We start from the raw sequence: 54796 nt of genomic DNA, 5'->3' as shown, positions 1-54796 counted from the left end.
GGGAAGTCGGCCGGTCCGACTTCCCACTCCGCAGGCCCGGTTCAGATGGCGACCGTCAACCGCGGTCAGGGTGCTCGGGACCGAGTTCGGCGTCCAACCGGTCCGGCCAGTCCTCGTGCGCCAACTCCACCGCCACCAGGACGTCGCGCCAGTCCGTCATCGCGAGCCGGATGGCTCGTCTGAGCCAGTGGATGCTTCCTTCGGCGAGGAGAACGATCGCCGTTTGCAGGCGCTCGCTTCCGAACATCCCCTCGTCATAGCCGGCGGTACCGGGGAGGTCGTCGATTATCCGCACGACCCCCGGCTCGGAACCGCGTTCGGGGAAGTCCCGCCGGATGCGTGCCTGGAGCCGCGTACTGACGGGCACGGGTTCCCCCAGACCTTCCGGGAACGGGCCTCAGCCGCGAAGGATCGCGGGGAAGGCTGCCGCCGTGTCGACGTAGTACTTGCGGACCAGCGGGCCGAATCCGTCCGCCGAGTCGCCGAGGATCATCGCCTTGATGGCCCGGGTGCCCTTCTCGGCGTTGAACGCCGACACCTTCGCGACGGTGCTGCCGACGGCGAAGGGGATCCACGTGTTCCGGGACTCCGTCGTGGCGCTGACGTCCGGGTCGAGCCCCAGGAAGAACTTGCGTCCGCCCTGCTCCTGCCCCGTGGCCAGGAGCAGGATCACGTGGAACCCGGTGCCCTTGTCGTTGTTGAACGTGCTCCTGGCTCCGCCCACGTGCCCGGTCGGACCCTTGACCAGCACCGCGCGGTCACTCTGCAGGATGGTGCTGATCCCTCTCCACTTCTCCGCGATGTCCACCGCCGCCGACAGGTCCGCGGCGTCGAACAGGCCCCCTGCGCCGGGGCTCAATCTTGCGCCAAGGTCCCTGGCGCGGGGGTCGCAGTCCTTGTCCAGGGTTCCGTTGGTGAAGGTGGAATCGGTCGGCAGCTGCAGCCAGACCTTGAGGCGGTCGAGGATGCTCGGCGCCACGGTGCTGTCGATCGCCTGCGAGATCCGATCCCGCAGGGTCGCGATGGTCGGGGTGGTCACGTCGTCGGCTTGAACGTACGCCTGCTCGATCATGGAGGCTCCCCTCAGTCAACTCCCTTGCCCCCACTATGGCGTAAGGAACCGGCCACCGGTGGCGCAATCAGGAAAGGACCAAGCCCGCACGCACCTGGTGCGGTGACCGCAGAGGTTGGCCGGACCCACCGCGTCACGCACCTCCACGGCTGCCACCCCCTCGGCGACGACACCCTCTGCGGGAACAGGGCAAAACCCAATGGCGAGGCCGCCCACCTCATGCTGGAGTGGGCGGATGGATCACGATGAAGTGCTCGCCCTGTTCGACCGCCAGATGAGGCGCGACGCGCGGCCCGACGGTGCCGGAGCCCGCGTCGAGCGTGACGGCGACGTCGTGCGGCAGGTCGGCGAGGATCACGACTGGAACGGCGTCCTCTGGTCGGACCTCGACGATGCCACGGCGGATGCGGCGATCGCGGCGCAGGTGCGCTACTTCGGCGCGCTGGGGCGCGAGTTCGAGTGGAAGGCATACGCCCACGACCGGCCCGGCGATCTCGGGAGGCGGCTGCGGTCGGCCGGGTTCACAGCCGAGCCCGAGGAAGCGGTGATGATCGCCCGGATCCAGGATCTGGCGGCCGACATCGCGCTGCCCGAGGGCGTCCGCCTGCTCTCGGTGACCGATCCCGCGGGAGTGGATCTCGTGGTGGACGTCCACGAGCAGGCCTTCGGCACCAGCGGCGCCGGTCTGCGGCAGCGGCTGCTCGCCCGACTGACCCAGGACTCGGAAACGGTCAGCATGGTCGTTGCGATGGCAGGCGACCTGCCCGTCTGCTCGGCGCGGATGGAACTGAACCCGGGCACGGAGTTCGCGGGCCTTTGGGGCGGCGGCACCGTGACCGCCTGGCGAGGCCGGGGTATCTACCGGGCCTTGGTCGCCCATCGCGCCCGGATCGCCGCCGGCCTCGGCTACCGCTACCTTCAGGTCGACGCAACCGACCAGAGCCGCCCCATTCTGCGACGACTCGGGTTCACCATCCTGAGTACCACGACTCCCTACGTCTACCCGGCCCAGCGCAACGACCGCGATGCGTAGCGCGGCAATGCCGCCATCGGGCACACCCGGTGAACCTCCTCGGTCACAGCACTGGAAGCCGCGCGGCGACACGCCACTCGGTGCGTCGGGCGGAGGAGGAGCGGTTCCCCCGCTGGGGGGAGCTGGTCCCTCCCTGCGGCGGAGGCCAGGACCGTAAGTGAGCTGGGAGCTTGGAGGCAGTCGGGGAACAGCCCGACTCCCTTCCCCCCACCGAGGATTGACCATGCGAAAGCTCACCAGCGCCATCGCGCTCACCACCGCGGCCGCGGCCCTTGCGGCCGGGACGGCCGGCACCGCCGCCGCCGCGCCGGCCGCCCCCGTACCGGCCCAGCACCTCTCGCTGCACGGCTGGACCCTGCTCAACGAGTACGGCCCGGGCCCCAACCCGGGTGAGCGGCTCACCGCGCAGGTCAGCGCCCGTACGGTCGACGGCCACGCCCGGGGGCACGTCGTGGTGCAGCACGTGTTCGAGAAGGCCGGCACCACCCGGGCCGAGTTCGACGTCGACTGCCTGACCGTCGACGGGAACGGCGCCATCACCGTGACCGGGCCCATCTCGCAGATCGTGATCACACCGTTCGGGGGCGAGCCGTACCTCTTCGCGGAGGGCCGGCACCCCGAGGCCGGTCTCACCTTCTACCCGACCGACGAGCAGCACCAGCGTCGGGTCGGCTGGGCCTGGACCAACTCCGACACGCACTCCGAGGTCGTCAAATGCGGCGCGGTTCCGGCCGGCTTCTGGGTCATCGACGGCGGGACCTTCCTCCGCCGCTAGGAGCGTTCCTCTGCGACCGGCGACCCACCTGTGCCTCGTGATCTTCCGGCCGTGCGTCTGCTGATCGAGCGCAAGTGCGCCGACGACGACGCGTTCCGGGGCCTGGCCGCCGACCAGGCCCCGGACTTCCGCTCGATCGCCCGGTTCCGCCGCCCACCCGCACCACGTGGACGCATCCCGAAGGACTGCAGCCGGCGCAAGGCCATCGTCGACCCCGTCCTCGGCCGGATCACGACCTGCCGGAACGACCGCCGACTCCTCCGCTCACGGAGCGCGAAGGCTAGTAGTGGCAGTACGGGAGACGGGCCATGGCCGCGCCGCCGTCCACGAAGGGGGCGTAGGTCCACCCGAAGATGTGCTGCGACCAGCCGGCGTCGTTGTGGTATTCGGCGACCGTGTGGTACCAGATGCTCCCGTAGCCCAGGTCTTGCCCCCAGCTGAAGCAGTCCGCGTCGAGACCATCGTGCTGCCACGGCACCAGATCCGCGGCGACCTTGTGATTGTTGTCGATGTCGTAGTAGTACCCGTACACGCCCACACCGTGACCGGTGCTCAGCCGGATGCCCACATCCGCGCTCGCGGGAGTGGCGGTCAGCATCGTGCCTGAGGCGATGGCACTGATCAACGCCGTGGCTGCGACCAGCTTCTTACCTATGCGCATAACGCTTTCCCTCGCAGAAGTTGCGGCCGTGAACGCTTCAGCGGTGATCGCCGCACGGCCTGACAAAGTGATCCATCACGCTGTTCGGTCATCCCGGCGACGGCCGGAGGGCACCCGGTTCCGCTGCCCCGGCCCGTGCCGCTGCGCATATCCTCGACCGCCCGGCCACGCCGCCACCATGGCGGCGACCCGGCGTTGTCTTGGCGTTCTCGAACGGTGCCGATCCGGCGCCGGCAGGAGCCGAGGCGACGGACGTGGCGGGGATCCTGCACAGGAAGTCGGATCCGCCGACTTCCTGTGCGGCGCATGGAACAATCCTCTTCGGGCACGGGCTCAGGGGGATGACGCCGTATGGAACGGGTTGGGGATGCACGGGAGCTCGTGCTTGGCTACGTCGACGCCCTGAAGGCGGTTGAAGAGGCCATGAGGGCGGTGATCACCCCGCTTGAGCGACTCTCAGATGTCCTCGGACTGGTCCGTTCGCGCCGGATCATCAGTCGGAGTGGGCGCGTCGGCACCTACTCCTACCTGGTCCATGGGGCAGGGTGCCGCTTCGTCAGCGACAACGGCACCGAGCTCGACGTCGACTTCGCAGCCGACGGGAGCGAGATCTTCGACCTCTGGCGGCTCCGCTGCCATGGGCTGAGCCTGCCGGAACCTCTTGACGTCACGGATCAGGACCTGCTGACCGCGGTGCGGTCCCTGCAATCGGTTGTGACCGAGGTGCGACCGGGATGGTTCAGTGTCGCCAATTGATACCTTCACGCCGGGGTTCGCAGGCGGCGCAGGCATCTGAGGCTGCAGGCCGGTTCGAGCAGGCCCTGGTGAAGATCGGCGCCGTCGCTCGTAGCGGGTGCGGAGCCGTTTGAACTGGTGCGGCCACGCGAAGGCGCGCTCGACGGCGATCTGCGCGCCGTGCGCAGTCCGGAGCCATGGGCGACGCCGCGTCGCGCGATCAACGACTTGATGCCCGCTTCCACGGCAGACGGCGGTCCTTGTCGAAGTCGCAGCCCCAGTCGGCATACCGGCGCCGGGCCTTGCGACGTGGACGCCCCCGCAAACCCCGGAGCGGCGGGACGGCGTCGAGCAGCGGCAATGGTCGGGTGACGTCGGGCCGGTCACCGCCGGTGAGGGTGACGGTGAGCGGGGTTTCGTGGCGGTCGACAATCACGTACTCGCCCGGGATGGCGATGGCGCCTCCCAGGAGCGAACGGCGAAGGCGGGGCCAGCCATGTGTGCCTCGCCGAGCTGATCGCTCGGCGAGGCTCATGAGGGGAGGGCAACGAACCGGGCGTGCGGGCCCTACCCGCCGAGGCGGGCGATCTCGCCGAGCTCCAAGGCCGCGTACACCGTGCCGTCGGGGGCGACGGCGATGCCATGGGGCTCGGCGGCCTCGACCGGGAGCGGGTGGGCGGTGTAGGTGCCGTCGGGGGCGAGGGAGCCGATCCGGCCGGCGGCCCACTCGGTGAACCAGAGGCGGCCGTCGGGGGCGGCGGCGATGGCGTGCGGACGGGCGGCCCGGTCGGGCAGGGGGTACTCGGTGATTTTGCCGTCGCCGGTGATCCGGCCCACCTGGCCGGCGCCGATCTCGACGAACCAGAGCGCGCCGTCGGTGCCCGCGGTGAGTCCGACCGGCGCGGCGGCCTCGGTCGGGAGGGGGTGGACGGTGATCTCGCCGTCCGTGGTGATCCGGCCGATGGCGTTGGCCTGGTTGAGGGCGAACCAGAGCGCGCCGTCGGGCCCGGTGGTGATCATCGACGGGAAGGCGCCGGTGGTGGGGAGGGGGTACTCGGTGACGTTGCCGTCGGTGGTGATCCGGCCGATCCGGTCGGCGTTGAGCTCGGTGAACCAGAGGGCGCCGTCCGGCCCGGCGGCGATGCCGTAGGGGCCGCAGTTCGCGGTCGGGATTGGGAAGTCGGAGAGTTCGCCGTCGGTGCTGATCCGACCGATCCGGTGGTCGCGCATCCGCGTGAACCAGAGGGCACCGTCAGGCCCGGTGGTGATCAGAGAGGGGCCGGCGGAGGGGGCGTCCAGCCCGCAGCGGGTGACGGTGCCGTCGGCCGCGAGCCGCCCGATCTCCCCGGCGTGCACCAGGGTGAACCAGACCGCCCCATCCGGCCCGACGGTCAGTCCATACGGCCCCGCCGCAGCGTCGGACACCACGAATCGCTCAACCGTCATCAGTCGCCCCGCTCTTGTCCTTTGACACTCCTACGACGAACTCTCCCCCACGCAGCACAGGTCCAGCAACCACATATCCCCGCTGAGCAGCAGCTCAGCGGGGACATGGAGAGCAGGCGAGGATCAGACGCCGCCGAACTCGCCTGCCTGGACAGCGGAGATGAAGGCACTCCAGGCACTGGCCGGGAAGACAAGAGCGGGCCCGGAGGGGTCCTTGGAGTCACGGACGGGGACGATGCCCACGTGGCCATCGGAGACCTCGACGCATCCACCCTGGCCATTGCTGTAGGTGCTCTTGCGCCAGGGGGCGGCGCACAGGTCGAACGAGACCTCCAGGCACTCACCACCTTGACCGGAGTACGAACTCTTCTGCCACCGGACCACAGTTGCTCCTCGCATTGGAAGCGGATCGGCATCCCACCCAAGCCAGCCAGGATGGGATCCCATCAGGAAGGTCGACGGTCAGATCGTGCCGAACTCGCCCGCCTGGACGGCAGCGACGAAGGCGCTCCAGGCACCGGCCGGGAAGACCAGCGCGGGCCCGGACGGATCCTTGGAGTCGCGGACGGGGACAACAACCTGGAAGTCAGGGGCAACCTCCACGCAGTCACCGCCTTGGCCGCTGTACGTACTCTTGCGCCACTGAACGTCGGCGAGGTCAACGTGCTGCATGGCTCTCAAATTCCTTCCGTACTGCTCTGATCAGCTCAAGCGAGCTAGCTCGCGGCAGCGCTTCGACTTGCAGCCGATCGTAGTCCCTGGCCCAGGAGGACAGTATCTCGGCGTCGCGCTCCAAGTAGCCCGTCTTGTGGCTCTCCGTGTAGCCCAGCGTCTTGCCAGTTGGCATGGTCAGCAGGGTCACCGTGTGGGCGAACGGTCGGTCCTCTCCCAACTCAAGCGGCGCCACTTGGAGAGTCACGTTCGGCTGCTGAGCCAGCGTCTCCAAGTGCTGGAGCTGCCTTGCCATCACCGCCGATCCGCCAATGGGCCGACGGAGGTTCCACTCGTCGACCACCGTCTGAATGAAGGGCGGAGGCGTTCGCTGCAAGCGCGCTTGGCGGTCCAGAAGAAACTTCACCCGGGCTTCCGCCTGCTGCCCGGTAGTTGCGCCTCGTCTGACAGCTGCCAACTCATAGGCTTTCGCGTACTCCTCCGTCTGAAGCAGTCCCGAGATCAGACCCAGATGGAAGAGGCGGATGGTGGCTGCCCTGGACTCCTGCTCGGCATACTCCGGCAAGCCCTCTTTGAGCACGACATGTTCGAGCTGGTCGAGCATCAGTTCAATGGTTCCACCGGTCTCAAGCACCCGATCCGCCTCCTGGGCAAGGCGTCGACTCGGCGATTCCACCCCTCGTTCAATTCGCGAGATGTATGACGCCGAAAATCTGATGAGTTCGCCCAGCTGGGACTGTGTCAGCCCCTTCGACGAGCGCGATCTGCGGAGTTGAACGCCGAGGGGCGCACTCGGAGATGACGCTGGATCAAGTTCACGCCGATTCACGACACTCCCAACTGAACCTAGCGATATTCGCCAGTTCCCCGGCTTCCGATCGTAGCTCCTCAAGCTCCACCATGGACACGGGTCGTAGCGACCCCGACGCACAGCGCAACCAGTGGAGCCCCCATGTCCAAGCGCCCCCGCATGCCCATCTACACCCCGGCCGTCGGCGAGGTCGTGCGCGACCTCGGCCACCGCAGCCCCTCCGGGCAGCCCACCGAAGCGGTCTACATGGACACCCTCGCCGGGCTCGCCTACCTCCGCCACGAAGCCGGCGGCTGCGAGTGGACCACCAAGCCCGAGCACGTCCAGGCCCTCCCCAAGCCCCGCTTCATCCCCGTCCAGAAGCCCAGCCGGCCCCGCGCCGGCGACGCCGCGTGAACCGTCCGCTCTCCCTCGTCATCACAGCCCTCGTCGTCCCCACACTCAGCGCACTCGCGGCTGCCCTCGTCTGCTGGCCGATCCACGACGGGCCGCTCGGGCCCCAACTCCTCATCTTCGGCCTCATCCTGGCGGCCGGCATCTCCGCCGGACTCCCGGCCTGCTTCACCTGGCTCTCGCCGCCATCACCCACCACCCCAACTCCCGACCAAGGAGCCCACCTTGCCGAACGAGACCCCCGCCAACCCGCCGCGCCGCCGACTCGGTCACCAGGCGCTCATCCTCAACCGTGACGGCGCCTTCCCGCTCGGCACCAGAAGCTGAGGAATCGGAACGAGAACCGGCGCCCAGAACACGCCAGCCGATCACAAGCCGGGCGGCCCCCTGCGGGCCGCCCGGCGGTGAGGTTCAGCAGATGATGACCAGGCCGGTGAGAGCGGTGCAGGAGACCGTGGCGGAGTTGTTGGCACTGTTGGGGTCGGGGTCGGTCCCGGTGATGGTCGCGGTGGCCGTGAGCTTCCCGCTGGCGAAGGGGCTGAACTTCGCGGTCACGGTGAGGGGAAAGCCCTCACCCTCGGGCATGCCGGAGAGGTCGCAGGACACAGTCTTGGCGGTGTTGTCGTAGACGCAGTCGGAGTGGTCGAAGGTCGCGCTGATGGCCTGGGTCGGCAGCTGCACGACAGCGGTCACGGTGCCTGCCGCGCGGTTGGGTCCGGCGTTGCCGAAGAGGGACCGGTAGGTGACGGTCTCGGGGGCGCCGGTCGCGGTGATCGCGGCGGACAGGTCGGCGGGGCCGGCGGCGTGCGCGGGCGTCGCGAGGGCGACCAGCCCGGTGGTGAGCAGGACCGCGATCGGGCCGGCGGCGCGGAGGTGAAGTCGGTTCACAGGGTTCTCCTTGTCCTTCGACGGCATGACCCCGGGGTCGGGCGACCGGGGCGCTCGTCAGCCGGCCCGGCGCCCGTGCCGTCGGCGTGAGGTGGGGTCGAAGGCACTGTAAAGCGCGGAGACGGCGCCATCGCGGCTCTGACGCGAACGCGACGCGCTGGTGTCCTGATCTCGAAGACGTCGCCGGGTGAACGCCGGAGGCCCGGCGCAGGAAGTCGGCCCTACCGACTTCTCACTCCGGGCCTCACCGAAAGTGCGACTCGTCAGGCCCTGCGGATCTCGTAGGCCCAACCGGTCCCGGCGCAGCTGCTGGTGTTGAGCGAGCGCGAGATGATCCAGCCGTCCGGGACGGGCGAGTACGAGCACACGACGATCGAGCCCTGGCCGGCCTGGACGATCGTGTAGGCGACGCCGGTGCCGAGGCAGTTGGTGCTGCTGTACCCGCGCGTCACGACCCAGCCGGCCGGGATCGGCGACATGGAGCACACCCCGTCGACGTAGTTCTTGCCGGCGACGTTCATGAGCGCGTAGGCGACGCCGGTTCCGACGCAGTCGATGCTGCTGAACGAGCGGGTGACCACCCACCCGGCCGGGATCGGGGAGAGCGAGCACGCGCCGATCTCGGTCTTGCCCGCGACGCTGGCGATGCCGTAGTAGACACCGCTGCCGGCGCAGCTCGCGGTGTTGAACGACCTGGTGACGACCCACCCGTCCGGGAGCGGCGAGAAGGAGCACGCCAGGAGGCTGGTCTGCCCGGCCGTGTTGGCGATGGTGTACTGCACGCCGCTGCCGGGACAGAAGGCGTTCTGCGAGCTGGTGATGACCCACCCCGCCGGGACGGGGGTGATCGAGCATATGGTCCTGCTCTCGGTGACCCGCTGCGGGGCCGCCTGCGCCTGCGTGCTCGCGGCGGTCATCATGCCCAGCATTACGAGCACGACCGCCGCCAGCTGCGCGACGTGGTTCCGTAAGGTCTTCACTTCAAGGGCCTCAGATCTTCTCTACGTGCAACGACACATGGATCCAGCAAGATGAACCGATGGTGTTACCGGTGGTTCGTCTCGACTGAGATGTTGTCAGATTCACGTCTTAGGCACCAGAGGCACACAGATCACACACACCAAGAGCACAAGCGAAGGCCCTGACGTCAGCCGTCCTCGCCGCCCCGCTCACTCCGCCCCGGGACGCCCCGCAGGACCGAGACCACACCGAGCCCCGCCGCACACACCGGCACCGCGAGCAGCGCGCCGAGGATCCCGGCGATTCCTGACCCCGCCACCACGGCGACCATGATCGTGGCCGGGTGGAGTTCGACGGTGCGGCTCTGGATCAGCGGCTGGAGGATGTTGCCCTCGATCGCCTGGACCGCGAGGACGACGCCGAGCGCCCAGACCGCCGTGCCGAGCCCGCCGTCGGCGAGGGCGACGAGCACCGCGACGGCACCCGACAGGAACGCGCCGACGAACGGGATGTAGGCGCCCATGAACACCAGCGCCCCGAGCCCCGGCGCACCCGGGACCCCGAGCACCAGCAAGCCGACGGTGATGAACAGGGCGTCGATGAGCGCGATCAGGGTGGTGCCGCGCATGAAGCCGGCCATCGCGTCGAAGGCCCGCTCCGCGCAGGCGACGACGGTCTCGGCGCTGCGGGCGGGCAGGTAAGAGCGGACGGCGTCGCCGGTGCGGTGGCCGTCGCGGAGGAAGAAGAACACCAGGGCGAGGGCCAGCACCCCGCCGGTGATGATCTGGGTGGCGAGGCCGAGGCCGGAGAGCACGCCGTTGGTGACCGTGGAGATCAGCGAGTTGGTCTCGCCCTGGGCGTTGTCGAGCGCGTGCCGGATCTTCTCGCCGAACGGGCCGAGCCATTCGGCGAGCCGGTCGCCGGCCTGCTGGAGTGCGGCGGCGATCTGCGGGGCGCTGTGCACCAGGGAGTTGACCAGCAGGGCGATCACCCCGCCGACGGCGGTGACCAGGACGGCGCAGGTCAGCCCGGCGGCGACGGAGCGGCTGACGCCGCGTCGAACCATCCACGGCATCACGGGGTAGAGCAGCGAGGTGCCGAGCAGCGCGAGGATGACCGGGACGGTGGCCGCGCGCAGCTCGACGAGGGCGAAGACGACGAGGGAGGCGACGGTGATGAGCAGGATCACCGCCGCCGACCACGCGGCTGCCGCCCGGACCGCGGGCGGCAGCATCAGGTAGGGGCGGCGGTGGTCCGCCTGCCTCCTTGCGGGCGGAGTCTCCCCGGGCATCCGTTCCTCCGTCCGGTCGATCGGCTCGGTCTGTCGATTTGCCCCATCTCAACAGATCATCCGATCGAATGCGCGTTATGTCCCCTGCGTGGCGCACCCGGACGGGACCGGGCGCGCCGCGCGGGGGAAGCCCTCACTCGTGGAACTGGAACGACCAGGCCTGCGTCTGGTCACGCACGTCCAGCGGACGGAGGGCGGTGCGCGGCGGGAAGATGTTCAGCACGCTGAAGTCCAGTGCCAGCTCCTCGCCGTCGACCGGGCCACCGGGGACGACGACATGGAAGGTGAACGGCTCGGCGGACTGGTACAGCGACCACTCGAAGGGCTCCTCGACGCCCCTGACCAGCTGGTTCACCTCCGGCGGGCCGTCCAGGCCGACGTAGGCGCCGTGCCGGAGGCTCTTGATGACGACGTAGCCGTCGTCGCGGCTCGTCACCTCCCACTCCTGCTCGCCGGGCTCGCCGGTCGGGGGCAGGACGACGACGAAGTCCTTGGCCTCCTGGAGGGTGAGCAGCTGCTCGTTGGGCTTGGCGATCGCGTAGACGCCATCGTGCACGGGGGCCATGGCCGGCTCCATTCCACTGGGGCGGCCACCGCGGACGGCGGCCGCCGTCCGACGGGTGGGTCGATTCAAGCCACACAGTCCGTGCGCGTACAGACCACCCGCCGTCCGGCCACTCCAACGAGTCACGCGGGGCGAACACCCACCGGGTGCCCGAACGTCAGTCCGTCACGAACCGGACGGTCCCCGCGCCGCCGCCCGCGAAGGCCAGCACCCGCTCGGCCTCGTCCTGAGCGGCCCGCCGATCGGCGCGGTCCAGCGGCGCGAACGGACGGATCGTCACCGTCCACTCATCGGAGCCTCCCGAGCGTTCCTCGGCGATCTGCCAGCTGCCGGCGACCAGGCCGTCCACCAGCAGGCTGCCCAGCACGATGCCGTTCTGGGTCATCACCCGGGGCCGGTACTCCTCGGGCAGAACGCGGCTCCGGTCGGCGTGCGAGAGCAGCAGGTTGTCGAACGGCGCGACCAGCCGGACCGGTGCCGGGGTGTCCGGGTCGGGCCGGGGCGCGTCGGGCAGGTCGTAGAGCAGTCGGCCGTGTTCGTCCCGGAAGGTGAGCAGGCCCGGGGCGAGCCGCTTCAGCACCGGGGCGAGCCGGCTGAGGCCGCACCATTTCTGCAGGTCGGCGACGGTGGCCGGGCCGAAGGCGGCGAGGTAGCGCAGGGCGAGGTCGTCGATCGAGGGGGCCGGGTCGAGGGCCCGGCCGAGCCAGGCTTCGGCGGTGGTGTGCGCGGCCGGGCCGCCGCGGCCCCAGAGACCGCGCGGCGGGACCTGCACCAGCGGGAGCAGGCAGCGCGCGGCCTGGGCGAGGGCGGCCGGGTCGCGGTCGGGACGGCTCTCGGCCAGCTCGGCGCCGAGCCGCTGGAAGGTGCGCGGCTCCTGCTCGACGAGGGTGCGGGCCTCGGCGGCGAGGGAGTCCATGTCGAGGCCGACCAGCCGCTTGCCGAAGGTGGTGCGCAGGGCCTGGTCGAGCATCGGCTGGAGGAGCGGACGCAGGGTCAGGCAGTCGGCGGCGGTGACCAGGTGGATGGTGCCGCGCTGGAGGGCGATCCGGACGACCCGCCGCTGCTCGATCAGCTCGCTGAGCGGCTCGGGGGTGAAGCCGTCGATCCGGGCGAGCAGGCCCAGGTAGGGCGGCTGCGGGGCGGCCTGGGCCTGGAGGCCGCCGAGGTGTTCGATCATCGCGGCGGGTTCCGTGGAAACCCTGCTCAGCAGGTGCTGACGGGCCAGCAGGGCGCGGCCGAGCGCCCGGGGTCCGAGGACGCCGCCGTCGGCAGCGGAGCTCCCGCTCACCGGCGACCGTCCAGGACGGAGCGCAGCACGGCGATCCGGTTGCTGGTGATCGAGTCGACGCCGGCGGCGCGGAGCTTGCGCATGGTGCGGCGCAGGTCGGCGGTCCAGGTGGAGACGGCGAGCCCGGCCTGGTGCGCGGTGGCGGTGAACTCGGGGGTGACCAGGCCGAACGGCGGGTTCAGGAAGCGCGGGCGCAGGTCGTCGAGCAGCGCGCGGCCGGGCAGCCGGGGCTCCTTCCAGGTGAGCGCCAGCTCGGCCCCGGGGGCGATGGCGCGGACGGCGAGCATCGCGGTGGCCGGTCCGCAGAACGCCACCCGGTCCTCGGCGCCGAGATCGGTGACGACCTCCCAGGTGGCGGCGACGGGGCGGGCGTCGTCGAGGTCGATGAGGAGCTTGGCGGCCGGGGTGGCGGCGGCGGACTTGAGCGCCTCGGCGAGGGTGGGGACGGTGTACGGGCCGTCGGCCAGCTCGTCGAGCTGCGCGGCGGTGACCCGGTCGAGCGCGCGCGGGTCGCCCCAGAGCCGCTCCAGGGTGGCGTCGTGCAGCAGCACCGGCACCCGGTCGCGGGTGAGCCGGACGTCCACCTCGACGGCGTCGGCACCGGCGGCGAACGCGGACTCGATCGAGGGGAGGGTGTTCTCGCGGTACTGGTACGGGTCGCCCCGGTGGGCGACGGCGAGCACGGGACGGCGGGCGGCGGCGGGTGCGGTCGTCATCGGTCCGTTCATCGGTTCGGTGGTCGGTGCGGCTGCGGCTGCGGCTGCGGCTTCAGCGGATCTTGCCCGCGAGCCACGGGGTGAGGATGGGCAGGGTGACGGCCTCGCGGTAGCTCGGCTCGCCGGGCACGGTGACGATCATGGTGCAGGCGGGCGGGAACAACCGCTGCTTGAGGTGGACCAGTCCGGTCCAGACCGAGTTCAGGAAGGCCGGGACGCTGTCGCGCGGGACGTCGAAGGGGATGTGGTCGACGGTGACCACGGCCTCGTCGTGGACGAAGAGGCGGACGGTGACGGCGGGCGTGCCCGCGATCTCCACCAGCGCCTCGTGGGGTATCGCGGCCAGTTTGTCGGCACCGCTGCCGCCGTCGGCGCCGACCAGTCCGGCGAAGGTCTGGTCGCGCCCGATGTCGTGGCCGGTGCGGACCTCGCGGCCGTGCCGGGCGGCCATCGCCTCGATCGCGAAGACGGCGCTCTGGGTGGACGGCAGCGGGGGGTGCGGCATCGGGGTGGTCCTCTCCTCGGTGGTCTCGACGGCTCGGGCCGGTCACGGGTTCCCGGGTCGGCGGAGGTAGGTCAGCGGCCGTCGGTCAGCGGAGTTCGACCATCACATTGGTCGACTTGATGACCGCGGTGGCGGCCGCACCGGGCACCAGACCCAGTTCCTCCGCCGACTCCCGGCTGATCAGCGACACCACCCGGAACGGTCCGGCCTGGATCTCCACCTGGGCTGCGACGTCGCCGAGCACGACGTCGGTGACGATGCCGGGGAAGCGGTTGCGGGCCGAGGAGGGCCGTCCCTCAGCGGCGGCGGTCTCCGGGCGGGCCAGCTCGCGGGCGAAGGCGGCCAGCTCGGCGCCGGGGATGATCCGGTGCCCGTGCTCGTCCCGCTCGGCGGCGACCCGGCCGGCGTCCACCCAGCGCCGCATGGTGTCGGCGCTGACGCCGAGCAGCGCCGCGGCCTCGCCGATCCGGTACGGGTTGACCGGTGCGGGTACCCCGGGCTGGCCCATGGCTGTGACTCCTGACGATGGTTCGGTGCTTCGGGTGGTTCGGTGCTTCGAGTGCCTAAGGTGCTACGGGTGCTACGGGTGCTACAGACGCTTCGGCCCGGGTCGTACCCGGCGCTCCGGCCATCCTGCCGTACCGGCCACCCGCACCGCGAAGCGGAGTCCGCGCTGCGCCGGGACGCCGCGGGCCGGGCCACGGCGGCGGGGCACTCGCCTCGCCCGGCGGCGGAGGCAGGCGGTCCGGGGCTCCGGAGACCGGCCCTACGGCTCGCCGAACAGATCCCGGCGGACGGCGTCGCCGGCGGTGAGGACGGCACCGCTGAGCACCGCGCCGCCGCCGGCCTCACCGGCCCGGACCTCGGTGCGCAGCGGGGAGAGCGCGGCGAGCCGCCGCTCGACCCGGGCGGCGAGTTCGGGGCCGCCGGCCCGGCCGATCTCGCCGCCGAGGACGACGCAGCCGGGGTCGATCACCACGCAGACGGCCGAGGCGCCGACGGCGATGCGTTCGGCGAGCTCGTCCAGGAACGGCCCGCCGGGTTCGCCCTCCCCGAGCGCGTCCAGGGCGGCGCGGACGGCGGCCTCGGCGGCGGCCGCGTCGTCGGCGGCCACATCAACGTCGACGTCGGCTCCGGTGACGGGCAGGCCGTGGGCGCGGGCCAGGGCGCAGACGGCGGCGCTGCCGGCCAGGCTGTGGAAGCCGCCCTCGCAACTGGTGGCGCTGGGCATGGCGACGGTGCCGGGGACGGGCAGGAAGCAGATCTCGCCGGTGCCGCCGCCGGCCCCGCGGCGCAGCCGGCCGTCGAGGATGACGGCGGCGCCGACGCTGTGGCCGAGCCAGATGAGGACGAAGTCGTCCCGGCCGCGGGCGGCGCCGATCCGGTACTCGGCGCGGCCGGCGAGGTTGACCTCGTTCTCCAGGATCACGTCGGTGCCGGGCAGCTCGTGCAGGGCGGCGAGGAGGTCGGCGTGCCAGGCGGGCAGCTCGCCGGTGGACTGGAGCCGGCCGGTGGCGGGGTCGACCAAGCCGGGGGCGCCGACGGCGACGGTGTGCAGGTGGTCGACGCCGGCCCGCCGGGCGGTGTCGAGCAGGGTGCGGACGATCCGGTCGGCGGCGGCGCGGTGGGCGTCGGCGCTGCCGGGTTCGTCGACCGCGAGTTCGGCGGCCGCGAGCGGCTTTCCGGCGAGGTCGGCGACGATCAGCGAGACCCCGCCGGAGCGGACGTCGACGGCGGCGAGGTGGGCGCGCGAGGCGACCAGGGCGTAGAGCCGGGCGTTGGGACCGCGCCGTTGTTCGCCGCGTTCGCCGACGACGGCGACCAGGCCGGTCCGCTGGAGGCGTTCGAGCAGGTCGGCGACGGTGGGCCGGGAGAGGCCGGTGAGGTCGCGCAGCTCGGTCGCGGTCAGGGGACCCTGGTCGAGGAGCAGGTTGAGCGCCAGCCGGTCGTTGATCGCCCGGGCGGTGCTCGGCGTGGCCGTACGCGCGGTGGTCATGGAGGAACATCCTTCCAGAATGTTTCTATCAGGGTCCCTTCCTGATAATTTACCGAAGCGTCGGCGGGAAGGACAGTCGGCGGCATGGGCCGACCGCCCGCACTCGGAGGGAAGAACGGATGACCAGCAGCCTGACCACAGGACCACCACTCGACGCGCTCGACGCCCCGCGCCGGGCCCGGGTCGCCATCGCCCTCGTCTTCGGCGTGCACGGCGCCGTCGGCGGCACCTTCGTCAGCCGCATCCCGTGGATCCAGGACCGCCTCGACCTCTCCCCCGGCCAGCTCGGCCTGGCCCTGGTGATGCCGGCGATCGGCTCCTCCCTCGCGATGCCGCTGGCCGGCCGCTTCGTCCACCGCTACGGCGGCCGGGCCGCGGTCCGCGGACTGCTCGCGCTCTGTTGCCTCGCGCTCGCCCTGCCCGCCCTCGCCCCCTCGCTGCCGGTGCTCTGCCTGGCCCTGCTGGCCTACGGGGCGACCGCCGGCATGGCGGACGTGGCGATGAACGCGCAGGGCGTGGAGATCGAGCAGCGGCTCGGCCGCTCGATCATGTCCGGCCTGCACGGGATGTGGAGCGCGGGCGGCCTGCTGGCGGCCGGCTTCGGCATCCTGGCCGCCCACCAGAACCTCGAACCCCGCGTCCAGCTCGCCGTCACCGCCGTCCTGCTGGCAGCCCTCGCGCAGCCGGTCTGCAACGCCCTGCCCGACCTGCGGGCCGCCGAACAGGCCGAGGAGCCGCCCCGGTTCGCGCTGCCGCCGCGCAGCTCGCTGGTGATCGGACTGGTCGGCTTCTGCGCGGTGTTCGCCGAGGGCGCCTCGATGGACTGGAGCGGCGTCTACCTGCGCGACGTCACCGGCGCATCGACCACCGTGGCCGCCGCCGCGTACACCGCGTTCGCGCTCACCATGGCGGTCAGCCGGCTGGCCGGCGACGCGGTGATCCGCCGCCTCGGCGCCGTCCGGTCCGCCCGGCTCAGCGGCGCGATCGCCACCGCCGGCGGCCTCCTGGTCGTGGTGGCCGACCGTCCGGCGCTGGCCATCCCCGGGTTCGCGCTGATCGGGATCGGCGTCGCGGTGGTGGTGCCGCTGGCCTTCGCGGCGGCCGGGCGGATCGGCACCAACCCCAGCCAGTCCATCGCCGGCGTCGCCACCGTCACCTACACCTCGGGCCTGATCGCCCCCGCGATCGTCGGCGGCCTCGCCCAGGCCACCTCGCTCACCGCCTCCTTCGGCGTGGTCACCGCGCTCTCCGTGGCCCTACTGCTGAGCGCGGGCGCCCTGCGCCGGGCGGAGCCGCCCACGTCCTGACCCGGGATCACCGCAACCCCACCGCACCCCTTCGAACCCACGGCCGTCGAACACCTCGTCACCTCCAGGACCCCTGGCGGCGGCGAGGTGTTCGAGCTTCCCGCGCGGTGAGACCGAGCCCGCGTCCAAACCCGCTTCCCGGGCGGCCCTCCGGCGTGATCAAATACGCGCGGTCACGTCGAGTCGTGCCCGAACTTCATGAATCCTCCTCAGGATCCGCACAACCTTTTCGAACCGGCCGCTGTCGAACACTCCGCAGCGGCCGGCACCGATCGGATGACAAGGAAGCGCATGACCACCCCGCTCAACACCACGCGCCGCCTCGGCTCCGCCGCGGCGGCCACCGCCCTCGCCCTCGGGGCCGGCCTCCTCACCGCCGCACCGGCGAACGCCGACGGCGGCTACGACCAGACCTGGTTCTCGGACACCACCTTCGTCAACATCCTGTCGGGCAAGTGCCTGGAGGTCGGCGGCTGGCGCACCGACGACGGCGCCCCCGTCAACCAGTGGGCCTGCACCGGCGGCGCCAACCAGAAGTGGCGCTTCACCGACGGGCAGCTCATCAACGTCAACAGCGGCAAGTGCCTGGACGTCCCGGGCTGGGACACCACCCCCGGCATCCAGCTCACCCAGTGGGAGTGCAACGGCGGGGACAACCAGCGCTGGTCCGCCGGCGTCATGGGCGTCAGCGGAATGCGCCGGATCTTCGACAAGCACACCCTGCTGGTGCTCGATGCCGCCGGGGCCTCCAAGGAGGACGGGGCTCCGGTCATCCAGTGGACCCGCAACTCCGGCGCCAACCAGGCCTGGGGCCCCGGCCCGAACCCCGGTCTCGGCGCCTGACCGCACCACCACCCCGGCCGCTCCCGCTCGCGCGGGCCGGCGGCCGGGGCCCGCAACGCCGCACCACCCCGCACCACCCCGCGCCACGCTCGCCAGCAGGTCCACCACGACCGCCCGATCCGATCGGAGAGCACACCATGGCCACCAGACCCCACCCCCACCCCCGCTCCCACGCCCGCCGCCTCGGCGCCGCCCTCGGCGGGCTCGCCACCGCCGCCGCGCTCGTCCTCGCCTCCCCCGGCACGGCGCAGGCGCTGCCGGAGAACTTCATCCGGGTCTCCCCGCCCTTCGAACTCCGCAACGACGCCACCGGCAAGTGCCTGGAGGTCGCCGACTGGCGCCGGGACGAAGGCGCCCCCGTCCGCCAGTGGACCTGCACCGGCGGGGACAACCAGAAGTGGTTCTCCACCAACTACGGCGATCTCAGGAACCTCCACAGCCACCGGTGCCTGGACATCCCGCGCGCCAGTACGGTCTGGGGCACCCAGGCCGTCCAGTGGGGCTGCAACTTCGGCGCCAACCAACGGTGGTCCTTCGACCCGCACCGAGGGAGCTTCCGGGCCGGCCACAGCTGGAACCTGCTGCTCGACCTGGCCGGCTCCAGCCCCCGGGACGGCGCTCCGGTCATCCAGTGGGGCGACAACGGCGGCACCAACCAGGAGTGGACCGGCTACCAGCCGCCGACCGACAAGGGCTGACCAGAGCCGGGACCGCCATCGCTCACCCGCAACCCACCCGAAACCCACCCGCAGTGAACGGAGAGCCCGACATGGCCATCAGACCCCTTTCCCGCACCCGTCGCCTCGGCGCCGCCCTCGGCGGGCTCGCCACCACCGGCGCGCTCGTCCTCGCCGCCCCCGGCGCGGCCCAGGCCGAGCAGATCCCCCGCACCACCCTGCCGTTCGAGCTCCGCAACCAGGCCACGGGGAAGTGCCTGGAGGTCGCCGACTGGCGCACCGACGGCGGCGCCCCCATCCGCCAGTGGACCTGCACCGGCGGCGCCAACCAGCTGTGGAGGGCGGACAGCAACGGCCTGCTGTTCAACCTCAACAGCGGGATGTGCCTGGACGTCCCCGGCGGCAGCACGGTGTGGGGCACCCAGGTGATCCAGTGGCCCTGCCGGACGCGGCCGACCTCCGTCAACCAGATGTGGAACGTCCCCGGCATCAGCTCGCCCTCGACCGGCCAGCTGGGCAGCTGGCTCAGCCTGCTGCTCGACGTGGCCGGCTCCAGCCCCGACGACGGCACCCCGATCATCACCTGGGGCTCCAACGGCGGCGCCAACCAGATCTGGCACGGCTTGGAGCCCCGGGTGAACTTCTAGCCCCCGGCGGCGACCCGGCCGACGACATCCAGGTGTGGCACAGGCCCGATCCGTACATCGGGCTCCGACGAATTCCACTGGCGCATCAGCGCTCCATCCGTATCATGAGACCGCGCAGTCATTCGCATGGAAACCATCCGTTCCTAGGGGGGAACGCATGACCACGCACAGCTCCGGACTCACTCGTCGCGCGGGTGCGGCAGCCGCCGTCCTGACCCTCGCCGCCGGCCTCGCCGTCACCGGGACGACCACGGCGCAGGCCTCCGCCGACAAGCCCTTCGAGCTCCGCTCCGGCCTCGCCAACCACACGCTCTGCCTGGAGACCGCCGGCGGAAGCTCCGAGGACGGCGCCCTCGTCCAGGTCTCCACCTGCAACGGCGGCGCCCACCAGAAGTGGTACTGGAGCGCCAACTCGGAGATCGTCCACGCCGCCGACGGCAAGTGCCTCGATCTGCCGCCGACCGGCGCCAGCTGGGACTTCCGGCAGCTCGTCGTCTGGCCCTGCCACGGCGGGGAGAACCAGCACTGGACCGATCAGCCCCTGGCCAACAGGCTGAGCATCCAGGGCCTCAACATGGACGTCTACCGCGGCTGGACCAGCGACAACACCCCGGTAGTCGCCTGGTACCACGGCGGGGTCCACCCCAACCAGATCTGGGTCTACAACCCGAAGGAGAACGGCACGCCGTGACCGTCCGCCCACCGTCCCGGGATACGGCCCACCCGCCGCCCGGGACGGTGGGGGGCGGCGGTTAGGCTCGGGGGGTGCTCGAAACCCTGACCTCCCCGCCGCCGTCCGACTCGACGGCCCCCCACGAAACCGCGCCGCGGCCACGGGCGGCGCGGGCGGCTTGGGTGCGGCTCGGGGTGCTGCTGGTGATCTTCGCGGCGCTGGCCGGGTCGCTGCTGCTGTGGAGCCCGACGGCGCTGCTCGACGGGGGGCTGCCGGCGGGGTTGCCGGGGTACTGGCTGGCGCCGGTGTTCGTCGCGGTGTACGCGGTGGGGACGGTGGCGTTCTTCCCCCGGCCCGCGCTGAACGCGGCGGCCGGGCTGCTGCTCGGCGTGCAGCAGGGGACGGTGCTGGCCGTGCTCGGCACCACGATCGGGGCCGGGATGGCGTTCGGGCTGGCCCGCTGGCTGGGCCGGGACGCGCTGCGCCCCCACCTGCGGGGCCGGCTGGTGCTCGCGCTGGACCGGCGCTTCACCGAGCAGGGGTTCCGCAGCGTGTTCCTGCTGCGGCTGCTGCCGGGGCTGCCGTTCCAGGCGGGCAACCTCGGCGCCGCCTTCTCCGGGGTGCCGTTCCTCCCGTTCATCGTCGCGACCGCCCTGGGGGTGACCCCGTTGACCGCGGTCTACGTCACCGCGGCGGCCACCTCGCGGGAGCCGGGGTCGGCGGGCTTCCTGCTGTCCGCCGGGGTGATCGTGCTGCTGTTCCTGGTGAGCGGGGTGGCGGCGGTCCGGGGGGCGCTGCGGCGGCGGCGCGCGGCCGCGGGCTGAGCGCCGGGCGCCCGACACGGCGCGCCGGGCGCGCGGGAGGCCCGGACCCGCTCGGCCGACCGGGCCGACTGTCGGTGGCGTGTGAAATCGTTCCCGCATTGTTGACAGAAGGTCAATTAAGCGGTGACCGGGACCGATATGGTCTACGCGCGCAACCGTACGTCGGGTTCCTGCGTCGCAAGTGGTGTCCGGGTCAGCCCGGTCCTGCGGCGCGGCGCGACTCGTACGGGCGGCGCGAGCGGGCACGGGACCGGTGATCAGTGCGATACTCGGACAGTTCCGACGAGTGGATGACGTGTCAAAAGGACACGCGCACCGGGGGACCAGTACGGAACGAGGCAGGGAGGCGCGGCATGGGAGCACTTCGCGACGAGCACCACAACGGGTGGCTGATGCCCTCCGGGAACTACCCGGCCGCGGTGTACGACGACGAGTGGGTCGAGCAGGAGACGGTGTCCTCCGCCCCCGCCCCCACCAAGATCGTCTCCCTGCGGCCGACCGGATTCGAGGCGGCCAGGACGGTCGGCGAGCACATCCGGGCGAGCGTCCCGGTGGTCATGGACCTCACGGAGATGGACGAGGCCGAGGCCAAGCGCATGGTCGACTTCGCCTCCGGGCTGATCTTCGGCACCCGCGGCGGCATCGAGCGGATCGCCCGGCGGGTGTTCCTGCTCACCCCGGCGGACGTCGAGGTGATGGTGATCGACCGCCCGCTCGACGAGACCGGCTTCTACAACCAGAGCTGACCGCAGCAGCACCCAGGACCCGAGACCGGGGACGGCCACCGCCGTCCCCGGTTTTTCGCTGCCCGGAAGAGGAGGCGAGACGTCTCGGGTGAGCCGCCCGGGATTATTCTGAGACATCCACGTCTCATTCGAGGTACCCTCGTTCCATGGCCACCGACCGTGACTCCGTGCTCGAAGCCGCCGTCGGCGTGCTCTCCCGCCGCCCGACCGCCCACCTCGACGAGATCGCCCGCGCCGCGGGCATCAGCCGCGCCACCCTGCACCGGCTCTTCCCGGGCCGGGACGCGCTGATCCGCGAGGTCGGCATGCTCGGGCTCCAGCGCCTGGGCGCCGCGCTGGACTCCGCGGCCGTCGACGAGGGCGACGCGCACGCCGCGCTCCGTCGGCTGGTCGACACGATCGTTCCGGACGCCATGCTCTGCGCCTACCTGACCGGCGAGAGCCAGCTCTACGACGACGACGAGGTCAACGGCCTCTGGGAGGCCCAGATCGCCCGGCTGCACGCGCTCTTCCTGCGCGGGCAGCAGCAAGGGGTCTTCCGGATCGAGCTGTCGGCGGCCTGGCTCAGCGAGGCCTTCTTCGACCTGCTGGCCGGCATCGGCTGGGCCATCCAGGACGGCCGGCTCGCCCCTCGCGACGCCGCCTTCTCCCTCGCCGAGCTGTTCCTCGGCGGCGCCCTGCGCACCCCCAGACCCGCGTAACCCCAGGCCCACGCGACCCCAAGCCCGCGCGACCCCAAGCCCGCGTAAGCACCCATTCACCGCACCTCGGACCGGAAACCGGACACCGATACCCATGAGCAGCACCGTCCACCTCCGCCCCCGCCAGCGCTGGACCGGCCTCGCCGTCCTCGTGCTGGCCGTCACCCTGGTCGCCGTCGACGCGACCGTCCTCTCCCTGGCCATCCCCTCGATCAGCGAGACGCTGCGCCCCAGCGGCACCCAGCTGCTGTGGATCGGCGACGCCTACTCCTTCGTCCTGGCCGGCCTGCTGGTCTCGATGGGCTCGCTCAGCGACCGAATAGGCCGCAAGAAGCTGCTGCTGGCCGGCGCCACCGCGTTCGGCGCCGCCTCGCTGCTCGCAGCGTACGCGCCGAGCGCCGGCTGGCTGATCCTGGCCCGCGCGCTGCTCGGCGTGGCCGGGGCGACGATCATGCCGTCCACCCTGTCGCTGATCCGCAGCCTCTTCCCGGACGACCGCGAGCGGGCCACCGCGATCGGCATCTGGGGCGCGGCCGCGACCGCCGGCGCGGCGCTCGGGCCGGTGGTCGGCGGGGTGCTGCTGGAGCACTTCTGGTGGGGCTCGGTGTTCCTGCTGAACATCCCGGTGCTGCTCCTGCTGCTCGGCTTCGGCGCCTGGCTGCTGCCCGAGTCCAAGGACCCCAAGCCGGGCCGCTGGGACGTGCTGAGCGTGCTGCTCTCGCTCACCGGTGTGATCGGCGTGGTCTACGCGATCAAGGAGGCCGCCGCGCACGGCGTGCTCCGCTGGGACGTGCCGGTCACGGCCGTGCTGGGCGCCGCCGCGCTGGTCCTCTTCGTCCGCCGCCAGCTGCGGCTGGACACCCCGCTGCTGGACGTCCGGCTGTTCCGCGACCGGCGGTTCACGGCCGCCGTGCTGTCCTCGCTGATCGCGCTGATCGGGCTCTCCGGCGTGGTCTTCGTGACCTCCCAGTACCTCCAGCTGGTCCGCGGCTACCCGCCGCTGAAGGCCGGGCTGGCCGAGCTGCCGGCCTTCGCCGGCGCCGTCGTCGGCGGTCTGCTGACCGCCCGGCTGGTGCGCCGCACCGGCGCCCGGACGGCGCTCACCGTCGGCCTGCTGACCATGGGCGTCGGGATCGGGCTGCTCGGCTGGATCCAGCAGGACAGCACCTACCTGCTGCTGGCCGCCGCCTTCCTGCTGGTCGGCACCGCCGAGGGCGTGGTCTACACGCTCGGCGCCGACCTGGTGCTGGGCGCCGCGCCCGCTGACAAGGCCGGCGCCGCGTCGGCGGTCTCCGAGACCGCGTACGAGCTGGGCACCGCGCTCGGCATCGCGCTGGTCGGTTCGGTGGTCGGCGCGCTGTACGCGGGCCGGCTGGTGGTGCCGGCCGGGGCGGACCAGGCGGCGGCCGCGCAGGCCGGCGAGTCGCTGGGCGGCGCGGTCGAGGTCGCGCACGGGCTGCCGGAAGCCCTGGGCGGGCCGCTGCTGGCGAGCGCCCGGGAGGCGTTCGTGGCCGGTGTGAACGTGGCCGGGCTGCTGGCGGGAGCGCTGCTGCTGGGCGCGGCGGCGCTGTCCTGGCGCCTGCTGCGCGGGCTGCCCCGGCAGGACGCCGAGGACGATGAGCCGGTGCGCGAGCCGGAAGGCGCAGGCGCCCGGTAACCGGGCGGACCGGAGGCGGAAACGCCGGTGCCCCGGGTGTGCGTGGAGCACACCCGGGGCACCGGACGTCTTCAGGAGTGGTCAGCCCTGCCGCTGCCTGGTGGCCTCCCGGAGCGCGGAGTACTCCGCGACGCCGGCGACGAACCGGCAGTCACCGGTCTCCCGGTCCACGATCACCGGGAAGTTCCCGAAGATCCGCAGTCGCCCGCGGGCGTCGGGAACCGTCGGCAGGTAGCCGAAGACGTGGGCGCCGTCGATGACGATCGTCTCGTCGATCCGCAGCCGGAACGCACGCTCGTCCCAGCCGCGGACCCGCTCGCGGCAGTACGCGTCCGCCGCCAGCCGGGCCACCTCCTGGTCCATACTCACTGTGGGTGTCCTTCCTGGCCTAGCCCCATGTGATCAAGAGATCGAAATTGTCCCATTCGTCCGTCACGGCATGCGACTCGCTCTGGTAGTCGAGGAATTTGATCACACCGGCGTCGTTCACCACGTTGAACACATGGCCGGTGCTGTCGTCGTTCCAGCCGAAGACGATGCCGCGGGAACCGTGGCCGAGCTCGGTCATCTGGTGCGTGATGTCCCCGATCCCGTTGGTCGCGTTGAACTCGGACTGGTAGACGTACTCCAGCTCCTCCGGGTACATGATCCCGCTGTCCCAGGCGGTGGCTCCGGGGTCGGTGCCGGCCAGCCTGCTGTCGCCGACCTGGACGCAGGCGCCGCAGTTGTCGGTGTAGCCTTCGGGGTTCGCGCCCGCGAGGGTGTCCTCCGCCGCGCCCGCCGCCGGTGTGCCGCCGCTGCCGCCGCCCTCGGAGGAGCCGACCCCGTTGGGCCGCCCGCCGTCCTTGCCGGCGGCCGGCGTGTCGGACGCGGGCGCGCCCGGGTCGTCGCCGCCCTTGCCGGTGCCGGACTTCGGGCTGCTCGGCTCGTCGGTCTTCGGCGTGGTCGGCGCCGGGTCCGCCTTGGTGGTGGTGGGCAGGTCGTCGGCGAGCAGCCGCTTGACCGCGGTGACCAGGTCGTCGCCCTCGGACATCGCGACCCGGACCGCCTTGACGGCCTTGACGCCGCCGGTGATCGCCTTGACCGCGCCGTAGCCGTCGATCGCGAAGGAGCCGACGATGCCGGTCACCTGACCCGCGAAGTAGGAGTCCTCGCTGGTGTCCACGTCGAAGAGCTCCGCCAGCGGGTCGTCGTCGACGTAGCCGGTGTGGCCGAGCCGGAACGGGGACTCGTTGGAGTACCCGGTCATGTCGTTGAAGACCTCGTTGTCGCCGTTGGCGATGTCGGCGAACGAGTTCCAGCAGTCCGAGAGGGTGTTGACGCTCCACTGGTACGGGTCGCCGACGATCGAGTCGCCGACGCCGGTGAAGAAGCTGCCGACGTCGTCCCAGTCCCACCACAGGCCGTTCGGGTCGCTCCCGGAGGTGGGGTTGCCGGCCGCGTAGCCGTAGCCGCCCATCTGGTTGGGGTCGCCCGACTCGAAGACCGGGTCGACGGTGAGGAACCGTCCGATCAGCGGGTCGTACACCCGCACGCCGAGCAGGCCGAGCCCGCTGGTGGCGTCCGAGGGCTTGCCGAGGAAGGCCCGGTTGTCGGCCCAGGCCGCCGGCGCGGTGCCGCGCGGGTTGCCGTACGGGTCGTACGCGCGCCGGGTGATGGCCAGGGTGCTGCCGTCCACCTGGAGCTGGGCGGTGCCGTGCGGGGTGGTCGGCTGGTAGTTGACCGTCCCGGCGGAGGACCGGACGATCACCGTGCCGTCCGGGCAGTGGTAGTAGCGCAGGCCGGTGACCGTCTTCTTGACGGTGTCGAGACTGAGCTGCTCCGCACCGCCGAAGAGGTAGAGCGTGTTGGTGCCGGGGTTGCGCTGGATGAGCAGCCGGCCCTCGGCGTCGTAGAGGTAGCTCGCCTCCTTGCCGGCGGTGGTGACCGACTTGGTGCGGCCCTCCGCGTCGTACTGGAAGCCCTGGACGGACGGTCCCGGGCCGGTCCGGGTCTTGGTGTTGCCGGCGCCGTCGTAGTCGGGCACCACGGTGGTGGAGCCGGTCGGGCCGGTGGTGGTGATGGCGCTGGCCGCGTTCGGCTTCGTCGCCGGGGCGGTGCCGTTACCCGGGTAGCTGAGGGTCTGGGTGACGTTGTTGCTCGCCACCCCCTTCACATCGTGGCTGACCTGCTGGACCCGGTCGCCGAGCTGGTTGAACTGCCAGTCCAGCCAGTACGGGGACGGCCCGCCGATGGTGCTCGGCGACGGGGCCGCCGTGCTGCAGCCGGCCAGCTGGCCGGCGGTCGGGGTGGTCAGGCCCTTGGTGTCGGTCCAGGCCGTGGTCAGCCGGTTCTGTGCGTCGTAGCTGAAGCACTGGGTGTCGGTGACCCGGTCGGTTCCGCCGCTCGACTGGACGTCCGAGACGGCCGTGACGCTGCCCGCGGCGTTGTAGCCGTAGGTGATCGCCGAGATCGGGTTGGCGGTGTTGTTCTGCAGGGTGACCCGGCTGGTGGCCAGGCGGCCGGTGGACTGGTCCCAGGTCTGGGCGGTCCGCAGCTGCTTGGTCGGGGTGCCGATGGTGGTCTGCAGGACCTGGCCCTGCGGGGTGTACGCGACGGTCGCCACGTACGGCCGGGTGGGCGTGCCCATCCCGACCAGCTTGCCCTGCAGGTTGTAGCCGTAGCCGACGGTCTCGGCGGGCAGATTGCCCTCGGTGCCGTAGGTGGTCGACGACAGCAGGCCGACCGTGTCGGTGTAGGCCGCCTTGGTGGTGTAGGTGCCGGCGAGGTTGCCCTCGGCCGCGGGGATCACCGTGGTCGACCCGGTCGGCTGGCCGACCGCGTTGTAGCCGGTGACCTTCTTGACGTAGGCGTCACCGTTCTTGCCGCCGACGTAGCGGGTCGAGGCGACCGGCATGCCCTTGGCGAGGGAGTCGTAGCTCCAGTCGGCGAGCAGCTTCGCCGGGTCGCCCGGGGTTTCGCCGTCGTACTCGCCGGTCTTGCGGCCGAGCGAGTCATAGGTGTACGAGAGCACCTGGCCGCGGCCGTCCTTGGCGGTGAGCACCCGGCCGAGCGCGTCGTAGGTGCTGCTCGCGGTGCCGCTGTCCGGGTCGGTCTGGGCGACCGGCCGGCCCTGCAGGTCGTAGGTGTAGGACCAGGTGTTGCCCACCGTGTCCTTGACCGTCTCGACCTGGCCGCGGGTGGTGTAGGTGAAGCTGGTGGTGATGTCCGCGGGCGCGGCGCCCGCGGTCCCGGCCGACCAGAGCTCGGCGTTGGCGCCGTCGTACATGACGATCCGGCCGTCGCCCCGCACCTTGAGGTAGCCGCCGGTGTGGCCGCCGCTCCCGCTGGTCCAGAGCGTGGTCTTGCCGGTGGCGTCGAGCACCACCAGGCTGCCGTCGGCGAGCACGCTCGCGTAGGCGCCCGGGTGGCCCCCGGTACCCGAGGACCAGAGCGTCTTCCCGCCGGCCAGGGCGGTCAGCACCAGGTTGCCGTCGGCCTGCACGGCCAGGCGCACGCTCTTGGAGACCACCGAGGTCCCCGAGGCGATCACGCTTCCGCCGGTCAGCTTGCGGTCCGGCGTGGTGTCGCGGACCACGGCCGAGGTCTTGCGGCCGAGCGCGTCGCTGTAGGCGGTGGTCGCCTTGCCGCCGGCCGGCGGCGTGACGTCCATCCGGTCGACGCCCTGGTAGCTGTTGGTGGTCTGCCAGAGCGTGCTGGCGAAGGACACCTGCTGGACCGTCACCGGACGGCCCTGGCCGTCGTAGCTGGTACGGCTCACCGCAGGACCGGTCTTGTTGGTCTCCGCGAACATCGAGGTGCCGACCGCGTTGGCCGCGTCGTAGTAGCTCGCGATCGCGGAGCTGGTCCAGCCGTGCGAGTCGTAGTAGGTCGAGGAGATCAGCCGGCCCGCCGAGTTGTCCGCGGTGGTCGTCTGGGTCTGCCTGGCCTGCAACGTGCCGTCGTAGAAGGTGACCTCGGTGCTGTACGAGCCGTCCTCGCGCAGCGTCTTGGTGGTGACGGTGGACGGGTCCGGGTTGTCGCCGGCGCCGTGGACGGCGTAGGCGAAGGTCCGGTCCGGCGTCTGGGTCGCCTGGTTGCGGCCCGGCATCCACACCTTCAGCCGGCGGCCGAGGGCGTCGTAGGCGGAGTCGGTGACCCGGCCGTTGACGTCCACGGCGTGGGTGATCGAGCCGCGGCCCGGGGAGACCGTGCTGGTCGCCGTCCACTTCAGCGGGTTCTGGGTCGACACCCCGGTCGGCAGCCGCCCGGAGTCCGGCGTGTAGGCCGTCGTGGTGGCCTGGCCGGCCGCGTCGGTGCTCGCGGTGACCCGGCCGTACTGGTCGTAGGTCATCGCGCCGAGGACCTGGAACTGCGCCTTGCCGGTGGCGTCGTAGTCGGTGACCGACTCGGTGGCGGTGATCTGGCCCAGCGAGCCGGTGCGCTGGCCGAGCTTGCCCAGGGTGCCGGGGTTGGTGACGGTGCCGTCACCGTCGTAGTAGACCCGCTTGTGGGAGAGCGTGGTGCTCTTGCCCGGCTTGGTGTCGCACGGGCCGGAGACGCTGATCGTCTCCTTCGGGTAGACCAGCATCATCGGGTTGGCCGACGGGGCGTCGGCGTAGGTGGTGATGGTGCAGGTCCGCTGGGCGGGGACGGAGACGTCGCCCTGGTCGTCGGCCTTCCAGATCCGGCCCAGGTCGTCGAAGGTGGTGCCGGAGCGGGTGGTCCGCCAGGTCTTGCCGTCGCTGAGCAGGCCGAGCTGGCGGCTGCCGGTGGACTTCACCCGGCGCGAGGTCATGTCCGGGAGGGTGGACAGCTTGTCCGGCTTCGGGTCCTCCGAGGTCCAGGCGGTGCGCGCGGTGGTCGCCACGACCACCGAGTCCGGCACGTCGGTCAGCGTCTTGCTGACGACGGTGCCGCCGGCCTTGGTGAAGCCCTGGCTCTCGTACGGGGTGCCGGCCAGCCAGGGGCTGTCGGTGATCTCCGTGGCGTCGACCGAGTTCTTCACCTTGACGGTGCGCTTGGTCCCGTCCGCCTTGTAGTCGCCGTCCATGCCCTGGAGGTAGGAGACGGTGCTCTGGGTGATCGGGTCCGGGGCCGCGCCGGTGGTGGTGGTGACGGTCCGGAAGCCGCGGAAGTCGTTCCACGTCCGGTGCTTGTCGTCGGTCAGCTCGGCGTCGTCGCGGTGCCAGGCGGCGCCGTCGGCGTAGGTGTAGTTGGTCACCTTGGCGGGCGAACCGGCCTTGGTCCGGTCACTGGAGGTGACCTGGGAGACCAGGGTCTTGTGGAACCAGTCCTCGATCGGGTCCTTGGCGCCCGGGGTGTTCCACCAGACCGGGTAGCAGGCCATGGTGTTGGAGTCGGCCGAGGCCGGCATGGTGTTCTTCTCGCGCGAGCACTCCGGGGCCCGGTAGGTGACCGCGACCGACTCACCGGTCTCGGTCTGCACGCTGGAGATCCGCGGGTGGTACAGCGGCGGGGCGGCCGGGGTGAGGCCGTCGACGCGGTTGTCCATCTCGATGCCGACGAAGGTGACCGGGTCAAGGGTGATCGCGTTGTCGCCGCCGGCCGAGGTGTCCTTGCCGGTGTGGACGATCTCGTTGAGCCACATCACCGACTGCAGCGAGCCGGTGGCCTTCGGGTCCTGGGTCTTGCCGGTGACCGGGTCGTAGGTGCCGCCCGCGTCCGAGAAGACCTGCTTCAGCTCGAAGGTGTCGACGTCCTGCCAGCCCGCGGCGGTGCGCACCTTGGTGTCGATGCCCTTGAGCCGGTAGGTCTGCCAGAAGGTCGGGCCGCTCACCAGGCAGACGCCCTTGGTGTCGCCCTCGGCCCCGATCTTGGTCTTCCAGTCGGAGGGGCAGTTGAGGTCGTACGGGGTGTCCGGCCAGTCGGCGGCGGTGTCCGAGGAGAGGTTGCCGTCCTTGCAGACGGTGTCCGAGGTGGTGCACCGCTGCGCCGTGCGGAAGACCACCTTGGCGGCCGGCTCGCGGCCCGCCCGGGCGTCCGCCAGCTGGTAGCCGTAGGAGATCTGGGTGAGGCGGCCGCCCCGGGTGTACTGGGTGAGGGTGCCGCCCTTGTCGTCCTTGTCCTCGTCCGGGATCTGGCCGAAGCCCATGTTGTAGTAGTTGGACTCGGTCGCCCAGTCGTAGCGCTGCACGTTGCCGTGCGGGTCGACCACGAAGTCCAGGTTGAACCGGTAGCCGACCTGCTGGTCGCACTGCGAGTCGTCGCCCTTGTCCGAGGTGTGGCAGGGGTCGTCCGACTTGGGGTGGTAGACCGGGATGCCCCAGGCGCTGTTGGTGGCGTCGTCGCCGGTGCCACCGGGGGCGTGGTTGAGGCCGAGGTAGTAGGCGGTGCCGTCGGTCGTGGTGACCTTGAAGTACTCGCCCTGCCAGAGGCCGTTGGTGGCGCCGGTCAGCCGCTCGATCTTGGTGCCGTCCTCGGCCTGCAGGTGGTAGCTGCCGTCCGAGTCCCGCAGCAGCTGGCCGCTGTGGGTGCCGAGCGAGATGGTCGCGTTCCAGCCGGCCCAGCAGGTGTCGCCGGAGTCCTTGATGCCCTGGTCCTTGCAGCTCTTGTAGGAGCGCTCGATGAAGCCCGGGCTGTACGACCAGCCGTCACCGATCCAGGAGGACTGCGAGTTGCGCGCCGAGGTCTCGCCGTCCACCGACTGCGAGTCGTAGGCGAGGCCGACCTGCGGTGCCGCACCGCCCAGCGAGGGCGGCGCGGTGATCGGGTAGCGGTAGGTGAAGGCGCCCGAGGCGGAGGCCGACCAGGCGCCCGAGGCGGACAGCGAGGTCGCGCCGTAGTCGCCCTGGGAGCCCTTGCTGCCGGCCACCGCGGCCACCGCCACGCCGCCGGAGGACTGCGCGGCCGCGGCCGCGGGCGCGGCGAAGGCGCTGCCCGCCTTCGCGGTGCCGCCGGTGCCGGAGCCGAGGCCGGCCGAGGCGAGCGCGACGGTGCCGGACAGCTTCCGGTTGACCGGGTCGTTGACCGCCTCGACCGGCGTGCGGGTGCGGCAGGCGGCGAGCTGCGGGGTGGTCAGCGCGCAGGCGGGCATCGCCACCAGCTGCAGCCGGGAGGCCCAACCGCCGCCGTAGGCCTGCTCGATGGCGCCGTAGTCGAGCGAGACCGCGACGTTGCCGGTCTCGGCGCGCTGGTCGGCCCGGTCCAGGCCGACCAGCAGGCCGTCCACGCCGGCCTGCTTGGCCTGGCCCCGGTCGGCGAGCTTGACCCGCACCGAGGAGACCGGGCTGACCGGGGCGACCGACGGCGCCAGGGACTTGGCCCGGGCACCGACCGCCGAGGGCGCGGCGGGCGAGACCGAGACCGGCAGGTCGCCGGCCTTCGCCTCGCCGGCGGGCGCCGCCAGGCTGCGCACCGCCTTGGTGTTCGCCAGGTCGACGGTGGCGGTGGCGCCGGCCGGCCACTTCACCGGCTTCTTCTGGTGCGGCACCAGTTCCCGGGCGCCCGGCGGGATCGCCGGGGCCGGGAGCTTCGCCCCGCGGGCGCCCACCGGGGCGCCGGGGACCTTCGGCTGGTCGGGGAGCGGGTCGGCCTCCCAGACCTTGTCCACGTAGTGGTATCCGCCGACGATCGCGTCGGCCACGGCGAGCGGAGTCGCCAGCGAGAAGACGGTGGCCGTCGCGATCGCGACCGTACCCCGTCTCATCCAGGCCCGTTTCCGGGCACCTCGAAATCCGCGCGGTCCTGCGCGCATGAGCAATCCCCCAGGAGAAACACAAGAGAGCCGGTGATCTGACAGATCACCAGCTGACGGCCGGTTGGGCCGAACCGGAACCGTATTGCCATGATCCGATCAGAGCAATAGCCTTCCCCGGCGGTCACTCTGACCCCACTGGTCACACGGGCCCCATAAAGCCCGCATAAGTGACGCCAGGGCGAGTAAAGGGCCGCAAATCCGACACGTGGCGGGGGGCCACGCGGGGCCGTGCTGTGAGGAGAAACACAACGGTGCCCGGGTTCGTCGCCGCCGTCCCTGAAAGGGCGATCCATGGGGGAGTTCCTCCGCGTCCGGAGAAATCCGGCGCGCACACTGACACGCCGTCTGGCGCTGTCGGCGGCGGTCACCGGCCTGCTGCTCGGCGGCGCCGGACCGGCGCTCGCGTCCGACCCGGACACCACCGGACCCGCGGGCCCGGCGCGCGCGGCGGACTCGCCGCTGACGGTGGCTCAGGCCGAGGCCAAGCGCACCGGCCGGCCGGTCGTCGTCGACGGCCTCACCACCGAGACCGCGCGGACCGTCGCCAACGCCGACGGCAGCTTCGCCGTGACCACCCACCTCCAGCCGGCCCGGGTCCGCAAGGACGGCCGCTGGACGGACGTCGACGCCTCCCTCACCCGCAACGGCGACGGCACCCTCTCCCCCGCGGCCACCCCCTCCGGGCTGGCCCTCTCCGGCGGGGGCGGCGGACCGCTGGCCACCCTCACCGACCCGGCCGGACGCAAGCTCTCCTACACCCTGCCCTTCCCGCTGCCCGCGCCCGTGGTGAGCGGGAACAGCGCCCGGTACGACAGCGTCCTGCCGGGCGTCGACCTCAAGGTCACCAGCACCGACCAGGGCGGCTTCCACGAGGTCCTGATCGTCCACGACGCCAAGGCGGCCGCCAACCCGGCGCTCGCCTCGCTCAAGCTGGCCACCAGCGTCAGCGGCGGCCTCACGCTGTCCACCGACCGGGACGGCCGGGTGGCGGTCACCGACCCCGACGGCGCCGCGGTGTTCCGTTCACCGGCCCCGCTGATGTGGGACTCGGCGAAGACCGCCACCCCCGCCACCCCCGCCAAGTCGCCGGCCGCCAAGTCGTTCGCCGCGCCGTCGGCCGACGCGCCCGCCGCCGACCCCGCGCCCGCCACCGCCTCCACCCCCGAGCAGCCGGGCAGCTCCGCTCAGGTCAAGCGGATCGCGGTGACCCAGCAGGCCGACGCCCTCACCCTGGTGCCGGACGCGGGCCTGCTCGGCGGCCGGGACACCGTCTGGCCGCTCTACATCGACCCGTACACCAGCCCGACCACCAGCAAGAAGAGCCACTTCGTCACCGTCAAGGAGGGCTGCGCCGGCACCAGCGAGTACGACGACGCCCAGGACAACGGCGAGGGCGTCGGCTACCAGCGCTGGCAGGACTGCCTCGGCCTCAACCGGGCCTACTTCGAGCTGAACATCGCCAACCTCGACAAGAAGATGGTGATCTCCAAGTCGGTGGTCCACCTGACCTCGACCTACGGGGCCTCGTTCGACTGCGACAACGAGACCAGCGTGAAGCTCGCGACGGTCACCTCGATCAGCGGCTCCACCACCTGGAACAACCAGCCCGACATCACCGGCGACGGCTACATCGGCGGCACCCAGAAGGTCAAGAGCTCCAACGGCGGCCAGGGCTGCGGCAACCACGACGCCAACTTCGACGTGACCGGCCAGATCCGCAAGCTCTCCGGCGTCAAGGACAGCTGGACCTTCGGGCTCTGGGGCAACGAGTCGAAGTCCAGCAGCAACAACGACTTCATCCGCTTCGCCAACAACCCGTACCTGACCACGGTGTTCGACATCGCCCCCGAGGTCCCCGACAGCCTGGGCACCACCCCGGCCACCCGCGCCCCCGCGAGCAACGGCTGCGGCGGCGCGGCGGACGGCTGGATCGGCGAGTCCGGGCTGGCCGGCGACGCCTCCGACATCACCCTCAACGCGCACCTCACCACCGACATGAACGGGGTCAACCTGCGGGCCCGGTACGAGGTGTGGGACACCAAGACGGCGGCCGCCGACGGCGGTTCGACCGACAAGAGCGCCCCGGTCAGCGGCTGGTACAGCGACGGCGGCACCGCCCGGGTCAACATCGGCTTCAAGGTCGCCGACGGCCACCAGTACGGCTGGCACGTCAAGGCCGAGGACGGCACCCTGGCGAGCGGCTGGTCGCCCAACTGCTACTTCAAGATCGACCTCAGCGCGCCGAGCATCCCCTCCTTCACCGACTCGCCGGTCTTCCCGCCGCTCGGCGGCGACAAGGCGCCCACCGGCCACGCCGGTGACACCGGCATCAAGATCGCGGTGACCGCCAACGACCCGACACCCACCGGCTGCACCCGGGGCGCCTGCGTCAGCAGCGGCGTCGACCGCTTCGAGTACTCGCTGGACGCCAACATCCCGGCCAACGGCGCCGCTTCGGTGAACGCCGTGGCCACCACCGGCGGCAGCGCCGGCGCCGAGGTGCCGATCGTGCTGAGCGCCGCCCAGTGGGGCGCCCACACGCTGTTCGTCCGGGCCGTCGACAACGCCGGCAACACCCAGGGCACCGTCGGCCAGTACAGCTTCTTCGCGCCCTGGAACCCGGCCACCAAGGTGGTCGCGGGCGACGTCGACGGCGACGCCGTGCCCGACCTGCTCGCCCCGAGCACCGACGGCGACCTGCTGCTGGTGCGCGGCAACACCGACCCGGCCGGCCCGCCCGTCACCGCCTCCACCGCGGCCCAGAGCCCGGACGGCAAGGGCTGGAACACCTACCTGGTCGCCCACCGGGGCACCGCCACCGGCACCAACGTGGACGACCTGTTCGCCTACAGCAAGTCGACCCACGAGCTGTACCTCTACCAGAACGACGCGGTGACGCCCGGCAACGCCGCGGGGCGCTTCACGCTCACCCAGAACGTGGTGCCGATCCGCAACTCCGCCTCCTGCCCGGCCAAGGGCTCGGACGGCACCTGGAACAACGTCACCCAGCTGCTCGCCCCCGGCAAGCTCGCCCAGTTCGCCGACGTCCCCGACCTGGTCACCGTCGACAAGGGCGAGCTCTGGTACTACCCCGGGACGTACCAGGCCGGCTGCAACCTCGGGACCGGGGTGAGGATCGGCACCGGTGACTGGACGAAGACCACGCTGATCGCCCCCGGCACCGTGGCCGGCGCGCCGACCCTGTGGGCCCGGGACAACGCCACCGGCGCGGTCAGCAGCTTCCCGCTGACCTTCGCCGCCGGCGTCCCCACCACCCGGATCGCCGCCCCGACGCACGCCCCGCTGGTCTCCGGCGTGCTCGGCCTCGACAACAAGAACCTCTGCCTGGACATCGCCGGCGGCAAGACCGTCAACGGCACCGCCGCCTGGATGTACGGCTGCAACGGGACCGACGCGCAGCAGTTCACGCTCGGCGCCGACGGCAGCGTCCACGCCCTCGGCAAGTGCCTGGACGTGACCAAGGGCGGCACCGCCAACGGCACCCTGGTGCAGCTCTACCAGTGCAACGGCACCGGCGCGCAGCAGTGGGCCCCCGGTCCGTTCCCGGGCACCCTGAAGAACACCCAGTCCGGGCGCTGCCTGGCCGACCCGGCGAGCAACCGCAACCCGCGCACCCAGGTGATGATCTGGGACTGCATGGACATCGCCGACCAGAAGTGGGCCGCCACCAGCGGCAACGTGCTGCCCGCCGCGCAGAAGGTGCTGCCGCTCGGCATCGGCGACCGGGACCACCCGACCGTCGCCTCCCCCGGCGACGTGCAGGGCACCGGGTTCCCGGCGATCTACGCCGGTTCCCGCTCCGGCCGGCTGATCGAGTACCCCGGCGCGGCCGCGGCCGGCGGCCTGGCCCAGTTCGGCGCTCCGGTGAACATCGGCAACGTCCGCCAGCCGTCCGCCTGGTGGAAGCTGGACAGCACCGCCGACACCATCCGCCCGTCCGGTGAGCTGACCCTCAAGGGCGGCGCGACCGTCGGGGCCGACCCGACGCGCGGCGGCGCGCTCACCCTCAACGGCAGCACCGGCTACGCCGAGACCGCCGGACCGGCCGTCGACACCAGCCGCAGCTACACGGTGTCGGCCTGGGTGAACCTCAGCAACCTGACCGACAACTCCTCCTTCGTCTCGCAGTCCGGCACGCACGCCAACGCCCTCCAGCTGTACTACTCCAGCTGGGCGCACGCGTTCGCCTTCGGCCACGCCCACGCGGACGACGCCGGCGGCGCCTTCAGCAGCGCCTACGGGCCGGGCAGCGGCGCGCTGAGCCCGAAGACCAACACCTGGTACCACCTGGTGGGCGTCTACGACGCGGACGCCGCGGACCTGAAGCTGTACGTGAACGGCGAGTCGGCCGGCTCGGCCGAGTACGCCGGGACGGTCTGGAACGCGACCGGGCCGCTGGAGCTCGGCCGCCGACTCTGGAAGGACGGCTACGGGGAGAACACGGCCGGGAAGATCTCCGACGTGCAGCTCTTCCCCGAGGCGCTGACGCCCATCGGGGTGGCCTCGCTCGACGGGAAGCGGCCGGTGCCGACCCAGCTGAGCTGAGTCCGCGCCTTGCTTCCGACGACCGGCCCGTCCGCCCCTTCCGGGGTGGGCGGGCCGGTCCGCGTCCGGGGCGGGAGGGGCTCAGGTGGTCGCGGCCGGCGTCCGGGCGCGCTCAGGTGGTGCCGAAGGGGAGCTCCAGTTCGGCCCAGACCACCTTGCCGTCCCTGGTCAGCCGGCTGCCCCAGCGCTGGGCGAGCTCGCTGACCAGAAACATGCCCCGGCCGCCCTCGTCCTGCTCGGCGAAGGGCCGCAGCTGGGGCGTCTGGCCGCCCGCGTCGGAGACCTCGACGGTGAGCACCCGGTCGCGGAAGAGCCGCAGCCGGCGCGGGGCGTCGGCGTGCAGCAGGGCGTTCGTGACCAGCTCGCTGACCAGCAGCTCGGCGTAGTCGGCGAGGGCGGACAGGCCCCAGCCGGCGAGGGTGGCGCGGGTGAAGCGGCGCGCCTTGCCGGGCAGCCGGCCGCCGCTGGTGAGCGGGAGGGTGGCGACCCGGTCGGCGGGCAGCGGCAGCACCCGGGCCATGATCATCGCGATGTCGTCGTCGCTGCCGCCGCTGACCAGGGCGCCGAGCGCGGCGTCGCAGTTCTCCTCCAGGGTCCGGCCGGGGCCGGAGAGGGTGCGGGCGAGCAGGTCGATGCCGTCGTCGAGGTCCTGGCCGCGCCGTTCGACCAGGCCGTCGGTGTAGAGGGCGACCAGGGCGCCCTCCGGGAGGGTGAACCGGACCGATTCGAAGGCGACGCCGCCGACGCCGAGCGGCACCCCCGGCGGGACCTCCACCCGGCGGGCGGTGCCGTCCGGGGCGACCCAGACCGGCGGCAGATGGCCGGCCGAGGCGACCTGCACGGTGTGCTCCAGCGGGTCGTAGACCGCGCAGATACAGGTGGCGAACTGGCCGTCGCCGATGCCGGAGGCGGTCTCGTCGAGCCGGGTGAGCACCTGCTCGGGCGGCATGTCGAGGGTGGCCAGGGTGCGGGCGACGGTGCGCAGCTGGCCCATGGTGGCGGCGGCCCGGATGCCGTGGCCCATGACGTCGCCGACCACCAGCGCCACCCGGCCGCAGGACAGCGGGACGACGTCGAACCAGTCGCCGCCGACCTCGCTGGTGACGCTGGACGGCAGGTAGCGGTAGGCGATCTCCAGGCCCAGGGTGCGGTGGATCTCCTGGGGCAGCAGGCTGCGCTGGAGGGTGAGGGCGGTCTCGCGTTCGCGGCGGTAGAGCCGGGCGTTGTCGATGGCGAGGGCGGTGCGGGCGACGAGTTCCTCGGCGAGCGCGACGTCGGCGGCGGTGAACGGTTCCGGGTTGCGCATCCGGATGAACTCGGCGCCGCCGAGGATCATGCCGCGGGCGGTGACCGGCAGCATCAGGTAGGAGTGGATGCCGGCCGCGATGCCGGGGGCGACCCGGTCCTCGCTGGCGACCAGGCCGCGCAGCACCTCCTCGTCGACGTGGGCGCGCAGCAGCGGGCGGCCGCTGCGCAGGCACTGGGTGTAGCTGCGCTCGGGGGCGTACTCGGAGACCTCGCCGATCGTGTCGACGGCGTGGACCAGGCCGGACTCGTAGGACTCGCCGACGGCGACGGCGCGCAGCTGGACGGTGCGGTCGTCCGGGATGGGGGCGGGTTCGGCGCCGCGCAGCACGGTTTCCAGCAGGTCGACGGTGGCGAAGTCGGCGAACCGCGGGACGACGGCCTCGATGAGCTCCTCGGCGGTGCGCTGGAGGTCGAGGGTGGTGCCGATCCGGGCGGTGGCCTCGGCGATGGTGGCGAGCCGTTCCTGGGCGCGGGCGGCGCGGGCCTCGGCCTGGAAGCGTTCGGTGACGTCGATGATCGAGGAGCAGACGCCGAAGACCCGGCCGGTGGAGTCCTCCAGCCGGAAGTAGGAGGCGGACCAGGCCCGGTCCCGGCGCGGGTCGCCGGGGACGCGGCCGTGCGAGCGGGCGTCGACCACGGGGCGGCCGGTGGCCAGCACCTGTCTCATGATCTGTTCTATCTCGGCGCTGTTGATGCCGGGCAGCACGCTGCTGATCCGCCGGCCGAGGTGTTCGGCGACCGGGACGCCGTTCATCCGGGCCAGCGACTCGTTGAGGCGGACGTAGCGCAGCTCGGTGTCGTAGACGGCCATGCCGATCGGGGACTGGCCGAAGATGCCGTCGAGGACGGCGAGGTCGGCCTCGATCCGGTGCAGGGCGGCGGTGTCGGAGGCGGTGGCGAGCAGCAGCAGGGTGCCGCCGGGGCCGGCGATCGGGTAGGTGCGGAGCTCCAGCTCGACGCGGTGGCCGTCGCGGTGGCGGAGCGGGAGGACGCCGGACCAGCCCTTGCCGCCGAGGACGCGGTCGAAGAGTTCGAGCACCTCGGGGCGGTCGTCGGCGCCGGTGAGCAGCTGGGCGGCGTGGCTGCCGACGGCTTCCTCGGCGGGGTAGCCGAGCAGGGCCTCGGCGTCCTCGCTCCAGTGCAGGATCCGGCCGTCGTCCTGGAGCAGGGCGGTGGCGAGCGGGACGAGGCGATGGCCGTCCGGGCGTGCGGGGGCGGTGCCCGGTTCGGGTCCGGTGGGGTGGGTCGCGGCCCACTCGTCTGTCTCGTCTCTCCGCATGATCAGGCAGCACCCCGGTTCGGCTCGTGCCCGGCCGGGCGGGGCCTCGCGGTCGTGCCGGCCGGGGTTCTTCTCCAGACTGCACGGACATCGGCCGCCCGGCGACCCCTTGGTGAGAGGTCTCTCGGTCGGTCTGGTGTACGGGCGTCATGGGCGTACCGGCCGCAGCGTACCCTCCAGAACGCTCGCCCACTGCCGGATCACACCGGATCGTCGGGCGCTGTCGTCCGTGAGCAGATTGGCCAGGCCCAGCCCGCGCGCCATGTCCAGGGTGGCCTGGACGGTCTCGCGCACGCCGGGCAGGCTCTCGTCGGCGCCGAGGAACTCGACGGCGGCGCGGTGGGCCTCCCGTCCGACGTGGCCCTCCAGGCCGATGATCCGCTCGCGCAGCGGCTGCTCGGTGGCGGCGGCGACCCACAGGTGGAGGGCGGCGCGGAACAGCGGGCCGGTGTAGAGGCGGACGATCATGTCGACGACGGCCTCGGTGCGGGCCGGGCCGGCGGCCGGCAGCTCGTCCGCGTGGGCGCGGACGGCGGCCAGCCGCTCGGCGGTGACGTGTTCGACGGCCGCGGTGAAGAGGTCCTCGCGGGTCGGGAAGTGGTGCTGGGCGGCGCCCCGGGAGACGCCGGCCCGTTCGGCGACCACGGTGACGGTGGAGCCGTTCCAGCCGAGCTCGGCCAGGCAGTCGACGGCCGCCGCCAGCAGCCGGGCGCGGGTGGCGCGGCTGCGGTCCTGCTGGGGGGTGCGGGCGGCGGGGTGGGTGGTCATCGGCGGCTGGGGTTCCTGTCCGTGCGGGTCGGGCGGCTGGTCGATCCTCGCAGACGGCGGGGTGGGGGCGGTGGGGGCTGTGGTCCGGTTCAGCCCGCGGCGGCGGCCGCCTCGCGTTCGCGCAGCTCGCGGCGGAGGATCTTGCCGGCCGGCGACTTGGGGACGGCCTCCAGGAACTCCACCGCGCGGACCTTCTTGTACGGCGCCACCTGCCCGGCCACGAAGGCCGCCACCTCCTCCTCGGTGAGCGCGCTGCCGGGGGCCCGGACCACGAAGGCCTTGGGGCACTCGGTGCCCTCGGCGTCGCGCACCCCGATCACCGCGGCGTCGGCGATCTGCGGGTGGCTGAGCAGCAGCGCCTCCAGTTCGGCGGGCGCGACCTGGTAGCCCTTGTACTTGATCAGCTCCTTCACCCGGTCGACGATGTGCAGGTAGCCGCGTTCGTCGACGAAGCCGACGTCGCCGGTGTGCAGCCAGCCGTCGGCGTCGATGCTGGCGGCGGTCTCGGAGGGCCGGCCGAAGTACCCCTTCATCACCTGCGGGCCGCGGATCAGCAGCTCACCGGGCTCTCCGGGACCGAGGTCCGGACAGCTGCCGTCGAGCGCGGCGACCCGCAGCTCGGTGTTGGGGACCATCCGGCCGACCGAGCCCGGGGACGGGTCCGGGTCCGCCGGGGACATCACGTGGCAGACCGGGGACAGCTCGGTCATCCCGTAGCCCTGGAGGAGGTGCGACAGGCCGAGCCGGCGGGCGCAGGCCTCGGCGAGCTCGGTGTCCAGCGGGGCGGCGGCGCAGAGCAGGTACTCGACCGAGGAGAGGTCGAAGCGGTCGACGACGGGGTGCCTGGCCAGGGCGAGGACGATCGGCGGGGCCACGATGAGCGACTGGACGCGCTGCTCCTCGACGGTGCGGCAGAACTGTTCCAGTTCGAAGCGGGGCAGCACGACGACGGTGGCGCCGCAGCGCAGCGGCTGGTTGAGCAGCGCGGTGATGCCGTAGATGTGGAAGAACGGCAGGACGGCGAGCACCCGCTCGCCCACCGCGGGCCGGAAGACCGCGTCGGCCTGGGCGAGGTTGGTGGCGATGGAGCCGTGGGTGAGCATGACGCCCTTGGGCAGGCCGGTGGTGCCGCTGGAGTAGGGCAGCACGGCGATGTCCTCGGCCGGGTCGAGGGCGATGTCCGGGGCCGGGCCGGTGGCGGCGAGCAGGTCGTCCAGGGAGAGGTGGCCCTCGGCGCCGTCCAGCACGACCGTGCCGGCGAGCGGCCGGCCCTCGGCGGCGAGCTTCTCGGCGGCGGTGGTGGCGGTGGGCAGGAACGGTGACACGGTGATCAGCCAGCGGGCCCCGCTGTCGGCGAGCTGCGCGGCCAGGTCGTGGGCGGTGGCCAGGGAGGACACGGGGGTGACGGCGGCGCCGGCCCGGGTGGCGCCGAAGAAGGCCATCGGGTAGCCGAGGCTGTTGGGGCTGAACAGGGCCACCACGTCGCCCTGGCGCACGCCCGCCTCGGCCAGTCCGGCGGCGACCCGGCCGACGGCGTGGGCGAGTTGCGCGTGGGTGACCGTCTCGCCGGTGATCCCGTCGATCAGGGCGGGCACGTCGCCGTAGCCCTCGGCCCCGCCGAGGACGGCGTCGTGCAGGGGGAGGTCGACGGTGCCGACGTCCGGGAACTCGCTGTGGAACACCAAGGCGTGCCTCCTGTGCGGTAGTTGACGCGGGGCGGGGCGGCCGGGCGGGAGGTCCTGGGCGACCGGCCGTGCGGCGCGCGGACAGGAGCATACGGACAGTGGGCGGGTGGTGCGCCATAGTGACGGACGTTTGGCGGAGCGCGCGGGGCGCAGGGGTGGCGCGGCCCGGCGAACGCCGAGGTCGGGGCGGGTCGGCGGGTTCCCCGGGTGTGGTGATTCGGTCAGATGCCAGAACGATGATGCGACGATCCGTTCGAGGCCGCCAGGGTGCCGGTGCGGCGCGTGGCCGCACTGGGCCGTCACGGGGAATACCGGGGGTGCGCTGCGCGTGGCGCCGCCGCCGTCGGGGGCGCCGGGCCGGACGGTGTTTCATCACGGCCGCCCGCCTCCCGGGTTCGGCCCCGGACACTGGAGCACCTCACCGTGACCACCTCCCATCCCCTGCCGTCCGCCCGTCGGCTGCTCGCCGCGGCGACCGCCGCCGCCGCGCTCACCCTCGGCGCGGCGCCGGTGGCGCTGGCCGCGCCGGGCGACAACGGCGACATCAAGGTCCACGCCAGCAGCACCCCGGTGGACAGCCAGAACGAAGACTCCAAGGTCTGCCAGTTCTATCTGGACGCGTTCAACTTCGACACCCTCCAGCTGGTGAGCTGGACCATCGAGCAGCAGCCGCCGACCGGCAACGCACTGGTACTGGCGGGCTCGATCACGCTGACCAACGGCACCGGCACCACCTCGACCTACACCCTGCCGGACGGGCACTACAAGCTCGTCTGGACCTTCGTCGGCGAGACCGGCACCGGGAAGCAGAAGGTCTTCGACGTGTTGTGCGCGACCAACTCGCCCTCACCGACCTCCAGCCCCTCGCCGACCTCCTCGCCGTCACCGACCGCTTCACCGTCGCCCACCGCCTCTCCCTCGTCCTCGCCCAGCGGCTCGCCCAGCCCCTCACCCAGGCCCACCCCCGTCCACTCGCCCAAGCCCACCGGCCCGCACGGCGGGGTCGGCGCCGGCGGCGGCGGCACCTCCGGTACCGACACCGCCCAGGTGCTCGGCGGGGCCGGACTGCTCGCCGGTGCCGCCGTCCTCGGCCTGCGCGCGTTGCGCCGTCGCAACGGACGCAATGCCGAGTCCTGACCGTCCGCGCCATGCACGGCGCGGCGGCCCCGGCCCGTTCGCGGCCGGGGCCGCCGCCGTGGTGCTGGCGGCGGGCGGCGTGTGGCTGGTCCGGGACGGTGCCGACGGGAGCGGCGGGCCGCCGATGCCACCGGCGCCGAGCGGGCGGGCCGCGGTCTCCGCCGCGCCCGCCGCCTCCCCGTCGTCGACGCCCACCCCCGCGCCGGTTCCCGCGGCACGACCGATGCGGGCCTCGGCGCCGACCAGGATCCGGATCCCGGCGATCGCGGTCGACGCCCCGGTGGTCGGCGTCGGGCTGACCGCCACCCGGACGCTCGCCTCCCCGCCGGTGGACCAGCGCAACCTGGCCGGCTGGTACCGGGACGGGGCCGCCCCCGGAGCCGCCGGGAACGCGCTCGTCGTCGGCCACGCGGACACCCGCAGCGGTCCGGCGGTGTTCTACCGGCTCGGGCTGCTGCGCCCCGGCGACACCGTCGAGGTGACCCGCAAGGACCGGCGCACGGCGGTGTTCACCGTGGACTCCGTCCGGGTCTTCCCGAAGAAGGACTTCCCGGACGCGCTGGTGTACGGCGGCACCGACCGGGCCGAGCTGCGGGTCATCACCTGCGGCGGGAGGTTCGACCGCCGCACCGGGTACGAGTCCAACACCGTGCTGTTCGCGCACCTGACCTCCGTGCGGTGACGTGGGTTCGGCGAGGGGGTTCGGTGCCTCAGTAGGACTTGGGCAGGCCGAGGGTGTGCTGGGCCACGTAGTTGAGGATCATCTCCCGGCTGACCGGCGCGACCCGGCCGACCCGGGTGGCGGCCAGCAGGGCGCCCAGGCCGTACTCCTGGGTGAGGCCGTTGCCGCCGAGGGTCTGCACCGCCTGGTCGACGGTCCGGGCGGCGGCCTCCCCGGCCGCGTACTTCGCCATGTTGGCGGCCTCGCCGGCGGCCAGGTCCTCCCCCGCGTCGTACAGCAGACCGGCCTTCTGGGTCATCAGCCGGGCCAGCTCGATCTCCACCGCGCACTGGGCGAGCGGATGCGCCAGCCCCTGGTGCGCGCCGATCGGGGTGGACCAGACGGTGCGGGTCTTCGCGTACTCGACCGCCCGGCCGAGCGCCTGGCGGGCCAGCCCGAGGGAGAACGCGGCGGTCATGATCCGCTCCGGGTTGAGGCCCGCGAACAGCTGGAGCAGCCCGGCGTCCGCGTCGCCGACCAGCGCCTCGGCGGGCAGCCGGACGTCGTCCAGGAACACCTGGAACTGCTTCTCCGGCGCGACCAGCTCCATCGGGATCGGCCGGAACTCGAAGCCCGCGATCTCGCGCGGGACGACGAACAGGGCGGGCTTGAGCCGGCCGGTGCGGGCGTCCTCGGTGCGGGCGACGAACAGCACCGCGTCGCAGTGGTCGATCCCCGAGACGAACACCTTGCGGCCGGTCAGCAGCCAGTCCTCGCCGTCGCGGCGGGCGATGGTGGAGATCCGGTGGGAGTTGGAGCCGGCGTCCGGCTCGGTGATGCCGAAGGCCATCTTGCGACTGCCGTCGGCGAGGCCCGGCAGCCACTCGCGCCGCTGCTCCTCGGTGCCGTAGCGGGCGATGACGGTGCCGCAGATCGCCGGGGAGACGATCAGCAGGAGCAGCGGACAGCCGGCGGCGCCGAGTTCCTCCAGGACGATCGCCAGGTCGGTGATCCCGCCGCCGCCACCGCCGTACTCGGCGGGCAGGTTGACCCCGAGGTAGCCGGCCTTGCCGGCCTCCGCCCACAGCTCGTCGGCGGGCTCGCCGGCCCGGGCCTTGGCGAAGTAGTACGGGGTGCCGTAGCGGCCGCCGAGGTCGGTGACGGCGCGGCGCAGGGCCTGGCGTTCGGGGGTCTCGATCAGCGGGCTGCCGGGGGCGGTGGTGCGCGGTGCGGACATCACGGGGTCCTTCCGGGCGGTTCGGCGTTGTGTCGGCGTTGTGTCGGCGTGGTGGAGTTCAGGACGCGGGCTGGACGACGGCGAGCAGGGTGCCGAGCTCGACCTGCTGGCCGGGGGTGGCGCGGAGTTCGGCGAGGACGCCGTCGGCGGGGGCGGTGACGCGGTGCTCCATCTTCATCGCCTCCAGCCAGAGCAGCGGCTGGCCGGCGGTGACGGTGTCGCCGACCGCGGCGGCGGTGCGGACGACGGTGCCGGGCATCGGGGCGAGCAGGGCGCCGGGGTCGGTCTGGGCGGCGGGGTCGGCAAAGCGCTCCAGCGCGGTGAGCGCGGTGCTGCCGGAGGGGGTGTCGACGTGGATCCGGTCGCCGTGGACAGCATCGTGATAGCGGGCCACGTCGTAACTGTGGCGGAGCGTTCCGGTGCGCAGCACGACGCGGTCCGGCGTGGCCTCCAGCAGCACGGTGTCGGGGTGGCCCTCGGCCCGCAGGCCGTCCCGGGTGAGCCGGTAGCGGACCTCCAGTTCCGTTCCGTCGGCGGCGCGGTAGCGCTTGAGCTGCGGCTGGGAGGGCAGGTTGCGCCAGCCCGACGGGAGCGCGGCGGGGCGCGTGGTGGCGTCGGCGAGAGCGGCGGCCAGGGCGGCCCGTTCGCGCTCCGTGGGGTCGGCCGGGGCGGTGAGGGCCGCCGCGTGCTCGGTCAGGAAGCCGGTGTGCACGCGGCCGGCGAGGAACTCCGGGTGGCGCAGCGCCCGGACCAGCAGTTCCCGGTTGGTGGCGGGTCCGTGGATCCGGGCCCGGGTGAGCGCGTCGGCCAGCCGCCGGGCGGCGGCGGCCCGGGTCGGCGCCCAGGCGATCACCTTGGCGAGCATGGCGTCGTAGTGCGCGGTGATCTCGCCGCCGTCCGGTCCGAGCCCGGCGTCCAGGCGCACCCCTCGGCCGGTGAACTCCTCGTGCGGCAGCGGGAGTTCGAGGCGGTGCAGGGTGCCGGTGGCGGGCCGCCAGTCCTGTGCCGGGTCCTCGGCGTAGAGCCGGGCCTCGATCGCGTGGCCGACCGTGACGGGCGCCGCCGCGTCGAGCTTCTCCCCCTCGGCGACGGCGAGTTGGAGGGCGACCAGGTCCAGCCCGGTGACCGCCTCGGTGACCGGGTGCTCGACCTGGAGGCGGGTGTTCATCTCCAGGAACCAGCACCGGCCGTCCGGGCCGAGCAGGAACTCGGCGGTGCCGGCGCCGGTGTAGCCGATCGCCTTCGCCGCCGTGACGGCGGCCTCGTGCAGGGCGGCCCGCACCGCCGGGTCCAGCCCGGGCGCGGGCGCCTCCTCCAGCACCTTCTGGTGGCGGCGCTGGAGCGAGCAGTCGCGGTCGCCGACCGCCCAGACCGTACCGTGCCCGTCCGCCAGCAGCTGGACCTCGACGTGCCGGCCGGTGGGCAGGTAGCGCTCGCAGAACACCTCGTCGGAGCCGAAGGCCTTCGCCGCCTCGGCCCGGGCCGCCGCCAACTCCCCCGGCAGGTCGGCGAGTCGGCGGACCACCCGCATGCCGCGCCCGCCGCCGCCGGCGGCCGCCTTGACCAGCAGCGGCAGGTCGGTCTCGGTGGGTTCGGCGAGGGCGTCGAGGACGGGCACGCCGGCCCGGGCCATCAGCCGCTTCGCCGCCGTCTTGGAGCCCATCGCGGCGATCGCCGCCGGGCTCGGGCCGATCCAGGTGAGCCCGGCCGCCAGCACGGCGCGTGCGAACTCGGCGTTCTCGGAGAGGAATCCGTACCCCGGGTGGACGGCGTCGGCGCCGGTGGCGAGCGCGGCCTCGATGATCAGGTCGCCGCGCAGGTAGGTGTCGGCGGGCGCGGCGCCGGGCAGCCGGACGGCGGCGTCGGCCTCGCGCACGTGCGGGGCGTCGGCGTCCGGGTCGGAGTGGACGGCGGTGGTGGCGATGCCGAGGTCACGGCAGGTGCGGAAGATCCGCCGGGCGATCTCCCCCCGGTTGGCGACCAGCAGTTTGGTGATCACGCGGTTGTTCATGGGTCTCCCCTCCCTACTCCGGTCTCACATCCGGAAGACGCCGTAACCTGGTGCGCCCTCGACCGGCGCGTTGTGGATCGCGGAGAGGCAGAGCCCGAGCACCGTGCGGGTGTCGCGCGGGTCGATCACCCCGTCGTCGTAGAGCCGGCCGGACAGGAAGACCGGCAGCGACTCCGCCTCGATCTGCTGCTCCACCATCGCCCGGATCGCGGCGTCCGCGTCCTCGTCGTACGGCTGCCCCTTGGCCGCGGCGGACTGCCGGGCGACGATCGACAGCACCCCTGCGAGCTGCTGCGGTCCCATCACCGCCGACTTGGCGCTCGGCCAGGCGAACAGGAACCGCGGCTCGTAGGCCCGGCCGCACATGCCGTAGTGGCCGGCCCCGTAGGAGGCGCCCATCAGCACCGACAGGTGCGGGACCCGGGAGTTGGCGACCGCGTTGATCATCATCGCGCCGTGCTTGATGATGCCGCCCTGCTCGTAGTCCCGGCCGACCATGTAGCCGGTGGTGTTGTGCAGGAACAGCAGCGGCACCGCGCGCTGGTTGGCCAGTTGGATGAACTGGGCGGCCTTCTGCGACTCCTGGCTGAACAGCACCCCCTGCGCGTTGGCCAGGACGCCGACCGGGTAGCCGTGCAGCCGGGCCCAGCCGGTGGCGAGGCTGGTGCCGTAGCGCGGTTTGAACTCGTCGAAGTCGGAGCCGTCGACGATCCGGGCGATCACCTCGCGCGGGTCGAAGGGCACCTTGAGGTCGCCGGGGACGATGCCGAGCAGCTCGTCCTCGGCGTACCTGGGCGGCGCGGCGGCCGGGTCCGGGCCCGGGCCGGGCTTGCGGTGGTTCAGCCGGGCGACGATCCGGCGGGCCAGCCGCAGCGCGTCCGGCTCGTCCACGGCGAAGTGGTCGGCCAGCCCGGAGACCCTGGCGTGCATCTCGGCGCCGCCCAGCGACTCGTCGTCGGACTCCTCGCCGGTGGCCATCTTCACCAGCGGCGGACCGCCCAGGAACACCTTGGCGCGGTCCTTCACCATCACGGCGTGGTCGGACATGCCGGGCACGTAGGCGCCGCCGGCCGTCGAGTTGCCGAAGACCACCGCGACGGTCGGGATCCCGGCGGCGGAGAGCCGGGTGAGGTCGCGGAACAGGGCGCCGCCGGGGATGAACACCTCCTTCTGGCTGGGCAGGTCGGCGCCGCCGGACTCGACCAGGTTGACCACCGGCAGCCGGTTGGCGAGGGCGATCTCGTTGGCGCGCAGGGCCTTGCGCAGCGTCCAGGGGTTGGAGGCGCCGCCGCGCACGGTCGGGTCGTTGGCGGTGATCACGCACTCGACGCCCTCGACCACGCCGATGCCGGTGACCAGGGCGGCGCCCACCGGGTAGTCGCTGCCCCAGGCGGCGAGCGGGGAGAGCTCCAGGAACGGCGAGTCCTCGTCGACCAGCAGCTCGATCCGCTCGCGGGCGGTCAACTTGCCGCGCCCACGGTGGCGTTCGACGTACTTGGGGCCGCCGCCGGCCAGCGCCTTGGCGTGCTCGGCGTCCAGTTCGGCGAGCTTGGCGAGCATCGCGGCCCGGTTCTCGGTGAACTCGGCGCCGCCCGGGTCGAGGCGGGTGGGCAGGACGGTCACAGCAGAGCCTCCGGGATGTCGAGGTGGCGCGAGCGCAGCCACTCCCCCAGCGCCTTCGCCTGCGGGTCGAAGCGGTGCTGGGCGGCGACGCCCTCGCCGAGCAGGCCGGTGATGGTGAAGTTGACCGCGCGCAGGTTCGGCAGCAGGTGCCGGGTGATCGGCAACTCCGCTGTCTCTGGGAGGAGTTCGCGCAGCAGGTCGATGGTGAGGGTGCGCGCGAGCCAGTGCCAGCCGGGCTCGTCGCGGGCCCAGACGCCGAGGTTGGCGTCGCCGCCCTTGTCCCCGCTGCGGGCGCCGACCACCCGGCCGAGCGGGGCGCGCCGGGTCGGGCCGGGGTCGCCGGGCGGCGCGGGGAGCACGGGCCGCGGCTCCTCCCCGCCGGCTTCCTCCCCCGTCACCGGCGGGATGCCGACCCGGCGCCCGTCCGGCAGCACGGCGGTGTGCTCGACCACCGTCACCGGCAGGTGCACCGCCTCGAACACCCCGTACGGCGCGCCCGGCCCCGGCGGCGCGGTGAGGTGGAAGCCGGGGTACCCGGCGAGCCCCAACTCGACGGCCGCCCGACCGAGTTCACGGCCTACCTTGGCCGGGTCGGGGTCGCGCGCGGTGAGCCGGAGCAGTGCGGAGGCGGTCTCCTCGGTGGCGGCGTCCGGCCGGTCGGTGCGGGCGAGCGTCCAGCGCAGTTCGGCCGGGCGGTCCGGGACCGCCAGCGTATCCTCGAACTGGCGCCGCACCAGGGCGGCCTTAGCCTCGATGTCGAGCCCGGTGAGGACGAAGACCACCTCGTTGCGGTGGCCGCCGAGCCGGTTGAGCCCGACCTTGAGGGTGGCCGGCGGCGCCTCGCCGCGCACCCCGTCGATCCGCACCCGGTCCGGCCCCTCCTCGGTGAGCCGGACGGTGTCCAGGCGGGCCGTCACGTCCGGGCCGAGGTAGCGCGGCCCGCCGGTCTCGTAGAGGAGTTGGGCGGTGACGGTGCCGGTCGTGACGGCGCCGCCGGTGCCCGGGTGCTTGGTGATGACGCTGGAGCCGTCGGCCCGCAGTTCGGCCAGCGGGAAGCCGGGGCGGGTGACGTCGTGCTCCCGGAAGAAGGCGTAGTTGCCGCCGGTGGCCTGCGCCCCGCACTCCAGCACGTGCCCGGCCACCACGGCACCCGCGAGCGCGTCCAAGTCCCCCGCGCCCCAACCGAAGTGGGCGATGGCCGGCCCGACCACCAGCGCCGCGTCGGTGACCCGCCCGGTGACCACCACGTCCGCGCCGGCCGTCAGGCACTCGGCGACACCGAACGCCCCCAGGTAGGCATTGGCCGCCAACAAACCGTCCGGCAGACCTAGTTCCGCCCGCCGCGGCAGCAGGTCGTCCCCCTCGACGTGCCCGACGGCCGCGTCCAGCCCCTGCGCCTTGGCCAACTCCCGCACGGCGTCCGCCAGTCGCCCGGGATTGAGCCCGCCCGCGTTGACCACGATCCGGACCCCGCGCTCCAGCGCCAGCCCGAGGCACTCCTCCAGCTGCCGCAGAAAGGTCCTGGCGTACCCGAGCGAGGGATCCCGCAACCGGTCCCGCGCCAGGATCAGCATCGTCAACTCGGCCAGGTAGTCCCCGGTGAGCACGTCCAGCGGCCCTCCGGTGAGCATCTCCCGCACCGCCGAGAACCGGTCCCCGTAGAACCCCGAGGCATTCCCGACCCGCAGCACCGCCCCGCCGCCCCGCAACCCCGACCCCACGTGCACGCCTACCCCCAACAGGTGGCCCAACGTTCGCCGTCGGTGAGCACCCTGACACCCTCCGCCAAAAAAAGCAATCACGCCTGCTTGTTTTCCTCAGGCGCCCACTACGGCGGTCGGAACCGACGGTCGGCGGACCGTCGCCGAAAATGATCAGCCGTCCGCCACCAAGACCTGGGCGACATGCGGCAGCGGGCCACCAACCGCCCGAGCAAATCCGATGGCGCCGACAGCCTTCCGGCGACAAGACTGCACCGGTGAATACCCTGCCACCGCCGCCTGACCCGCTCCTCCTGCCGGTACGCGACCCGCGCGCCCGCGACCTCGCTCCCGACTATACGGAGATGCACGCCCTGGTCGGCGAACTGGTTCTGCCCGGCGGCGCGTCGATGTACGTCATGAGCGCGCTGGAAACCTCCCGTGAGCTCATCCGGCACTCCTACTACCGGTACGAGTTCGCCACCGTCGCCGTCACGCATTCCCTGTTCGCCCTGGAGCACGTCCTGGCCGATCGTCTGGCCACGAATGAACCGCTCCACGTCCTCATCGAGCGGGCCACCGACACAGGGCTCATCACGGCCGGACTCGCCGTCGAACTCGACCGCTGCCGATTGCTGCGCGACAAGCTCGCACAGGGCGCCGAGTCGAGTGCCGCCCTCCGCCCGATCCGGGCCGTCGCAATGCTGCGCGCCGTCTTCGATGCCGTCTCCGTGGTGCTTCGCCCACCGTCCGCGGCAGAGGCGACAGCCGCCGACGTGGGTGGAGCACAGCCTGAAGGCGGACTCGCCCGGCTGTGGGAGGACCACCTGCACGCATTGTTCCCCGACGGCTTCCGCGGCGTGAACTTCGACGGCGTGGATCTGGTCCTCCTGGACGCCGACGTCGCCAGCCTCGTACAGAGGGAGCTGAAAGGCGGACTCGACGACAGTGGCATCGCCTGCCTCTGGGGCTTCATAGCTGACCTCGACAAGATCATTCCTCTGATCAACGAGGAGTACTGCGCCTCCTATTTTGCGAAGCTTCGGACGATGACCCAGGTCGCAGTAGCGCCCCACGTCCCCACAGCGACCTGACCACCGAGGTCGAAACAATCGGTCTCCCACGGCCTTCTCAGGTCTGGCTCGATTGACCGCTCTGTCCACGTCGTAGCGGGCGGCGGGTCGCTGCTTCTTCGAGCCGAGGGGCCTGCCGGGGCCGGGCCGATCGGTGAACGTCCTCCCCGAGCGGCCGGGCCTGGTGATTGACCTGACCGTGCGCTTGTCGTGAGGCAGGATGCAGAGTCATGATCACCCCTTCGCGCATAGCCCTGCCGGGCCAGGTCTGGGGCTTGGCAGCACACGACTCCGCGGGCCCTCTCTATGTCACCAGCTACGGGTCGGAGATCCTCGAAACGGCTCTCTCCGCGATCGACCAAGCCGGTGCGACGCTGTGGCGGCGGACGTTTCCCGGAACCGGGCACCCCCGATCCCGTATGTCATCGCAAGGCGTGCTCTGGCTGGCGCGCCCCGGGGAGGAAGACCCTGTGCTGGAGCTGGTCGATCCCGAGGGTGCCACTCTCGATGTGCTCGCCCCGGAGTGCCTGGCGGGCGAGGAGATCGGCGCCTTCGTGGTGCTGGACGACGGCTTCTGCATCTCATGGGTTGCCGCTCGTCCTGTGCTCCGCGGTGAGGCTCCGTATCGTGAGCCACGCGTGGCTCGGTACGGCAGCGATGCCGGCTGCCTGTGGTCGACACCGATCACCCTGGGGCCCGTCTCCCACCCGGGCGTGCTGGAGTTGGGGGTCGAGACCGGCTGGGAGACTCGCCCCAAGCGGCCGTGGGTGCCTGAGTCCGTCGACGTCGCCCACTGGGAACCGCTGTTGGTGTCCGGGGATCGAGTGGCCGCCGGCTTCCAGGATCCGCGCGGAGGAATCGGCGTGACCTTCCTCCTGGACCTGGCAACCGGCGCCGTGGTCAGCTCGACGATGCCCCTGCCGGCGGGCCGAAATGCGATCGTCGGACCTGGGGAGTTCCTCATCGGGGCCCAGGGATACGGCGAGTTCAGCACCGCTCGCTACGACCGCGACGGCGTTCAGGCCGCCCGTTGGAGCAGTCACGGTGCCATGGTGGTGGGCCCGTCAGGGGAGATCCGTGGTCCCGAACTGGAGAACCGTCTGCCGTCGCGTTCAAGGTTCCGCGAACTGACCGGCACCGGCGAGCTCGCCGACGGTCCCGCCCTGACGGGCTACCACACCTCCTACCCCGCCATCGACTCTGCGGGAACCGCCGTGTTCTGGCGGGACGGCAGGCTGACGGCCGTCGACTCACGCATGGACGAGGAGGAGTACTTCGCGACCACGGACTCCCAGGACGTCCTGAGCCGCACGCTGCTGCTCGACTCGGGGACCGTCGCCGTCGCACTGCACAGCGAGTTGTGGTTGTTCCGCACCCCGCTCGGCCCGCTCGCAGCCAGCGCCTGGCCCTGCGGTGACGGGAATCTCCCTGGCAACCCGGTCTTCCCACTTCGCTGAGACACCCCTCAGCGCATTCCGAGCGACCGGCAAAGGTTTCTCACAGGCATCGGCATCCGGGTGCGCGCGAGGAGAGGGCGGATCTCACCCCGGGAGCTTCGTGCGTGATGACCGCCCCGCGCGTCACCAGGGCACTTCGCCGGCGTCGTCGAAGAAGTGGCCGGTGGGGCCGTCGGTGGGGAGGGTCGCGAGTTTGATGGCGATGGCGGCGCCCTGTTCGGGGGTGCGGGTGCCTCGGAAGCCGTTGAGGTCGGTCGCGACGTAGCCGGGGCAGGCGGCGTTGATCAGGATGTCGGTGCCGGTCAGCTCGCGGGTGTACTGGAGGGTGACGGCATTCAGGAAGGTCTTCGAGGGCGAGTACCCCGCGGCCACCGGGCCCGCGTTCAGCTCCCGGTCGGGCGCCGACTGCCGGGTCAGGGAGCCCACGGTGCTGGACATGTTCACGATCCGCGCTGCGGTGGAGCGGCGCAGCAGCGGCAGCATCGCGTTGGTGACGCGGATGACGCCGATGACGTTGGTCTCGACGACCGCGCGAATGGTGGCGGGGTCGACGCGGGTGGGCTCCTGGGGCATGGCGCCCACGATGGCGGCGTTGTTGACGAGCACGTCGAGGCGGCCGGACCGTTCCTCGATCAGTTGTGCGGCGGCGGTCGCGCTCGCGTCGTCGGTCACGTCCAGCGGTACGCCGAACGCGTCGACGCCGGCCGCGCGCAGGCGCTCCACCGCGGTCTCGCGACGCCCGGCGTCGCGGGCGCCGACGCCGACGCTCCAGCCGAGGGCGCCCAGGCCGGCGGCGATCTGGTAGCCGATTCCCTTGTTCGCGCCGGTGACCAGGGCGATGGTTCGTTCGTTCAGTTCGCTCATGGGGACCATGCTGCTCTCGCGGCCCGGCGGGGGTCCAAGACCGATCGGGTGGGCGACGATACCTCCCGGGTATCGATCCGGAGTACCGTGGTCGGATGGAGACCAGGGAACTGCGCTACTTCGTCGCCGTCGCCGAGGAGTTGCACTTCGGGCGCGCCGCGGAGCGGCTGGGGATCGCACAGCCGCCGCTGTCGCGGGCGATCCAGCAGCTCGAACGCCGGCTCGGGGCGGCGCTGCTGGAGCGGACCAGCCGAAGCGTCACGCTGACCGAGGCCGGTTCGGTGCTGCTGGCCGAGGGCCGGGCGGCCCTCGACGCGGTCGACGCCGCCGAGCGCCGGACCCGCCGCGCCGCCCATCCCCCGGCCGGCCGTCCCGGACTGGTCCTGGTCACGAAGGCCAGCGCGTCCCGCGACCTGCTGGCGGAGCTGCTGGACGCGTACGCCGCCGAGCCCGGCGCGGTGCCCGTCGACGTCCTCCTGTGCGGCCCGGCCGAGCAGGCGCGACTGCTGCGCGAGGGCCGGGCCGACGTGGCGCTGCTGCACCGGCCGTTCGACTCGACGGCCGGGTTCCACACCGAGGAACTCGGCACGGAGGGCCAGGTCGCGGTCCTGCCGGCCGGTCATCCGCTCGCCGCCCGGCCGCATCTGCACCTGGCCGACATCACCGGACTGCCCGGTCTGCCCCTGCCCCGATGGCCCTGCCCCGACGGCGCCTACCCGCCCGGCCCCGGCCCGCAGGTCCGCGACCACGCGCAGCTGCTGCAGCTCGTCGCCCTCGGCCGCGCCTGCGCGGTCTCCCCCGAGTCCAGCCGGGCCCAACTGCCCGCCGACCTCGCCGCCGTCCCCCTACTGGACGCCCCGGAGGTCACCACCGTCATCGCCTGGCCCCCGCACAGCCGTTCCAAGGCCGTCGCCGACCTCGTCCGGACCGCGACCCGCCTCCGGAGCTGAGAAAGGGCGGCCGCCACCGGACCGGGCCGCTCCGAGGGATGGGAGCGGCCCGGTGGGGGGCTCAGCGGGTGCCGAAGTCGGCGTTCCAGGAGGCCGCGCCGGTGCGGGCCAGGCCGACCTCGTTGTAGTTGTCGATCATGATGCGCAGGTGGTCCGGGGAGTTGATCCAGCCGTCGACGGCCGCGTCGATGTTCGTGGGCCCCCAGAAGGCGACCTCTCCGAAGCCGCGCCAGGTGTAACCGAGGCCGGTCGCGATGCCCGAGGAGTTGCAGAAGTGCCCGGAGACCCGGCGCTGGTCCATCTGGTCGGCGTTGCACTTCGCGGTCTGGGAGAGCGTCGCGTTGAGCCGCACCGGCGGCTTGCCGTACTGGGCGCGCAGGGCGTTCAGGCGGTCCAGGAAGCGCTGCTGGTCGGAGGTGATCGGGCCGGGGCCCGGGCCGGGGCCGGTGCCGCCGCCCGCTCCGACCAGGTCGAACCGCTGGGAGACGGTGCCGTTGCAGCCCTCGACGGTGACCTCCCGGTCGAGGCCGTTGTACGTCAGACAGCCGTTGCCGCTCGCGTTGTGGAGGTAGGTGCCGCCCTCGGCGGCGGCCTCCAGGGTCCACTGCTGGTTGTCGCCCGCCCACCAGTGGATGAACTGGGTGGTCCGGCCGTCCCGGGTGTCCATCTCCAGCACGCGCTCGGTGCCGTTGACGTTGCGGACGAAGTCGACCCGGTCGCCGGGCTTGTTGGACATCCAGAACGAGGTGGAGGCGTCCCGGTAGTTGCGGGCGACGATCCGCGAGCCCTCGCCGTCGGCGGTGGCCAGCGCGTGGTGGTTCTGGCGGTCCTGGATGGTGACCATCTGCTCGACCACGGCCGCGGTCGCGGCGTTCGCCGGCGCCGCGAGCAGCGTG

Annotated in this window: 46 protein-coding genes and 1 pseudogene (1 of these 47 only partly in view); 19 read left to right on the top strand and 28 right to left on the bottom strand. The window is 72.4% G+C overall.

The window, feature by feature from the left end:
• Window positions 1–55 precede the first annotated feature (55 nt).
• Both AB0N76_RS10010 and AB0N76_RS10005 read right to left on the bottom strand, forming a co-directional pair.
• Window positions 56–367 carry a hypothetical protein gene (locus AB0N76_RS10010; RefSeq protein ID WP_363555130.1) on the bottom strand — a complete coding sequence of 104 codons (312 nt, stop codon included), beginning with the start codon at window positions 365–367 and terminating at the stop codon, window positions 56–58.
• 30 nt (window positions 368–397) lie between these two features.
• On the bottom strand, window positions 398–1072 hold the full coding sequence (locus tag AB0N76_RS10005) for a hypothetical protein (RefSeq protein WP_363555128.1): 675 nt from the start codon (window positions 1070–1072) through the stop codon (window positions 398–400).
• Between the two features lie 235 nt (window positions 1073–1307).
• Here AB0N76_RS10005 and AB0N76_RS10000 point away from each other — a divergent pair, with 235 nt between their 5' ends.
• Window positions 1308–2105: a GNAT family N-acetyltransferase gene (locus AB0N76_RS10000; RefSeq protein ID WP_363555126.1), complete on the top strand. Its 798-nt coding sequence runs from the start codon at window positions 1308–1310 to the stop codon at window positions 2103–2105.
• A gap of 223 nt (window positions 2106–2328) precedes the next feature.
• A complete protein-coding gene (locus AB0N76_RS09995; protein WP_363555124.1) occupies window positions 2329–2880 on the top strand; it encodes a hypothetical protein in 552 nt (183 codons plus the stop codon).
• 280 nt (window positions 2881–3160) lie between these two features.
• Here AB0N76_RS09995 and AB0N76_RS09990 read toward each other — a convergent pair whose 3' ends face one another.
• Complete coding sequence (locus AB0N76_RS09990) at window positions 3161–3541, bottom strand: hypothetical protein (RefSeq protein WP_363555122.1); 381 nt, start codon at window positions 3539–3541, stop codon at window positions 3161–3163.
• 381 nt (window positions 3542–3922) lie between these two features.
• Here AB0N76_RS09990 and AB0N76_RS09985 point away from each other — a divergent pair, with 381 nt between their 5' ends.
• A complete protein-coding gene (locus AB0N76_RS09985; RefSeq protein ID WP_363555120.1) occupies window positions 3923–4297 on the top strand; it encodes a hypothetical protein in 375 nt (124 codons plus the stop codon).
• 5 nt (window positions 4298–4302) lie between these two features.
• Here AB0N76_RS09985 and AB0N76_RS09980 read toward each other — a convergent pair.
• From AB0N76_RS09980 to AB0N76_RS09960, 5 genes and pseudogenes are all read right to left on the bottom strand, one after another.
• Window positions 4303–4688: pseudogene (locus AB0N76_RS09980) on the bottom strand (IS5/IS1182 family transposase); the annotation flags it as partial.
• Window positions 4689–4843: 155 nt separating this feature from the next.
• Window positions 4844–5722 carry a virginiamycin B lyase gene (locus AB0N76_RS09975; RefSeq protein WP_363555118.1) on the bottom strand — a complete coding sequence of 293 codons (879 nt, stop codon included), beginning with the start codon at window positions 5720–5722 and terminating at the stop codon, window positions 4844–4846.
• Between the two features lie 123 nt (window positions 5723–5845).
• A complete protein-coding gene (locus tag AB0N76_RS09970; protein WP_363555116.1) occupies window positions 5846–6121 on the bottom strand; it encodes a DUF397 domain-containing protein in 276 nt (91 codons plus the stop codon).
• A 63-nt stretch (window positions 6122–6184) separates the two neighbouring features.
• Complete coding sequence (locus AB0N76_RS09965) at window positions 6185–6394, bottom strand: DUF397 domain-containing protein (protein ID WP_363555114.1); 210 nt, start codon at window positions 6392–6394, stop codon at window positions 6185–6187.
• On the bottom strand, window positions 6381–7223 hold the full coding sequence (locus AB0N76_RS09960; protein ID WP_363555112.1) for a helix-turn-helix transcriptional regulator: 843 nt from the start codon (window positions 7221–7223) through the stop codon (window positions 6381–6383). The genes AB0N76_RS09965 and AB0N76_RS09960 overlap by 14 nt, the downstream gene beginning before the upstream one ends.
• A 123-nt stretch (window positions 7224–7346) precedes the next feature.
• Here AB0N76_RS09960 and AB0N76_RS09955 point away from each other — a divergent pair, with 123 nt between their 5' ends.
• The gene (locus AB0N76_RS09955) at window positions 7347–7601 is read left to right on the top strand and encodes a hypothetical protein (protein ID WP_363555110.1); all 255 of its coding nucleotides are present in this window, start codon (window positions 7347–7349) and stop codon (window positions 7599–7601) included.
• Between the two features lie 408 nt (window positions 7602–8009).
• Here the strand turns inward: AB0N76_RS09955 and AB0N76_RS09950 are convergent, their stop codons facing one another.
• From AB0N76_RS09950 to AB0N76_RS09910, 9 genes are all read right to left on the bottom strand, one after another.
• On the bottom strand, window positions 8010–8486 hold the full coding sequence (locus tag AB0N76_RS09950; RefSeq protein WP_363555108.1) for a hypothetical protein: 477 nt from the start codon (window positions 8484–8486) through the stop codon (window positions 8010–8012).
• Between the two features lie 263 nt (window positions 8487–8749).
• Window positions 8750–9424, bottom strand: a complete 675-nt coding sequence (locus AB0N76_RS09945) for a hypothetical protein (protein WP_363555106.1) — start codon at window positions 9422–9424, stop codon at window positions 8750–8752.
• Window positions 9425–9633: 209 nt separating this feature from the next.
• Window positions 9634–10737 (bottom strand): AI-2E family transporter, encoded by a 1104-nt coding sequence (locus AB0N76_RS09940; protein ID WP_363555104.1) that lies wholly within the window; start codon window positions 10735–10737, stop codon window positions 9634–9636.
• A 133-nt stretch (window positions 10738–10870) separates the two neighbouring features.
• A complete protein-coding gene (locus AB0N76_RS09935; protein WP_363555102.1) occupies window positions 10871–11302 on the bottom strand; it encodes a hypothetical protein in 432 nt (143 codons plus the stop codon).
• Between the two features lie 157 nt (window positions 11303–11459).
• The gene (locus AB0N76_RS09930) at window positions 11460–12590 is read right to left on the bottom strand and encodes a winged helix DNA-binding domain-containing protein (RefSeq protein ID WP_363555100.1); all 1131 of its coding nucleotides are present in this window, start codon (window positions 12588–12590) and stop codon (window positions 11460–11462) included.
• Window positions 12587–13306: a glycerophosphodiester phosphodiesterase gene (locus tag AB0N76_RS09925; protein ID WP_363555098.1), complete on the bottom strand. Its 720-nt coding sequence runs from the start codon at window positions 13304–13306 to the stop codon at window positions 12587–12589. Before AB0N76_RS09925 ends, AB0N76_RS09930 begins: the two co-directional genes overlap by 4 nt.
• A 52-nt stretch (window positions 13307–13358) precedes the next feature.
• Complete coding sequence (locus tag AB0N76_RS09920; RefSeq protein WP_363555096.1) at window positions 13359–13811, bottom strand: hypothetical protein; 453 nt, start codon at window positions 13809–13811, stop codon at window positions 13359–13361.
• A gap of 85 nt (window positions 13812–13896) precedes the next feature.
• Window positions 13897–14319 (bottom strand): helix-turn-helix transcriptional regulator, encoded by a 423-nt coding sequence (locus AB0N76_RS09915; RefSeq protein WP_363555094.1) that lies wholly within the window; start codon window positions 14317–14319, stop codon window positions 13897–13899.
• A gap of 258 nt (window positions 14320–14577) precedes the next feature.
• Window positions 14578–15807, bottom strand: a complete 1230-nt coding sequence (locus AB0N76_RS09910; protein WP_363555092.1) for an ROK family transcriptional regulator — start codon at window positions 15805–15807, stop codon at window positions 14578–14580.
• Window positions 15808–15926: 119 nt separating this feature from the next.
• On the opposite strand from AB0N76_RS09910, the gene AB0N76_RS09905 reads away from it, so the two are divergent.
• The 9 genes from AB0N76_RS09905 (at window position 15927) to AB0N76_RS09865 (ending at window position 23882) form a co-directional block, all read left to right on the top strand.
• The gene (locus AB0N76_RS09905) at window positions 15927–17114 is read left to right on the top strand and encodes an MFS transporter (protein WP_363555090.1); all 1188 of its coding nucleotides are present in this window, start codon (window positions 15927–15929) and stop codon (window positions 17112–17114) included.
• Between the two features lie 291 nt (window positions 17115–17405).
• Window positions 17406–17957: an RICIN domain-containing protein gene (locus AB0N76_RS09900; RefSeq protein ID WP_363555088.1), complete on the top strand. Its 552-nt coding sequence runs from the start codon at window positions 17406–17408 to the stop codon at window positions 17955–17957.
• Window positions 17958–18094: 137 nt separating this feature from the next.
• Entirely contained in the window at window positions 18095–18655 is a 561-nt protein-coding gene (locus AB0N76_RS09895) for an RICIN domain-containing protein (RefSeq protein ID WP_363555086.1), read from the top strand.
• Window positions 18656–18726: 71 nt separating this feature from the next.
• Window positions 18727–19281, top strand: a complete 555-nt coding sequence (locus AB0N76_RS09890) for an RICIN domain-containing protein (protein WP_363555084.1) — start codon at window positions 18727–18729, stop codon at window positions 19279–19281.
• 157 nt (window positions 19282–19438) lie between these two features.
• Complete coding sequence (locus tag AB0N76_RS09885; protein ID WP_363555082.1) at window positions 19439–19972, top strand: RICIN domain-containing protein; 534 nt, start codon at window positions 19439–19441, stop codon at window positions 19970–19972.
• Window positions 19973–20046: 74 nt separating this feature from the next.
• A complete protein-coding gene (locus AB0N76_RS09880; protein ID WP_363555080.1) occupies window positions 20047–20778 on the top strand; it encodes a VTT domain-containing protein in 732 nt (243 codons plus the stop codon).
• A gap of 353 nt (window positions 20779–21131) precedes the next feature.
• Window positions 21132–21524 (top strand): cell division protein SepF, encoded by a 393-nt coding sequence (locus tag AB0N76_RS09875; protein ID WP_363555078.1) that lies wholly within the window; start codon window positions 21132–21134, stop codon window positions 21522–21524.
• A gap of 146 nt (window positions 21525–21670) precedes the next feature.
• Window positions 21671–22225, top strand: coding sequence for a helix-turn-helix domain-containing protein (locus tag AB0N76_RS09870; protein WP_363555077.1), 555 nt, complete (start codon window positions 21671–21673; stop codon window positions 22223–22225).
• A gap of 94 nt (window positions 22226–22319) precedes the next feature.
• Window positions 22320–23882, top strand: coding sequence for an MFS transporter (locus AB0N76_RS09865; RefSeq protein WP_363555075.1), 1563 nt, complete (start codon window positions 22320–22322; stop codon window positions 23880–23882).
• An 81-nt stretch (window positions 23883–23963) separates the two neighbouring features.
• Here the strand turns inward: AB0N76_RS09865 and AB0N76_RS09860 are convergent, their stop codons facing one another.
• On the bottom strand, window positions 23964–24251 hold the full coding sequence (locus AB0N76_RS09860; protein ID WP_363555073.1) for a hypothetical protein: 288 nt from the start codon (window positions 24249–24251) through the stop codon (window positions 23964–23966).
• 19 nt (window positions 24252–24270) lie between these two features.
• The gene (locus AB0N76_RS09855) at window positions 24271–31530 is read right to left on the bottom strand and encodes an RHS repeat-associated core domain-containing protein (protein ID WP_363555071.1); all 7260 of its coding nucleotides are present in this window, start codon (window positions 31528–31530) and stop codon (window positions 24271–24273) included.
• A 342-nt stretch (window positions 31531–31872) separates the two neighbouring features.
• On the opposite strand from AB0N76_RS09855, the gene AB0N76_RS09850 reads away from it, so the two are divergent.
• Window positions 31873–36147 (top strand): LamG-like jellyroll fold domain-containing protein, encoded by a 4275-nt coding sequence (locus AB0N76_RS09850; protein WP_363555070.1) that lies wholly within the window; start codon window positions 31873–31875, stop codon window positions 36145–36147.
• Window positions 36148–36259: 112 nt separating this feature from the next.
• On the opposite strand, the gene AB0N76_RS09845 is transcribed toward AB0N76_RS09850, so the two are convergent.
• From AB0N76_RS09845 to AB0N76_RS09835, 3 genes are all read right to left on the bottom strand, one after another.
• Entirely contained in the window at window positions 36260–38734 is a 2475-nt protein-coding gene (locus AB0N76_RS09845) for a SpoIIE family protein phosphatase (RefSeq protein ID WP_363555068.1), read from the bottom strand.
• Between the two features lie 147 nt (window positions 38735–38881).
• Window positions 38882–39502 (bottom strand): TetR/AcrR family transcriptional regulator, encoded by a 621-nt coding sequence (locus AB0N76_RS09840; protein WP_363555066.1) that lies wholly within the window; start codon window positions 39500–39502, stop codon window positions 38882–38884.
• Window positions 39503–39591: 89 nt separating this feature from the next.
• A complete protein-coding gene (locus AB0N76_RS09835) occupies window positions 39592–41187 on the bottom strand; it encodes a 4-coumarate--CoA ligase family protein (protein WP_363555064.1) in 1596 nt (531 codons plus the stop codon).
• A 423-nt stretch (window positions 41188–41610) separates the two neighbouring features.
• Between AB0N76_RS09835 and AB0N76_RS09830 the strand changes: the two genes are divergently transcribed.
• Both AB0N76_RS09830 and AB0N76_RS09825 read left to right on the top strand, forming a co-directional pair.
• Window positions 41611–42324: a hypothetical protein gene (locus AB0N76_RS09830; protein ID WP_363555062.1), complete on the top strand. Its 714-nt coding sequence runs from the start codon at window positions 41611–41613 to the stop codon at window positions 42322–42324.
• Complete coding sequence (locus AB0N76_RS09825; RefSeq protein WP_363555060.1) at window positions 42311–43006, top strand: class F sortase; 696 nt, start codon at window positions 42311–42313, stop codon at window positions 43004–43006. The genes AB0N76_RS09830 and AB0N76_RS09825 overlap by 14 nt, the downstream gene beginning before the upstream one ends.
• A gap of 28 nt (window positions 43007–43034) precedes the next feature.
• Here AB0N76_RS09825 and AB0N76_RS09820 read toward each other — a convergent pair whose 3' ends face one another.
• From AB0N76_RS09820 to AB0N76_RS09805, 4 genes are read right to left on the bottom strand one after another with little or no spacing between them, the layout of a single operon-like run.
• Window positions 43035–44222: an acyl-CoA dehydrogenase gene (locus AB0N76_RS09820; protein WP_363555058.1), complete on the bottom strand. Its 1188-nt coding sequence runs from the start codon at window positions 44220–44222 to the stop codon at window positions 43035–43037.
• A gap of 58 nt (window positions 44223–44280) precedes the next feature.
• The gene (locus AB0N76_RS09815) at window positions 44281–46233 is read right to left on the bottom strand and encodes a biotin carboxylase N-terminal domain-containing protein (RefSeq protein ID WP_363555056.1); all 1953 of its coding nucleotides are present in this window, start codon (window positions 46231–46233) and stop codon (window positions 44281–44283) included.
• Between the two features lie 24 nt (window positions 46234–46257).
• Window positions 46258–47856 (bottom strand): carboxyl transferase domain-containing protein, encoded by a 1599-nt coding sequence (locus tag AB0N76_RS09810; protein ID WP_363555054.1) that lies wholly within the window; start codon window positions 47854–47856, stop codon window positions 46258–46260.
• A complete protein-coding gene (locus AB0N76_RS09805) occupies window positions 47853–49547 on the bottom strand; it encodes an acyclic terpene utilization AtuA family protein (protein ID WP_363555138.1) in 1695 nt (564 codons plus the stop codon). The genes AB0N76_RS09810 and AB0N76_RS09805 overlap by 4 nt, the downstream gene beginning before the upstream one ends.
• 287 nt (window positions 49548–49834) lie before the next feature.
• Between AB0N76_RS09805 and AB0N76_RS09800 the strand changes: the two genes are divergently transcribed.
• Window positions 49835–50650 (top strand): hypothetical protein, encoded by an 816-nt coding sequence (locus tag AB0N76_RS09800; protein WP_363555052.1) that lies wholly within the window; start codon window positions 49835–49837, stop codon window positions 50648–50650.
• 209 nt (window positions 50651–50859) lie between these two features.
• Window positions 50860–52086 (top strand): hypothetical protein, encoded by a 1227-nt coding sequence (locus AB0N76_RS09795; RefSeq protein WP_363555050.1) that lies wholly within the window; start codon window positions 50860–50862, stop codon window positions 52084–52086.
• A 123-nt stretch (window positions 52087–52209) separates the two neighbouring features.
• Here the strand turns inward: AB0N76_RS09795 and AB0N76_RS09790 are convergent, their stop codons facing one another.
• Window positions 52210–52950 (bottom strand): SDR family NAD(P)-dependent oxidoreductase, encoded by a 741-nt coding sequence (locus tag AB0N76_RS09790; protein WP_363555048.1) that lies wholly within the window; start codon window positions 52948–52950, stop codon window positions 52210–52212.
• A 95-nt stretch (window positions 52951–53045) separates the two neighbouring features.
• Here AB0N76_RS09790 and AB0N76_RS09785 point away from each other — a divergent pair, with 95 nt between their 5' ends.
• On the top strand, window positions 53046–53900 hold the full coding sequence (locus AB0N76_RS09785) for a LysR family transcriptional regulator (RefSeq protein ID WP_363555046.1): 855 nt from the start codon (window positions 53046–53048) through the stop codon (window positions 53898–53900).
• 61 nt (window positions 53901–53961) lie between these two features.
• Here AB0N76_RS09785 and AB0N76_RS09780 read toward each other — a convergent pair whose 3' ends face one another.
• Window positions 53962–54796: the 3' portion of a CAP domain-containing protein gene (locus tag AB0N76_RS09780; protein ID WP_363555044.1), read on the bottom strand. Its footprint extends 101 nt past the window's final position; the window shows 835 of its 936 coding nt (coding positions 102–936); its start codon lies off the right edge, out of view; it ends in the stop codon at window positions 53962–53964.

The sequence above is a fragment of the Kitasatospora sp. NPDC093806 genome (assembly GCF_040683335.1).
Taxonomy (GTDB): domain Bacteria; phylum Actinomycetota; class Actinomycetes; order Streptomycetales; family Streptomycetaceae; genus Kitasatospora.
This window is presented reverse-complemented; position numbering and strand designations above follow the sequence as displayed.

Bases quoted from the DNA above. Each gene is read 5' to 3' on its own strand.
- AB0N76_RS10005 (WP_363555128.1), bottom strand. From the start codon at position 1,072: ATGATCGAGCAGGCGTACGTTCAAGCCGACGACGTGACCACCCCGACC.
- AB0N76_RS10000 (WP_363555126.1), top strand. From the start codon at position 1,308: ATGGATCACGATGAAGTGCTCGCCCTGTTCGACCGCCAGATGAGGCGC.
- AB0N76_RS09995 (WP_363555124.1), top strand. From the start codon at position 2,329: ATGCGAAAGCTCACCAGCGCCATCGCGCTCACCACCGCGGCCGCGGCC.
- AB0N76_RS09990 (WP_363555122.1), bottom strand. From the start codon at position 3,541: ATGCGCATAGGTAAGAAGCTGGTCGCAGCCACGGCGTTGATCAGTGCC.
- AB0N76_RS09975 (WP_363555118.1), bottom strand. From the start codon at position 5,722: ATGACGGTTGAGCGATTCGTGGTGTCCGACGCTGCGGCGGGGCCGTAT.
- AB0N76_RS09970 (WP_363555116.1), bottom strand. From the start codon at position 6,121: ATGCGAGGAGCAACTGTGGTCCGGTGGCAGAAGAGTTCGTACTCCGGT.
- AB0N76_RS09965 (WP_363555114.1), bottom strand. From the start codon at position 6,394: ATGCAGCACGTTGACCTCGCCGACGTTCAGTGGCGCAAGAGTACGTAC.
- AB0N76_RS09955 (WP_363555110.1), top strand. From the start codon at position 7,347: ATGTCCAAGCGCCCCCGCATGCCCATCTACACCCCGGCCGTCGGCGAG.
- AB0N76_RS09940 (WP_363555104.1), bottom strand. From the start codon at position 10,737: ATGCCCGGGGAGACTCCGCCCGCAAGGAGGCAGGCGGACCACCGCCGC.
- AB0N76_RS09935 (WP_363555102.1), bottom strand. From the start codon at position 11,302: ATGGCCCCCGTGCACGATGGCGTCTACGCGATCGCCAAGCCCAACGAG.
- AB0N76_RS09925 (WP_363555098.1), bottom strand. From the start codon at position 13,306: ATGACGACCGCACCCGCCGCCGCCCGCCGTCCCGTGCTCGCCGTCGCC.
- AB0N76_RS09920 (WP_363555096.1), bottom strand. From the start codon at position 13,811: ATGCCGCACCCCCCGCTGCCGTCCACCCAGAGCGCCGTCTTCGCGATC.
- AB0N76_RS09915 (WP_363555094.1), bottom strand. From the start codon at position 14,319: ATGGGCCAGCCCGGGGTACCCGCACCGGTCAACCCGTACCGGATCGGC.
- AB0N76_RS09910 (WP_363555092.1), bottom strand. From the start codon at position 15,807: ATGACCACCGCGCGTACGGCCACGCCGAGCACCGCCCGGGCGATCAAC.
- AB0N76_RS09905 (WP_363555090.1), top strand. From the start codon at position 15,927: ATGACCAGCAGCCTGACCACAGGACCACCACTCGACGCGCTCGACGCC.
- AB0N76_RS09900 (WP_363555088.1), top strand. From the start codon at position 17,406: ATGACCACCCCGCTCAACACCACGCGCCGCCTCGGCTCCGCCGCGGCG.
- AB0N76_RS09895 (WP_363555086.1), top strand. From the start codon at position 18,095: ATGGCCACCAGACCCCACCCCCACCCCCGCTCCCACGCCCGCCGCCTC.
- AB0N76_RS09890 (WP_363555084.1), top strand. From the start codon at position 18,727: ATGGCCATCAGACCCCTTTCCCGCACCCGTCGCCTCGGCGCCGCCCTC.
- AB0N76_RS09885 (WP_363555082.1), top strand. From the start codon at position 19,439: ATGACCACGCACAGCTCCGGACTCACTCGTCGCGCGGGTGCGGCAGCC.
- AB0N76_RS09875 (WP_363555078.1), top strand. From the start codon at position 21,132: ATGGGAGCACTTCGCGACGAGCACCACAACGGGTGGCTGATGCCCTCC.
- AB0N76_RS09870 (WP_363555077.1), top strand. From the start codon at position 21,671: ATGGCCACCGACCGTGACTCCGTGCTCGAAGCCGCCGTCGGCGTGCTC.
- AB0N76_RS09865 (WP_363555075.1), top strand. From the start codon at position 22,320: ATGAGCAGCACCGTCCACCTCCGCCCCCGCCAGCGCTGGACCGGCCTC.
- AB0N76_RS09855 (WP_363555071.1), bottom strand. From the start codon at position 31,530: ATGAGACGGGGTACGGTCGCGATCGCGACGGCCACCGTCTTCTCGCTG.
- AB0N76_RS09850 (WP_363555070.1), top strand. From the start codon at position 31,873: ATGGGGGAGTTCCTCCGCGTCCGGAGAAATCCGGCGCGCACACTGACA.
- AB0N76_RS09845 (WP_363555068.1), bottom strand. From the start codon at position 38,734: ATGCGGAGAGACGAGACAGACGAGTGGGCCGCGACCCACCCCACCGGA.
- AB0N76_RS09840 (WP_363555066.1), bottom strand. From the start codon at position 39,502: ATGACCACCCACCCCGCCGCCCGCACCCCCCAGCAGGACCGCAGCCGC.
- AB0N76_RS09825 (WP_363555060.1), top strand. From the start codon at position 42,311: ATGCCGAGTCCTGACCGTCCGCGCCATGCACGGCGCGGCGGCCCCGGC.
- AB0N76_RS09820 (WP_363555058.1), bottom strand. From the start codon at position 44,222: ATGTCCGCACCGCGCACCACCGCCCCCGGCAGCCCGCTGATCGAGACC.
- AB0N76_RS09815 (WP_363555056.1), bottom strand. From the start codon at position 46,233: ATGAACAACCGCGTGATCACCAAACTGCTGGTCGCCAACCGGGGGGAG.
- AB0N76_RS09795 (WP_363555050.1), top strand. From the start codon at position 50,860: ATGATCACCCCTTCGCGCATAGCCCTGCCGGGCCAGGTCTGGGGCTTG.
- AB0N76_RS09790 (WP_363555048.1), bottom strand. From the start codon at position 52,950: ATGAGCGAACTGAACGAACGAACCATCGCCCTGGTCACCGGCGCGAAC.
- AB0N76_RS09785 (WP_363555046.1), top strand. From the start codon at position 53,046: ATGGAGACCAGGGAACTGCGCTACTTCGTCGCCGTCGCCGAGGAGTTG.